This is a genomic window from Nannocystis punicea (assembly GCF_026965555.1).
GTDB lineage: Bacteria > Myxococcota_A > Polyangia > Nannocystales > Nannocystaceae > Nannocystis > Nannocystis punicea.
Genome location: NZ_CP114040.1, coordinates 7,536,953 through 7,594,623 on the forward strand (window position 1 = coordinate 7,536,953; position 57,671 = coordinate 7,594,623).

General features: G+C 72.0%; 39 protein-coding genes, 2 rRNA genes and 1 pseudogene (1 of these 42 cut by a window edge). 24 read left to right on the forward strand and 18 right to left on the reverse strand.

Going from position 1 to position 57,671, the window contains the following annotated elements; all coding sequences use genetic code 11:
- Nucleotides 1–151: 151 nt before the first annotated feature.
- Nucleotides 152–3,865 (reverse strand): transcription-repair coupling factor, encoded by a 3,714-nt coding sequence (gene mfd / locus O0S08_RS28980; RefSeq protein ID WP_269032579.1) that lies wholly within the window; start codon nucleotides 3,863–3,865, stop codon nucleotides 152–154.
- Between the two features lie 54 nt (nucleotides 3,866–3,919).
- On the opposite strand from mfd, the gene O0S08_RS28985 reads away from it, so the two are divergent.
- From O0S08_RS28985 to O0S08_RS51335, 5 genes and pseudogenes are all read left to right on the forward strand, one after another.
- A complete protein-coding gene (locus tag O0S08_RS28985; RefSeq protein WP_269032580.1) occupies nucleotides 3,920–5,353 on the forward strand; it encodes a hypothetical protein in 1,434 nt (477 codons plus the stop codon).
- Nucleotides 5,354–6,160: 807 nt separating this feature from the next.
- Nucleotides 6,161–6,877 (forward strand): helix-turn-helix transcriptional regulator, encoded by a 717-nt coding sequence (locus O0S08_RS28990; RefSeq protein WP_269032581.1) that lies wholly within the window; start codon nucleotides 6,161–6,163, stop codon nucleotides 6,875–6,877.
- An 841-nt stretch (nucleotides 6,878–7,718) separates the two neighbouring features.
- Nucleotides 7,719–8,495, forward strand: coding sequence for an alpha/beta hydrolase (locus O0S08_RS28995; RefSeq protein WP_269032582.1), 777 nt, complete (start codon nucleotides 7,719–7,721; stop codon nucleotides 8,493–8,495).
- A 263-nt stretch (nucleotides 8,496–8,758) separates the two neighbouring features.
- Entirely contained in the window at nucleotides 8,759–9,055 is a 297-nt protein-coding gene (locus tag O0S08_RS29000) for a hypothetical protein (RefSeq protein WP_269032583.1), read from the forward strand.
- Nucleotides 9,056–9,120: 65 nt separating this feature from the next.
- Nucleotides 9,121–9,186, forward strand: a pseudogene (locus tag O0S08_RS51335) (hypothetical protein); the annotation flags it as partial.
- A 47-nt stretch (nucleotides 9,187–9,233) separates the two neighbouring features.
- Here O0S08_RS51335 and O0S08_RS51110 read toward each other — a convergent pair.
- On the reverse strand, nucleotides 9,234–9,464 hold the full coding sequence (locus tag O0S08_RS51110; protein WP_276082550.1) for a hypothetical protein: 231 nt from the start codon (nucleotides 9,462–9,464) through the stop codon (nucleotides 9,234–9,236).
- 681 nt (nucleotides 9,465–10,145) lie between these two features.
- On the opposite strand from O0S08_RS51110, the gene O0S08_RS29010 reads away from it, so the two are divergent.
- On the forward strand, nucleotides 10,146–12,071 hold the full coding sequence (locus O0S08_RS29010) for a DUF8809 domain-containing protein (protein ID WP_269041965.1): 1,926 nt from the start codon (nucleotides 10,146–10,148) through the stop codon (nucleotides 12,069–12,071).
- Nucleotides 12,072–12,188: 117 nt separating this feature from the next.
- Complete coding sequence (locus O0S08_RS29015; protein WP_269032584.1) at nucleotides 12,189–14,195, forward strand: serine hydrolase domain-containing protein; 2,007 nt, start codon at nucleotides 12,189–12,191, stop codon at nucleotides 14,193–14,195.
- Between the two features lie 184 nt (nucleotides 14,196–14,379).
- Here the strand turns inward: O0S08_RS29015 and O0S08_RS29020 are convergent, their stop codons facing one another.
- The 4 genes from O0S08_RS29020 to O0S08_RS29035 form a co-directional block, all read right to left on the reverse strand.
- The gene (locus O0S08_RS29020; protein ID WP_269032585.1) at nucleotides 14,380–15,690 is read right to left on the reverse strand and encodes a receptor L domain-containing protein; all 1,311 of its coding nucleotides are present in this window, start codon (nucleotides 15,688–15,690) and stop codon (nucleotides 14,380–14,382) included.
- Between the two features lie 77 nt (nucleotides 15,691–15,767).
- Entirely contained in the window at nucleotides 15,768–17,003 is a 1,236-nt protein-coding gene (locus tag O0S08_RS29025) for a succinylglutamate desuccinylase/aspartoacylase family protein (protein ID WP_269032586.1), read from the reverse strand.
- Nucleotides 16,987–18,903 carry a CBS domain-containing protein gene (locus O0S08_RS29030; RefSeq protein WP_269032587.1) on the reverse strand — a complete coding sequence of 639 codons (1,917 nt, stop codon included), beginning with the start codon at nucleotides 18,901–18,903 and terminating at the stop codon, nucleotides 16,987–16,989. Before O0S08_RS29030 ends, O0S08_RS29025 begins: the two co-directional genes overlap by 17 nt.
- 112 nt (nucleotides 18,904–19,015) lie before the next feature.
- Nucleotides 19,016–19,870 carry an alpha/beta fold hydrolase gene (locus tag O0S08_RS29035; protein ID WP_269032588.1) on the reverse strand — a complete coding sequence of 285 codons (855 nt, stop codon included), beginning with the start codon at nucleotides 19,868–19,870 and terminating at the stop codon, nucleotides 19,016–19,018.
- 169 nt (nucleotides 19,871–20,039) lie between these two features.
- On the opposite strand from O0S08_RS29035, the gene O0S08_RS29040 reads away from it, so the two are divergent.
- Together O0S08_RS29040 and O0S08_RS29045 are read left to right on the forward strand one after the other, a co-directional pair.
- Nucleotides 20,040–20,714 carry a TetR/AcrR family transcriptional regulator gene (locus O0S08_RS29040; protein ID WP_269032589.1) on the forward strand — a complete coding sequence of 225 codons (675 nt, stop codon included), beginning with the start codon at nucleotides 20,040–20,042 and terminating at the stop codon, nucleotides 20,712–20,714.
- Between the two features lie 740 nt (nucleotides 20,715–21,454).
- Nucleotides 21,455–22,462 (forward strand): endonuclease/exonuclease/phosphatase family protein, encoded by a 1,008-nt coding sequence (locus O0S08_RS29045; protein WP_269032590.1) that lies wholly within the window; start codon nucleotides 21,455–21,457, stop codon nucleotides 22,460–22,462.
- A gap of 85 nt (nucleotides 22,463–22,547) precedes the next feature.
- On the opposite strand, the gene O0S08_RS29050 is transcribed toward O0S08_RS29045, so the two are convergent.
- The gene (locus O0S08_RS29050; RefSeq protein WP_269032591.1) at nucleotides 22,548–23,090 is read right to left on the reverse strand and encodes a hypothetical protein; all 543 of its coding nucleotides are present in this window, start codon (nucleotides 23,088–23,090) and stop codon (nucleotides 22,548–22,550) included.
- A gap of 89 nt (nucleotides 23,091–23,179) precedes the next feature.
- Nucleotides 23,180–29,011, reverse strand: coding sequence for an Ig-like domain-containing alpha-2-macroglobulin family protein (locus O0S08_RS29055; protein WP_269032592.1), 5,832 nt, complete (start codon nucleotides 29,009–29,011; stop codon nucleotides 23,180–23,182).
- Between the two features lie 250 nt (nucleotides 29,012–29,261).
- On the opposite strand from O0S08_RS29055, the gene O0S08_RS29060 reads away from it, so the two are divergent.
- From O0S08_RS29060 to O0S08_RS29095, 8 genes are all read left to right on the forward strand, one after another.
- Nucleotides 29,262–29,669, forward strand: a complete 408-nt coding sequence (locus O0S08_RS29060) for a con-10 family general stress protein (RefSeq protein ID WP_269032593.1) — start codon at nucleotides 29,262–29,264, stop codon at nucleotides 29,667–29,669.
- Nucleotides 29,670–29,773: 104 nt separating this feature from the next.
- Nucleotides 29,774–31,081 (forward strand): putative porin, encoded by a 1,308-nt coding sequence (locus tag O0S08_RS29065; RefSeq protein ID WP_269032594.1) that lies wholly within the window; start codon nucleotides 29,774–29,776, stop codon nucleotides 31,079–31,081.
- Nucleotides 31,082–31,329: 248 nt separating this feature from the next.
- Nucleotides 31,330–32,187 (forward strand): hypothetical protein, encoded by an 858-nt coding sequence (locus tag O0S08_RS29070; RefSeq protein WP_269032595.1) that lies wholly within the window; start codon nucleotides 31,330–31,332, stop codon nucleotides 32,185–32,187.
- A 95-nt stretch (nucleotides 32,188–32,282) separates the two neighbouring features.
- Complete coding sequence (locus O0S08_RS29075; RefSeq protein ID WP_269032596.1) at nucleotides 32,283–34,112, forward strand: feruloyl-CoA synthase; 1,830 nt, start codon at nucleotides 32,283–32,285, stop codon at nucleotides 34,110–34,112.
- Between the two features lie 343 nt (nucleotides 34,113–34,455).
- The gene (locus O0S08_RS29080) at nucleotides 34,456–35,808 is read left to right on the forward strand and encodes a sigma 54-interacting transcriptional regulator (RefSeq protein ID WP_269032597.1); all 1,353 of its coding nucleotides are present in this window, start codon (nucleotides 34,456–34,458) and stop codon (nucleotides 35,806–35,808) included.
- Nucleotides 35,809–35,958: 150 nt separating this feature from the next.
- Complete coding sequence (locus tag O0S08_RS29085; RefSeq protein WP_269032598.1) at nucleotides 35,959–36,504, forward strand: inorganic diphosphatase; 546 nt, start codon at nucleotides 35,959–35,961, stop codon at nucleotides 36,502–36,504.
- A gap of 204 nt (nucleotides 36,505–36,708) precedes the next feature.
- Nucleotides 36,709–37,545, forward strand: a complete 837-nt coding sequence (locus O0S08_RS29090; protein WP_269032599.1) for a hypothetical protein — start codon at nucleotides 36,709–36,711, stop codon at nucleotides 37,543–37,545.
- Between the two features lie 407 nt (nucleotides 37,546–37,952).
- Nucleotides 37,953–38,906 (forward strand): DMT family transporter, encoded by a 954-nt coding sequence (locus O0S08_RS29095; protein ID WP_269032600.1) that lies wholly within the window; start codon nucleotides 37,953–37,955, stop codon nucleotides 38,904–38,906.
- A 194-nt stretch (nucleotides 38,907–39,100) separates the two neighbouring features.
- Here O0S08_RS29095 and O0S08_RS29100 read toward each other — a convergent pair whose 3' ends face one another.
- Nucleotides 39,101–39,601, reverse strand: a complete 501-nt coding sequence (locus tag O0S08_RS29100; RefSeq protein WP_269032601.1) for a hypothetical protein — start codon at nucleotides 39,599–39,601, stop codon at nucleotides 39,101–39,103.
- Between the two features lie 396 nt (nucleotides 39,602–39,997).
- Nucleotides 39,998–41,293 (reverse strand): hypothetical protein, encoded by a 1,296-nt coding sequence (locus tag O0S08_RS29105; RefSeq protein WP_269032602.1) that lies wholly within the window; start codon nucleotides 41,291–41,293, stop codon nucleotides 39,998–40,000.
- A 40-nt stretch (nucleotides 41,294–41,333) separates the two neighbouring features.
- Here O0S08_RS29105 and O0S08_RS29110 point away from each other — a divergent pair, with 40 nt between their 5' ends.
- The 3 genes from O0S08_RS29110 to O0S08_RS29120 all read left to right on the forward strand — a co-directional run bounded on the left by O0S08_RS29110 (nucleotide 41,334) and on the right by O0S08_RS29120 (nucleotide 45,543).
- The gene (locus tag O0S08_RS29110) at nucleotides 41,334–43,082 is read left to right on the forward strand and encodes a TrkH family potassium uptake protein (protein WP_269032603.1); all 1,749 of its coding nucleotides are present in this window, start codon (nucleotides 41,334–41,336) and stop codon (nucleotides 43,080–43,082) included.
- Between the two features lie 253 nt (nucleotides 43,083–43,335).
- Nucleotides 43,336–45,084: a TrkH family potassium uptake protein gene (locus tag O0S08_RS29115; RefSeq protein WP_269032604.1), complete on the forward strand. Its 1,749-nt coding sequence runs from the start codon at nucleotides 43,336–43,338 to the stop codon at nucleotides 45,082–45,084.
- A gap of 9 nt (nucleotides 45,085–45,093) precedes the next feature.
- On the forward strand, nucleotides 45,094–45,543 hold the full coding sequence (locus O0S08_RS29120) for a potassium channel family protein (protein WP_269032605.1): 450 nt from the start codon (nucleotides 45,094–45,096) through the stop codon (nucleotides 45,541–45,543).
- Between the two features lie 188 nt (nucleotides 45,544–45,731).
- Here O0S08_RS29120 and O0S08_RS29125 read toward each other — a convergent pair whose 3' ends face one another.
- Nucleotides 45,732–45,980, reverse strand: coding sequence for a helix-turn-helix domain-containing protein (locus tag O0S08_RS29125; RefSeq protein ID WP_269032606.1), 249 nt, complete (start codon nucleotides 45,978–45,980; stop codon nucleotides 45,732–45,734).
- Nucleotides 45,981–46,405: 425 nt separating this feature from the next.
- Nucleotides 46,406–47,413 (reverse strand): lysylphosphatidylglycerol synthase transmembrane domain-containing protein, encoded by a 1,008-nt coding sequence (locus O0S08_RS29130; RefSeq protein ID WP_269032607.1) that lies wholly within the window; start codon nucleotides 47,411–47,413, stop codon nucleotides 46,406–46,408.
- Between the two features lie 134 nt (nucleotides 47,414–47,547).
- Here O0S08_RS29130 and O0S08_RS29135 point away from each other — a divergent pair, with 134 nt between their 5' ends.
- On the forward strand, nucleotides 47,548–48,405 hold the full coding sequence (locus O0S08_RS29135) for a fumarylacetoacetate hydrolase family protein (RefSeq protein WP_269032608.1): 858 nt from the start codon (nucleotides 47,548–47,550) through the stop codon (nucleotides 48,403–48,405).
- Nucleotides 48,406–48,409: 4 nt separating this feature from the next.
- On the opposite strand, the gene O0S08_RS29140 is transcribed toward O0S08_RS29135, so the two are convergent.
- The 3 genes from O0S08_RS29140 to O0S08_RS29150 all read right to left on the reverse strand — a co-directional run bounded on the left by O0S08_RS29140 (nucleotide 48,410) and on the right by O0S08_RS29150 (nucleotide 49,557).
- The gene (locus O0S08_RS29140; protein ID WP_269032609.1) at nucleotides 48,410–48,814 is read right to left on the reverse strand and encodes a hypothetical protein; all 405 of its coding nucleotides are present in this window, start codon (nucleotides 48,812–48,814) and stop codon (nucleotides 48,410–48,412) included.
- A 309-nt stretch (nucleotides 48,815–49,123) separates the two neighbouring features.
- Nucleotides 49,124–49,405 (reverse strand): phosphotransferase, encoded by a 282-nt coding sequence (locus O0S08_RS29145; RefSeq protein WP_269032610.1) that lies wholly within the window; start codon nucleotides 49,403–49,405, stop codon nucleotides 49,124–49,126.
- Nucleotides 49,402–49,557 carry a hypothetical protein gene (locus tag O0S08_RS29150; protein WP_269032611.1) on the reverse strand — a complete coding sequence of 52 codons (156 nt, stop codon included), beginning with the start codon at nucleotides 49,555–49,557 and terminating at the stop codon, nucleotides 49,402–49,404. The genes O0S08_RS29145 and O0S08_RS29150 overlap by 4 nt, the downstream gene beginning before the upstream one ends.
- 267 nt (nucleotides 49,558–49,824) lie before the next feature.
- On the opposite strand from O0S08_RS29150, the gene O0S08_RS29155 reads away from it, so the two are divergent.
- Both O0S08_RS29155 and O0S08_RS29160 read left to right on the forward strand, forming a co-directional pair.
- Complete coding sequence (locus O0S08_RS29155; RefSeq protein ID WP_269032612.1) at nucleotides 49,825–51,930, forward strand: fused MFS/spermidine synthase; 2,106 nt, start codon at nucleotides 49,825–49,827, stop codon at nucleotides 51,928–51,930.
- Between the two features lie 299 nt (nucleotides 51,931–52,229).
- Nucleotides 52,230–53,009 carry a DUF1571 domain-containing protein gene (locus O0S08_RS29160; RefSeq protein WP_269032613.1) on the forward strand — a complete coding sequence of 260 codons (780 nt, stop codon included), beginning with the start codon at nucleotides 52,230–52,232 and terminating at the stop codon, nucleotides 53,007–53,009.
- A 61-nt stretch (nucleotides 53,010–53,070) separates the two neighbouring features.
- Here O0S08_RS29160 and O0S08_RS29165 read toward each other — a convergent pair whose 3' ends face one another.
- Nucleotides 53,071–54,618: a CehA/McbA family metallohydrolase domain-containing protein gene (locus O0S08_RS29165; protein WP_269032614.1), complete on the reverse strand. Its 1,548-nt coding sequence runs from the start codon at nucleotides 54,616–54,618 to the stop codon at nucleotides 53,071–53,073.
- A gap of 881 nt (nucleotides 54,619–55,499) precedes the next feature.
- Here O0S08_RS29165 and O0S08_RS29170 point away from each other — a divergent pair.
- Nucleotides 55,500–56,510 carry a metallophosphoesterase family protein gene (locus O0S08_RS29170; protein ID WP_269032615.1) on the forward strand — a complete coding sequence of 337 codons (1,011 nt, stop codon included), beginning with the start codon at nucleotides 55,500–55,502 and terminating at the stop codon, nucleotides 56,508–56,510.
- 226 nt (nucleotides 56,511–56,736) lie between these two features.
- Here the strand turns inward: O0S08_RS29170 and rrf are convergent.
- Nucleotides 56,737–56,853: ribosomal RNA gene (rrf, locus tag O0S08_RS29175) — 5S ribosomal RNA — on the reverse strand.
- A gap of 166 nt (nucleotides 56,854–57,019) precedes the next feature.
- Nucleotides 57,020–57,671: ribosomal RNA gene (locus O0S08_RS29180) — 23S ribosomal RNA — on the reverse strand; it runs 2,291 nt beyond the window's last position.

Sequence of the window (57,671 nt, forward strand, 5' to 3'; positions counted from 1 at the left end):
CACGCCCGGATCGTCCGATTCGCCGCGACGGCTCGCGCCGCCGGGAATTCGTCCGCGAGCTCGCGGGAGATCGCCGCTCGCGGGGTTCCACCTGCGGCGACGATCCCGGGATCGTCGCCTGCGGCGGCGCCGCGGCTCGCCTGCGGGTGAGCTACCGCTTTTTCGCCGGCGCGACCGGTTTGCTCTCGGCGATCTGCGTCAGCTCGGCCAGCGCCGCGACCGCGACCTTGAGCTGCGTGCGGCGGTCGGGCCCGCGCGCCTCGGGGACCGTCGCGACCACGCGGTCGCCCTGCAGCTTGAACTTGCCGTGGGTGGTCGCGTTCAGCCGGCCGGCTGTCTCTCCGGACAGGGGCGTGTCGGGCCCGAGGCGGACCGCCAGGCGCGTGCCCTTGAGCTCGACCGCGAGCGCGCCGAGGCGGCGGCCGTAGGTCTTGCAGATCATCACCAGGCCGAGGTGCTCCGCCTCGAGCGGCGCCTCGCCGTAGCGGTCGGTGATCTCGCTCATCACGTCCTCGACGGCGTCGCGGTCGCGCGCGGCCGACAGCCGGCGGTACAGGTCGAGGCGCTGGCCGACGTCGCGCACGTACGCCTCGGGCAGGTAGGCCGGGGTGTCGAACGCGATCTCCGGATCGGTCTCCCGCAGGATCGGCTCGCCGCGCAGCTCGGCCACCGCTTCTTGCAGGATCCGGGCGTAGGCGTCGAAGCCGATCGCCTGGATCTGCCCGCTCTGGCGCGCCCCCAGCAGCTCGCCGGCGCCGCGGATCTCGAGGTCGTGGACCGCCACGCCGAAGCCCGAGCCGAGCTCCGCGTGGCGCTGGATCGCCTCGAGCCGGCGGCGCGCCTCGGGCGACAGCCGCTCGAGCGCCTGCACCATCAGGTAGCAGTGGGCGCGCTGCTTGCTGCGGCCGACGCGGCCGCGCAGCTGGTACAGCTGGGCCAGCCCGAACTGCTCGGCGTGGGCGATGAACATCGTGTTGGCGCGCGGGATGTCGAGGCCGCTCTCGATGATCGTCGTCGACACCAGCACGTCGGCGCGGTGCTCGACGAACTCGAGCATGGTGCGCTCGAGCATCTCCTCCGGCATCTGGCCGTGGGCGACGAGGACGCGGGCGTGCGGGACCAGCTCGCGGATCCGGACCGCGTGCTCCTCGATGCCGAGGATCTTCGGCACGACGTAGAACACCTGGCCGCCGCGGGCCAGCTCGCGGGTGATGCCCTCCTCGATCACCGCGTCGCCGATCCGGACGATGGCTGTCCGAACGGCCAGGCGGTCGATCGGCGGGGTGCGGATCATGCTGATCTCGCGCAGGCCGAGCAGCGACATGTGCAGCGTGCGCGGGATCGGCGTGGCCGACATCGTCAGCACGTCGACCTGGGCCTTGAACTTCTTGAACCGCTCCTTCTGGGCCACCCCGAACCGCTGCTCCTCGTCGATGACGAGCAGGCCGAGGTCCTTGAAGCGGACGTCCTTGCCGAGCAGGCGGTGGGTGCCGACCACCACGTCGACCTCGCCGGCGGCGATGCCCTCGATCACGCGCTTCTGCTGGCGGTCGCTGCTGAAGCGGTTCAGCACCTCGACGCGCAGGTCGAACGGCGCCAGGCGCTCGCGGAAGGTGATGCCGTGCTGCTGCACGAGCACCGTCGTCGGCGCCAGCACCGCGACCTGCCTGCCGTTCTGGGCCACGCGGAAGGCCGCCCGCAGCGCGACCTCGGTCTTGCCGAAGCCGACGTCGCCGCAGATCAGGCGGTCCATCGGGCGCGCGCGGCCGAGGTCGCCCTGGACCGCGTCGATCGCGGTCTCCTGGTCGGGCGTCTCCTGGAACGGGAAGCTGTCGGCGAACGACTGGTCGTACTCGTCGGGGCCGGGGAACGCGGTGCCGGGGGTCGACTCGCGCTGGGCGTAGATCTGCAGCAGCTCCTCGGCCATCTGCCGCACCTCGGTCTTGACCTTGTTGGCCTTGACCAGGAAGGTGCTGCCGCCCATCTTGTCGAGCTTCGGCGGCTTGCCCTCGGCGGCCACGTAGCGCTCGATCTCCGACAGGCGGTAGACCGGCAGGTACAGCTTGTCGCCGCCCGCGTACTCGAGCTGCACGTAGTCGCCGGGCGCCCCGCCCAGCTGCAGCTGCACCAGCCCCGCGTAGCGGCCGACGCCGTGCTGCAGGTGCACCACGTAGTCGCCGACCCCGAGCTGCGACAGGCTCGACAGCCCGGTGCGCCGCCGCGACTGGGCCCGCCGCGTCGACTTGCCGAACAGGTCGAACTCCGACAGCACCAGGAGGCGCGCGGCCGGGTAGTCGAAGCCCTCGCTGAGCTCGCCGACGGCGACCTGCACCCGCGTGCCCGTCGTCGGCGCCCGCAGCTCGATCGGCGCCTGCTCCGGCGAGAGCGCCTCCGGGGCGAGCCCGTGGCCGCGCAGCGCCCCGATCAGGCGGTCGACCTGGGCCCGCCCGGGCACCACCAGCAGCACCGTCCACGGCAGCAGCTCGCCGAGGTCGCCGGCGGCCGTCGGCGTCTCGGCCTGCAGCGCCCGGATCTGGTCGACCAGCGGGCGCATCGCCTCGCCGCTGCGGTCGGCCCGCGACGCCTCGAGCGCGGTCCGCAGCGGCTTGTTCGAGCCGACCTGCAGCCACACCGCCGGCCGCTCCTCGGCTGCCTTTTTGGACATGCCCTTGGGGGCATGCTCCTTCGGACCTGCATCTTCGGGCCTGTCCCCTGATTCAGGAGACTCCGCCGCCTCGCCCTCGACCAGCAGCCGCGACAGCACCACCGGGGCGGCGCGCAGGCGGCGGCCGAGGTCGGCGTCGGGGACGAAGAACTGCTCGGGCGGGGCGACCACGCCGCGCTCGGCCTGGGCGCGGCCGTACTGCTCCGCGGCCTCCTGGGCCTGCTCCTCGGCGACCTGCAGCAGCGCGTCGGGCTCCTCGATGACCCACCGGGTGCCGCGCGGCAGGTAGTCCCACAGCGGCGCCATCGCGTCGTGGAAGATCGGGGTCAGCGCCTCGACGCCGAAGAACTCGAGGCCCTGCTCGAGGTTGTCGACGATCTGCCGGCTCTTGCTCGACGGCGCCAGGGCGGCGTCGGCCAGCGCCAGCACCCGCGCGCGCAGCGAGGCCGCGGTGGTGGCGACCGTCTCCCGCACCGGGTGGATCGAGACCGAGGTGACCGGCCGCAGGCTGCGCTGCGACTCGGGGTCGAACAGGCGCAGGCGCTCGATCAGGTCGTCGTCGAACTCGACCCGCGTCGGGAAGCGCGAGCAGCCGACGAACAGGTCGATCACGCCGCCGCGCACCGCGTAGGTGCCCGGGTCCTCGACCACGTCGACGCGGGTGTAGCCGGCCCGCTGCAGCGCCGCGATCGCGGCCTCGCGCGGCAGCTCGTCGCCCTCGCCCCAGCGCGTGCACAACTCCTGGAACTGCGGCGGCGGGATCACCCGCCGGCGCAGCGAACGGACGCTGGCGACGATCAGCTTCGGCGGCTCGCTGTGCCGATCGACCAGGCGGTACAGCGCCGCCAGCCGCAGCGCCATGGTCCGCGGGTCGGCCGCGGCGTCGGCGTACGGTGAGGTGTCGATCTCGGGGACCACCAGCACCGGCCCGTCGCTCGCGTCCCGCAGCGGGGCACCGAGGAAGAACGCCGCGTCGCCCGCCAGCGCCCGCGCGCTCGCCTCGTCCGGGGCCACGGTGAACACCGGCGCCTCGACCCGACTGGCCGCCATCGCCAGCGCGTAGCCGCGGAAGCCGCCGACCGCGCCGACGAGCCGCACGTCGCTGCCCTCGCGCAGCGCCGTGAGCACGCGCTCCAGCGGATCGCCAGGGACGACAGGACCCCCGCGCAGCGGGGCGTTGGAGACAGGACGACCGGGCACGACGGAACCGCGGGAGGGTAGCGGCGCCGCCCCGCCCCCGCTACCCTGCTCGTCGTGTTGCGTCGCACTGCCCCGCGAACCCGCCGTGAGTCTGCGCCGCCGTCACACCGCGAGGACGCGAGCCCGTCCCTGCCCCGTCACCGGCCCGCGACCGACCTCATCCGCGACCCGACGCGGCTCGCCGCCCTGGCGCTGATGGCCGGCCTGGCCTGCGGTCACGGCGCGCCCAGCGGCCCGGCGGTGGCCGCCGACCCGGAGACGACCAGTCCTTCAGGACATGCCCCTTCGGCCAGCCCCACGGCGCCCGCCGGCGGGGTGTCGCAGCCGCGGGCCGAGGCGATCACCAAGAAGATCATGGAGGCGGTGGCCGCCGCCCGCGGCCTGCCGATCACCGGCGGCGTGGCGGTCGAGGTGCTGAGCCGCGGCGACGTGCGCAGCTTCGCCGAGAAGTCGATGTACGAGCACCACAGCCGCGAGGAGATCCGGCTGTTCACCCGCATCGAGGCCAGCCTCGGGGTGCTGCCGCCCGGGGCCGACGGCGAGCAGATCCTGCTCGACATGCTCGAGCTCGGGGTGATGGGGATCTACGAGCCGAAGAAGAAGGCGATGCTGATCGGCACCCACGTCAGCGAGTCGCAGCTCGACATGGTGGTGGGCCACGAGATCGCACATGGCCTCCAGGACATGCACTTCGACCTGCTGCGCCTGCAGAAGCCGATCCCCGGCGACTCCGACGCGGAGACCGCCCGCACGTTCCTGGTCGAGGGCGACGCGCAGGCGGCCTACCTGGCCTGGGTCTCCGGCCCCACCGGCCTGGCTGCGATCCCCCCCGAGGTCCTGGCCACCGTCGGCGACCAGGCGCTCAGCCTGTCGTCGATGCTCGACCACCCGATCCTCAACCGCTCGCTGCAACTGCCCTACGCCGACGGCGCAGCCACGGTGGCGGCGCTGGTGCGCGCGAACGGCTGGGCCGCAGTCGACGCGCTCTACCGCGACCTGCCGACCACCAGCGAGCAGATGCTCCACGTGGAGAAGCTGATCGCCCGCGAGCCGGCCGTGCCGGTCAAGTCGGAGCCGAAGGCGCTGGCCGCCGCCCTGCCCGAACACGCGCTGGTCTGGCAAGACACTCTCGGCGAGGCGACGCTCCTGTGCATGCTGGCCGACTCGGTGCCGACCAGCGACGCCCGCGCCGCTGCCGCCGGCTGGGGCGGCGACCGCCTGCTGGTATTCGACCGCAAGGCGAGCCCCGACGTGTCGCCGCTGGTGATCGGGATGATCGCCTGGGACTCCGAGGCCGACGCCCGCGAGTTCGAGGCGGCCTTCACAAAATACCTGATGGAGAAGATGCCGACGACGTCGCTGGTCCGCCGCCGCGCCGACCGGGTGCTGTTCGCCACCGGGATCCCGCAAGGCCTCGGCGGTGCGCTCGACCCCGCGGCCTGGAACGCGTTCCCGCCGGCAGCCCGCGCGAAGGGACAGGGCGCTTAGAGCATGTGCCTCGGAGCATGTGCCTCGGGGCATGTGCTTCGGGGCATGTGCTTTGGAGCATGTGCTTGATAGCGCGTGCGCTCGTATCGTGTCCGGCGGGCGATTGCCACGCGACGATCACGGCCGCGCGAGGGCGATCGCACGCCGCGAGCGGGCCCCGGATCGATGCGCGGCGAGGGTCGCGGGGCCGGTGTCCGGGACGCCCTGTCCCCTCAGACAGTTGCTCGGACGTCGTGGCGGCTGGCGCGCTTCGAGGCTGCAATTGCCTCGTCCTGCGCAAACTCGGTTCCAGGGCGTCCCGGCCCCCGTCCTTCGGGAGCTCTCTTTGGGCGGTGACGGTCGGCTCCGCCGAGATCCGGGGCCCGCTCGCGCCTGAACCTCGGCCGTCCACCCGCGCGAAACGGCCGCACAAAAGCCAGGGGGGGCGAGGTGCATCCGCCGTGCGAGTTCTGGATGGCCATGAAGACATGTTTCTTCGGACACTCGGCCACAAGAACCGCACGCTGCGATCGCAGCCCAGAATCGATGCGCTGCGAAGTCGCTAGGGCCGCGTCCGTGATATCTGTCTCTTCAAACACGTTCCGGGGCGAACGGGCGCTTCGAGACGAGAAGTGCATCGTTCTGCGCAGCTCAGGGCCAGTCGCCCTCCTCCGGGAGCTCTCTTCTGGCGCTGACGGTCGGCACCGCCGAGATTTGGGCCGGGTCGCGGCCGAACTTCGGCCGTCCAGCGCGCAAGACGGGCTACAGGGCAACCTCTGGCCGCGCCGACCTCGACAGGCCCGCGGTGGACCTGCGATGGTGCCGACGATGGACAGGACCCTGCGGCTCTTCGCGGTGATGGATGCACTTCGCCGGCACCGGCATCCGGTCACTGCGGCGCAACTGGCGGAGGAGCAAGGAGTGTCGGTGCGGACGCTCTACCGCGACGTGCAGACGCTGATCGGCCTCGGCGCGCCGATCGACGGCGAGGCCGGCGTCGGCTACGTCTTGCGCCCCGGCTTCTTCCTGCCGCCGCTGATGTTCACGGCCGACGAGCTCGAAGCGCTGGTGCTCGGCGCGCGATGGGTCGGGGCGCAGGCCGACGAGGGGCTCGCCAGCGCCGCCGCGAACGCGCTGGCCAAGATCGCCACCGCCTCGCCCGACGACCTCCGCGGCCGGATGGACGACCTCGGACTGTGGCCCGTCGTCCTGAGCGGCTCGGCCGCGCCGGTGCCGGTGCTGGGGCTCGTGCGTCAGGCGATGCGGCAAGAGCGAGCGCTGGCCCTGCGCTACGACGACGAATCCGGGCGCACCAGCGAGCGCGACATCTGGCCGGTGCAGATCGCCTATTACGAGGGCAAACAAGTCATCGCCGCCTGGTGCTGCCTCCGCGCCGCCTTCCGCCACTTCCGCACCGACCGGATCGCCGCCCTCGCCCTCACCGAACGCCCCTACGGGAAGCCACGCCGAACCCTCGGCAACGAGTGGTACGTCGCCTGGGAGCACGAGCGCCGCGAGCGCTACGGCGACGAACCCATTCCGTGAGACCCCCGCTCGAGCTCCGGAAGCCCGGGGGCGGGGCGCTCTGGCCCCGAGTTGCGCAGGACGAGGCAATTGCTGCCTCGAAGTACCCCGTTCGTCACGAAGTCCGAGAACCTGTCTGAAGGGACAGGGCGCCCCGGACACCGGCCCCGCGACCCTCGCCGCGCATCCATCCGGGGCGCGCTCGCGGCGTACGATCGCCTCCGCCTGCCCCACCACGGCATGTCCTCCAAGACATGTCTCCATGGACATCCATGATTTTACGCACCCGAATGCATCGCTACCGCGATGACGCCTTCGCGTGCCCATCTCGCGCGAGTGGACGGTCGAGTTTCAGCCGCGAGCGGGCCCCGGCTCTCGGCGCAGCCGACCGTCACCGCCCCAAGAGAGCTCCCGGACGACGGGGGCCGGGGCGCTCTTTCCCTGAGTTGCGCAGGACGAGGCAATTGCTGCCTCGAAGCACCCCGTTCGTCACGAAGTCCGAGCACCTGTCTGAAGGGACAGGGCGCCCCGGACACCGGCCCCGCGACCTCGCCGCGCATCCATCCGGGGCGCGCTCGCGGCGTGCGATCGCCCTCGCGCCGCCGACCCATGCATGTCCTCCAGGACATGTCTGTCCACGACTCCGGACGCCGGCGGGCCCCTCGCCCCGGGATGGCTCCAGACCTGCAGATCCGGAGGTATGGCCCCGATCCGGCCGCCGCGCACGCGGTACGAGCCGCGCGATCACCGACCTCGCGTTGCTGCCCTCGCTGCGGCCCCCAGTTCAGGGCGTGAGCAAAGACGGGGGCCGAACCGCGTGCCGAGTGCCGCCATCCGCCTATGCCACTCTTCAAGGAGAGTCATGGCCACCCACGTCATCTACAAGCTCGGCCCGTTCGGCCTGCCCAAGTTCGCCGGCGAGCGGCACGTCCGCGTGTATCTCCCGACCGAGCGGACCGAAGGCGCGCCGCTGCCGGTGCTCTACATCTTCGACGGGCAGAACATCTTCCACGACGACCCCTCGATGGCGGGAGGTTGGTACCTGCACCACGCCGCCCACGACCTGCACGCCGTCGGCAAACCGGCGCCCGTGATCGTCGGCATCGATCACGGCGGCGTCGATCGGATCCACGAATTGTCGCCTTTCGCGTGGGAGGACAGCCGTGGCGAGGCGGACCACCTGATCGACTGGGTGACCGACGAGCTGGCGCCGCGGATCCAGCGCGAGTTCACGGTTCGCGGCGACGTCGCCGGGACCGCGATCGGAGGCTCGTCGATGGGCGGGCTCGCCGCCCTCTACGCCCATTTCCGCCGCCCCGACGTGTTCGGCGCCGCCCTGTGCATGTCTCCCTCGCTATGGGCCGCCGACCGCCGGATCTACGCCAGGCTCGCCGAGTTCCCGCGCCCCACGACCTCGCGGATCTACGTCGACGCCGGCGCTCACGAGGGCGACATGCTGTCCGACGCCGAACGCCTCGTCGCGCAGCTCAAGGGCGCCGGCTACGGCGACGACGACCTCATGTGGCGCCCCGATCCGTACGGCGCGCACTCCGAATTGCACTGGCGCAAGCGCGCCCCCGAGGCCCTCGAGTGGCTGTTCTCCGAGCGCGCCGACGCCGACGCGCGCACCGCCGCCTGAGCCGCCGCCGGGCGGCTTCACGATCACTACACGACCGAACGAACATGTCTCAAAGAACATCTTCGTTCGACTTGACTCGTGGTCAAAGGCGATCGCTACGCTTCGGCGGCCGTTCGCGCGCCTGGCCGTAGAACGGGCCGGACCTCGAAGCCGCCAGGACACCGAGGCTCGAATCTTCGGTCGCCTGCTTGCGGCGTTCGCTGCGTCTCGTACCCCTGATCCGTCCCGGCATTGGGCCGGGCCGACGGACAGGAGATGATGGAATGTTGACGTTCAGCGCATTCGTAGGGGTTCAGTGCGCCCTCTTCGGCTTCGGGCTCATGGCGACGGCGGCGCCCGAAGAAACGCCTCCTCGACAGGAAGACGCCCAGGTAGAGGAGGAAGACCTCGATCTCACCGACGAGGCTTCGCCGGCGGCGACGAGCTGTGACACCGATTGCCAGGACAAGTGTACGTATGACATTTGCGAGCCCTTCGGTTGCATGTTCACGAACCCCGCCTGCCTCGAAGTTTGCGAGATCGAGAAGGCCCTCGCGTGCGCCACGGAAAGCGGCGGATAGTCGTGACGTGAAGTGAAGTGACGGCGCGCGCAGGCCGATGGGCCGACACCCGGACGGTCGGCGTCGTGCTCGTCCACCCGCGTCACGCGGAGGTCAGGCCGCTGCTGCTGATCCACGGCTGGCCTGGGTCCGTCCGCGAGTATCTGCCCATGATCGACGCCCTCAACGATCCCGTAGCTCACGGCGGTCGGCCGAGGATGCCTTTCACGTCGTCCTGCCCCCGGTGCGGGCTTCGGCTTCTCGGGCCGACGCGGGACAGGGGTTGGAGTCCGGAGCTCGGCGCGCGGGCTTCGTCCGGCTCATGATCGAGCCCGGCCATGGTCGCTTCGACGTCCACGGCAACGACTTCGGCTCGATCGTCGGCCGCGAGATCGCCCTCGCCGCGCCCGAGCGGCTCATCGGCGCCCACCCGCGCGGGGGAGCAGCCCCGGCACGACCCGCGCGCCGATGGGCGTCTCGGTGTTCCGCTCCGACTTTTCGCTCGACCCGCCGGTTCGCCGAGCGCTACCCACGAGCGCATCGTCTTCTGGTCCGAGCACGACCGCGGCGGTCACCTTGCCTCGCTCGAGGTCCCCAGTTGCTCCTCGCCGACCTGCGCGCCTTCTTCGCCGCGCTGCGCCGAGGGCCCGGCTCCCGGACCGGGGCGTTCGGGAGCGCGCCGGCGGGGCCGCCGCAGCGGGCTTTCACGGCCTTCTCGGCCCTGGGCCCTCGCCGAGCCCGGCGGGCGCGGCTAGAATCGGTCCCACGTGCCGACCTCCCGCCGCGCCTCCGGGATCGCCCCGCCCCGCTCGCCCGCGCGCGGGTCCTCCCGGCAGGTGTCTGTTGGGCCAGGTCCCTCGAGACATGTCCTGACGCGCATCCTACCCGCCGTCCGGTCGACCGCGCGGCGCGTCGCCGGCTCGCCGGCGGACGTGTCCGGTGCACCAGGGCCTTTGCGACATGTCCTGATGCACAGCCGGGTGTATCGCTCGGAGGAGTTCGAGCTGCAGGCCGCTGCCCGCGTCGCGTCCACGGCCGCAGCGCTCGGCCGCGAGTGCGCGCCTCGCCGCGCCGCCTCCGGAGGTGTCCGATGAGCCAGGTCCCTCGCGACATGTCCGAACGCGCAAGCGCGGCCGCGCCGCGCGTCACCCGCCTGGTCCGGGCCGCCTGCCGGCGCGAGCGGATCGCCGACGCCGCGGCCCTCCTGACCCGCATCGCCTTGCCGCTCGGCTGCGCCCTCGCGGCGGTCGGCGTCGTCGCTACCCGCAGGCTCGACGCGCCCGCCTGGCTCGGCTGGCTCGGCCTCGCCCCGGTGGTCGTCGTGCTCGTCTACGCCGCAGCCCGGCCGGCCCGGCCGCGTCGGGTCGCGCGGCGGATCGACGCCCACTACGGCCTCTACGACCTGATCGGCAACGCCCTCGAGTTCGCCGGCAGCTCGGCCGCCGCCGCGCCCGAGGCCGCCGATCTGATGGCGCTGCACGTCGCCGACGCCGAGGCCGCCGCGCCGGCGATCGACCCCCGCCCGGTCGTGCCGCTGCGCCCGCCCGGGCTGCGCCTGCACGACTTCGCCGCGGTCGCGCTGCTGGCTCTGGCGATGCTGGTCCCCCGGCCGCCGCCGCCGGTGGTCGACGAGGATGTCCCTCCGGACATGCCCGAAGAGGCAGCCAAGGCCGCGGCCAAGAAGCCGCCGACCGACCGCGCCTTGGCCGAGCCGCTGCGCGAGGACCTGCGCGCGCTCAAGGAGGGCGAGGACCGGGCCGCCGCGCTGGCCGAGCGGATGCTGCAGATCCTCGACGCCTACGGGCGCGGCGAGCTCGACCGCGAGGCCGCCTACGCCCAGCTCGAGGAGCTCGACAAGTCGCTCGCCGAGGCCGAGGCCGACCTCGAGGCGCGCATGGAAGAGGACCCGGCGGTGCTGGCCGAGGGCGTGCGCCAGCTGGCCGAGGCGCTCAAGCAGGAGGAGATCACGCAGGACGCCGCGGAGGCGCTCGCGCGCGGCGACGGCGACGAGGCCGAGAAGGCGCTGGCCGACGCGGAGGCCGCGGCCGAGGCGAGCGACGAGGCCGAGCGCTCGATGCAGCGGGCCATGCAGCAGGCCGAGAAGTCGCTCGGCAAGGCGGCCGGCGAGAACACCGACACCGCGTCGCAGCTGGCCGAGGCCGAGCGCCGGCTCAAGCGCCAGCAGGAGCAGCCCGCCGCCGACCCCGAGGAGCAGGAGCGCCGGCTCAAGAAGCAGCAGCAGAAGGTCGAGGAGCTGCGCCGCCAGCACGAGCGCGAGAAGGCCGCCCAGCGCAAGCTCGACGAGCTGCGCCGCCAGGCCAACGACGCCCAGAAGGGCCGGCAGGGCTCGCAGCAGAAGAAGCGCGCGCTGGAGCAGCTGCGCCGCGGGGCCGGCGACGCCGCGCGCAAGGCCTCGCAGTCGCGCCGGCTCGGCCAGGCCCGCGACGACCTCGAGGAGGCCAAGAGCTTCATGCGCCGCGCCGGCCAGGGCGGCGAGCAGGACGACAAGCGCAAGCAGCAGATGCAGAAGTTCGCCAAGGCCGCCAAGGGCAAGCGCGGCGACAAGAAGGACGGCCCGACCCTGCTGGTCGAGGGCGACCTCGGCGACGGCGAGCCGTCGATGCAGATGGAGGGCGACTCCGGCGGCGACCCGCAGGACAGCGGCGACGGCGGCGACCCGCAGGACAGCGGCGACTCCGGCGGCGACGGCCAGGACAGCTCGGGCCAGGACTCCGCCGGCGACGGCCAGGCCCAGGGCGACGGCATCGGCCAGGGCTCGGCCGAGGCGCTCGGCGACCCCACCGGCCTCAAGGTCAAGCCCAAGGACGTCCGCGTCGACCCCAAGCAGGGCAAGGGCACCACCAAGGCCGAGATCATCAAGACCGCCAGCCAGGAAGGCTTCGCCTCCGCGCCCTACCGCGACATGTACCGCGACTACAAGTCGTTCGCCCAGAGCACCCTCGACAGCGAGGCCCTGCCCGCCGAGCAGCGCCGCCGCATCAAGCGCTACTTCCAGATGATCCAGCCGCGCAAGTGAAGCGGCGGCATGACTGAAAGAGCATGTCCCATGCGACATGCCGATAAAACCCTGCGCGATTGGACATGTCCCCGAGGATGGTACCCGCGGGCGAACAAAGCGCGGTACGCTGGCGCCATGCGTGCCGCCCTCGCCCTCCTGCTCGCCGCCTGCGGCCCGTCCACCCCCGGGGCGCCGGCGCCCGCGCCCGTCGCGGCGACGAAGCCCGCTCTCGCGTCCCCGGCGGCGGCGACGCCCGAACGGCTCGCCGCCGATTCGCCGCGCACCACCGTCACCGGCAACCCCTTCGTCGCGCCCGCGGGCTGGACCCTGTCGGTCCGCGGCCCGGCGACGGTGCTCACGGCCCCGGAGGGCGGCAGCCACGTCGCGCTCGTCGACGTCGCCGCCAGCGACGCCGACTCCGCCGTCGCGGCCGCGCTGACGGCCTACGACCCGGCGCTCCGCCTGCCGCTCAGGGCCTGCGTCGCCGCGGCCGACCAGGACGGCTGGACCGAGCGCCACGTGTTCACCTACCAGACCCCGCCGAACGCCCGCCGTGATCTCACCGCGGAGGCGCGCCGCGGCGGCCAGGGCTGGACCGTGATCGTCCAGGACCTCGCGTGGGAGGTGCTCGAGAGGCGGCTCGCCCAGCGCGGCCTGCTCACCGGCCGACTGCTGCCCCGCGGCCACGAGCGCGAGTCGTTCGCCGGCGAGCCGGCGCGCGCGCTCGACCCCGCGGCGCTCGCCGAGCTCGACGGCTTCCTGCAGCGCGCGCAGGCCGTCACGGGCGTGCCCGGCGTGGCGTACGGCCTGATCGAGCGCGGCGAGGTCGTGTTCGCCGGCGGCGTCGGCGTGCGCGAGCTCGGCAAGCCGGCCCCCGTCGACGCCGACACGCGCTTCATGATCGCCTCGAACACCAAGCAGCTGACCACGCTGATGCTGGCCAAGCTCGTCGACGCCGGGAAGATCGGCTGGGACACGGCCGCGACGGCGCGGCTGCCGTCGTTCGCGCTCGGCGATCCGGACACGACCCGGAAGGTGCAGATCCAGCACCTGATCTGCGCCTGCACGGGGATGCCCCGCCGGGACCTCGAGTGGCAGTTCGAGTCGAGCGTGACGACGCCGGAGCAGGTGCTGGCGACGCTGGCGACGACCCAGCCGACCAGCGGGTTCGGCGAGCTGTACCAGTACTCGAACCCGATGGCCGCCGCCGCCGGCTTCCTCGGCGGCCATGTCCTCTTCCCCGAGCTGGAGCTCGGCCCGGCCTACGACCGGGCGATGCAGACCCTGGTGTTCGACCCACTCGGCATGCACGCGACCACCTTCGACCCCGTCCAGGCCCAGCGCGGTCCGCTCGCCCGCGAACACGCGCGCGACTTCGACGGCCACCAGCAGCCCTCGCTCGTGCAGCTCAACCACACCGTCCTGCCGCTGCGGCCGACCGGCGGCGCGTGGAGCACGGTCCACGACCTGCTCAAGCTCGTGCAGATGGAGCTCGCCGAGGGCACGCTGCCCGGCGGCGAGAGGTACATCGGCAAGCGCGCGCTGCTGGCCCGCCGCGCGCCGCAGGTCCGCATCGACGCCGACGAGACCTACGGCATGGGCCTGGTGGCCGCGGACGACCACGGCGTGCCCCTGGTCCACCACGGCGGCATGCTGTTCGGCTTCCACAGCGACGTGCTGTGGCTGCCCGAACATCAGGTGGGCGCGGTGATCCTGACCAACGGCGAACCGGGCTGGCTGGTCGTCACCGCCTTCCGGCGCAAGCTGCTCGAGCTGCTGTTCGCCGGCAAGCCCGCGGCGGAGACCCGCCTGGCGACGGAGACCCGTCAGTACCTCGACGAGCTGGCGGCCGACCGCAAGTCGGTGACCCTGCCCGCCGACCCGGCCGCGGCCGCCCGACTGGCGCCCGGCTACCACAACGCCGCGCTCGGCCCGATCGCCGTCACCACCGGCGAACGGACGGTGTTCGACTTCGGCGAGTTCGCCGGCGAGGTCGGCTCGCGCGAGCACCCCGACGGCACCCTGTCGTACGTACTCGCCCTCCCCGGCCTCGTCGGCTTCGAGTTCGTGGCCGGCCCGGAGCGGGCCCTGATCCTGCGCGACGCCCAGCACGAGTACACCTTCACGCCGAGCGAGCGGTGATATGTCCACCAGAACATGTGCTTCAGAGCATGTGCTAAAGAACATGCTCTTTCAGACATTATCTAGATGACATGTCCTTCCGCGCCGGCCCGCCCGGCCGCGCCAGCCGTGACCCGCCGGCTCACGAATAGCGACGCTGCAATAGAGTGTCTCTCGAGACATGCCTCAAGAGACAGACCAAGGATCACTCGCCCTGGGGCGGGCAGCCGACGACGCACTCCGGCCCGCCCTGGTTCTCGCACGCCTCCGAGTAGCTCTTGCCGACGTGCGACGCGGCCGCCAACCAGGCCTCCGCCTCCGCCTGCGGCAGCATCGGGTTGTCGCGGATGAACACGTGCTCGGCCTGCAAGTCGACCGACAGCCCGGTCAACGAGGTGAGGGAGGCGTTGCCGTCGATCTGCAGCAGCTCGACCTGCTCGAGCGCCTCGAGGCCGTGCAGGTCGACGATGCCCCCCAGACCCCCGCTGCCCCGACACCACCCGAGCGACAGCCAGTCGGACACGGAGCGCAGCGCCGACAGGCCGGCGAGGCTGGTCAGCGCCGGAGCGTCCTCGACGGTGATCTCTCGCGCCGATGTCACCGCCGGCAGCTCCAGCTCCTGCAACGCCGGCGTGTCGAGGACCTTCAGCGCCGCGAGCCGTCCCGGCCACGCAAAGCGCGGCAGCGCCGGCAGGTCCCACAGCTCCACCTCGATCGGCCCCGCCGCCGCCGCGAACACCTCGAGCCCGGACGCGTCCGTGAGCGCCGGCATCGTCCGCAGGGTGATCCGGAGCCCCTGCGGGGCAGACACGGACAGCGCCGCGAAGCCGTCGAGTCCGGTCAGGGTCTCCTCGACGAGGAGGACGCTCGCATGCCCGGCCAGCGCCGGCGAGAACGCGACCTCGCCCTGCAGCCCCGCGACGCTCGTCAGGCCGTTGCCCTGCAGGTACAGGCCGCCCAGCTGCCGCACCCCGCTCAGCCCAGACAGGTCGCCGAGCTTCGTGTTGTTTCTCAGCCCCACGTAACCGCCGATGCGCGCCAGCGCCTGCAGCCCGTCGAGGCTGACGAGCTGCGGGTTGTCGCCGACGCTCAACCACCCGCCGATGCGCTCCAGCGCCTGCAGCCCGTCGAGGCTGACGAGCGCGGCGTTGCCGACGATCCGCAGGTCCCCGCCGACCGCCCGCAACGCCGACAGCGCCGTCATGTCCGACCAGCCCGTCGTGTCCTCCAGCCGCAGCTCGCCCCGCACCTCGACCACGCACGCGAGCCCGGCGACATCGGTGCCGTCGTCGATCCTCAGGTCGCCCTCGATCACCGTCGCGCACGCCTCTCCGGTCGTCGACGTCGGCTCCGAGCCCGCGCTCGTCGGCCCGGAGCCCGCGCTCGTCGGCTCGGGCCCGCCACTGGTGGCCTCGCTCGCCGTGCTCGGGTCGCCCTTGGGCCCGTGGCAGCCGGCCGCGAGCGCGAGCGCGACGAACAGCCGAGCGCAGCGCAGAGGACATGTCCGTTCGGACATTTCCATTGTTACATGCCTTTTCGAGCATGTACCGGCGGACATGTCCTCATCGACATCCGCCGGCCGGCTCGCCGCCCTCACCCCTCGGTCGACTCCTCGTGCGCGCGCAGCAGCGGCGCCAGCTCGGCCGGCAGCACCGGGCGGGCCGCGGGGCTGCGGCGGCTGAACACCAGCCGCTCGGCCTGCGCGCGCACGTGGCGGTAGCCGAACAGGTGGAACACCTGCGTCACCGCCACGCGGGCGACCGCCGGGTCGGCGATGAAGTGATCGGCGCGCTCCGGGTCGCGCGACACGCCGGGCAGGTACGGCACCAGCACGTCGAGCCGCAGCGTCCGCAGCGCCGCCGACACGCGCAGGGCGGTGCGCGACACCGGGCGGGCGATGAAGAAGCCGTCGTCGCCCTGGCCCTGATAGCGCGGCAGCATCATCAGGCCGGTCTCGGGCACGCGCACCTGGCCGCGGCGATCGTCGGCGACGACCTGGCCGCGCTCGACGATCTGGAAGTTGACGAAGTCCGGCGCCATGACGAACGGCTCGTCCTCGGGCTTGACGACGTGGCGGTGGCGGATCTCGCAGACCGCGGGCATACCGTCGCCTCCGGCCGCGAGGCGGGCGCGGTGGGCCGCGAGGTCGGGCACGTGGCGCGGCTCGAGCGAGCCGGCGGCGACCAGCATCAGGAGGAGCGCCGACTCGTGGAAGTCGATCGTGCGCGGGTCGTCGTGCTGCCCGCCCTCGACCGCCACGCCGACGTGGCCGAGGTCGCACAGGTAGCCCAGCATCGAGCCCTCGATCACCTCCTCGAGCCCGAGCACCACCGGGATCGGCAGCGCCAGCGCCAGCGGCCGGTTGCGCAGGACGTCGGCCATGCACGAGAACGGGGTCGACAGCGCCGACGTGCTGTGGAGGTCGATGAAGCTGACCGGCCCGTGGCGCAGGAGCGGCAGGAACACCGCGAGCAGCTCGCGGGTCTCCTGGTCCTCGGCCGTCTCGACGGTGCCCTGAGCGATCCGGGCGATGTTCTCCGGCGTCCAGCGGCGGTTGAGATCGCGGTCGACGTACCGGCGGCGCTCGACCAGCGCGCGCCGGTTGCCGGTCACGCCGATCAGCTCGCCGCGCAGCGGCACGTCGGCCTCGCGCAGGCGGGCGAGCACGCGCGAGATGGCCGAAAGACCAGCCGGCTCGTTGCCGTGGATCGCCCCGACGCACACGACCGTGGGCCCGGGGCGCCCGCTGCTGTAGCGCCCGAGCACGCGCGGGTGCGCGCCCGGGCCATCGGGGAGCGGAGACGGCGGCGCGCTACTGCTGAGCGTCACGCAGGTAGCTTTCGAGCAATTTGCCCGACACGTCAATCAGGTCGCGCTCGGTGATCACGCCGACCAGCTTGTCGCCCTCGACCACCGGCAGGCACGAGATGCCGCGCTCGCGCATCAGCTTCATCACCTCGAGCGTCGGCATCTCCGGGCCGATCGTCAGCGGGTTCTTGACCATCAGCTGGGCGACCGTGGCGTTGTCCTGGGCCACGCGGGACCCGCGGGCGACCATGCGGATCAGCGCCCGGTGCGACAGCAGGCCGACCAGCCGGCCCTCCTCGTCCTCGACGAGGATGTGGCGGATCTTCTTCCAGTCCATGATGTTGGCCGCGAGGTCGATGATGTCGCTCGGCTGGACCGTGAAGATGTCGGTCGACATGAACTGACCGGCCGTCTGATACGAGTCGCGCCACGTCTTCGGCTCGCCCTCGAGCCGCGCGGTCTCCCACGTGTGGACCGGCGCGCCGCTCTTCTGGTTGGCGAGCATCGCCGACGACAGCGTGCGGTAGCGGACGTCCGAGGTGCCCTGCTCGCCCATCGCGTGCAGCGAGTTGAGCATCCACTGCGCGCCGGTGGTGCCCTTGCGGACGCGCTCCTCGATGGTGCCGAGGTAGCGGTCGATGTCGCTGCCGTCGACCTTGACGTGCTGCAGGCCCCAGCGGGCCACCGGCAGCAGCTCGTTCAGGATCAGCTCCTGCGCCGACATCGTCCGGCCCTTCCACGACTGCTGGGCCTTGAGGCCGTCCCGCGCGGCGTTGAAGAAGTTGGACTTGGCGTCCTCGAAGGACATGTCCTTGAAGACAGGCCGCTCGTCCTCGGCGAGCGCCGCCATCATGCCGAAGAAGAACGCCGCGTTGGCGACCTCGTCGAGCACCGTCGGGCCCGACGGCAGCACGCGGTTCTCGATGCGCAGGTGGGCCTTGTCGCCGCTGATGCCGTAGCAGGCGCGGTTCCAGCGGTACACCGTGCCGTTGTGCAGGCGCAGCGCGCCGAACTGCGGGATCCCGCCGCGCTCGATCACCTGCATCGGGTCCTCGTCGATCGCGTTGGCGATGAGGATCCGGAAGCGGGCGATGTCCTCGCGGAAGATCTCGAGCACGCTCTGCTGGATCCACCCGTCGCCGAAGTGCACGCGCGGGCGGGCGGCGCGGTCGACCCGCATCTGCGAGCGGGTGTCGACCGAGCGCTCGAACAGGGCGATGCGCGTCTCGTGCCACAGGCGGTGCTTGAGCAGCACCGGCGAGTTGACCGCCGCGGCCAGGAGCGGCCCGGTGACGGCCTGGGCGAGGTTGTAGAACTTGGCGAACTCGCGCGGGCTGACCTGGAAGTGGACCTGGAAGCTGGTGTTGCACGACTCGAGCATCACGTTGTCGTGCGTCGTCTCGAGCTCCTCGATGCCGCGGATCAGCACGTGGAAGTCGTCGCCGCGGAGCCGCCGCAGGGTGCGGTTCAGCTCGAGGTAGCGCGGCTTGGGCGTCATGTTGTCGAGCCCGAGGTCGGCCTTGCGCAGCGTCGGCAGGATGCCGGTCAGCAGGATGTCGGCGCCGCAGTGGCGCGCGGCGTCGCGGGCGACCCCGACGACCTCGTTGAGCTCGTCCTCCATGCGGCGCAGGCAGGCGGCGTTGAACACCTGCGGCGACAGGTTGGCCTCGAGGTTGAAGCGCGCGAGCTCGGTGGTGAGGCGCGGGTCCTGGGCCCGCTCGAGCACCTCCATCACCACCGAGGCGGGACGCAGGCTGCGGTCGACGAGGAACATCTCTTGCTCGGCGCCGACCCGGCGCACGCCGGTCTCGAAGCGATCGGTCTCGAGCAGCCGCTCGAGCGCGACCACGTCGTCGAGGAGCTTCTTCATGAAATTGCGCAGCTGGTCGTCGTCGGACGTCGCGATGTTTTGTTCACCCATGGGCGTATCCGGCCGCAGGGTATCGCGGGTCGGATCGGCGGCCAAATTCGGATCGCCGGGTCTCGCGGGCCTCAAGCGCGAAGCGCGCGCAGAACAGCGTCACGCAGGGCCGTCACGTCGACGTCACGAACGGACCGACGATCTCAGCCACCGCCGCGGCCTCGTCGAGGTGCACGTGATGACCCCCGGGCACCTCGGCGAGCACGGCGCCGGCGAGCAGGGCCAGCCGCTCCTTCATCAGCGCCTCGTCGAACGTCATCCCCGGGACGGCGCGCACCACCAGAGTCGGGCACGTCACGGCGGTGAAGAAAGCCCGCACCTGCGCCTCCGTCAGGCGCTGACGCGAGGGCAAGCGCAGGCGGGGATCGGCCCGCCAGCGGACTCGACCCTCGTGGGTCTCGAGCCCGCGCCGCAGCAAGATCCGCGCCGAGTCGACGCGCATGCCCGTCGCGCTCGCCAGTCGCTGCGCGACCTGTTCGGCGTCCGCGTAACCACCGTGCTCGTCGCGGGCCCGCGCGGCCTGTTCGGCCTGCAGCGCCTCGCGCAGCTGCCTGGGCGCGGCCTCGTCGGGGTTGGTGAGCGGGCCGAGGCCTTCGAGCAGGACCAGCCTGGCGACCTGTTCGGGACATGTCCCGGCGAGCAGGGCCGCCACGCCGGCGCCGAGCGAATGGCCGACGACGACGCAGCGCGACCAGCCGAGGGCCGAGATCGCCAGCGACGCGTCGGCGACGTAATCGAGGAACACGTAGACACCGTCGGCGCGTCGCTGCGACAGCCCGTGACCCGCGAGATCGATGGCGACCAGGTTGACGCCGGAAAGCTGTTCGGCCAGCCGCTCGAAGCTCGCCGCGTTGTCGAGCCAGCCGTGCATCGCCAGCACCGGAACACCGTCCTCGGGCCCGAAGCACAGCGCGGCGAGTTGCACGCCGCCGATGTCGATGAGCCGCTCGCCGCGTGGTGGAAGCATGCGCGGGACGATGTCCGAATTGACAGCTGAACGCAACTAAGCGCGCACATCACGACGAGTCCGGGCGCGGATGACCTGTCCCTCGGGACATCTCGGCGACGGCCCTGCGAACGCGACTACGCATATTGACTCCGGCGGTCGTCTCATTCACCGTGAGGCCACCTGGACGATGGTAGATGTCCCGCCGAAGCGACGCGCGCGGGCCGACGCGGACAAGCAATCGCGTCGGCGCGCCCTGCTGTGCGCCGCCGCCGAGGCGTTCGACGAGATGCCGTACAACGCGGTCACGGTGGCCGACATCGCCCGCCGGGCGAACCTGGCCAAAGGGACAGTCTACCTCTACTTCGCGACCAAGGAGGAGCTGTTCCTGCAGCTCGCGCTCGAGCAGCTCGGCGAGTGGTTCGGCGAGGTGGAGTCCGCGCTGGTCGGCGACGGCGCGCCGCTCGGCCCCGAGGCGCTCTCGGAGCTGCTGGCCCGCTCGCTGGCCGGCCGGGTCCGCCTGGCCCGGCTGCTGGCGCTGCAGCACGGCGTGCTCGAGCACAACGTCGCGCCCGCGGTGGTGCTCGCGTGGCGGCGAAGCATGCTGGCGCAGATGCTGCAGACGGCCGCGCTGCTCGAGCGCTGCAGCCCGGCCATGCGACCCGGCGAAGGCCTGCGCTTCTTCCTCCACCTCCACGCCGCCGCCGTGGGCCTGCACCAGATGACCCACCCCGCCCCCGAGCTGGCGGCGACTCTGGCCTGCCCGACGCTCCTCCCGCTGCGCCTCGACTTCGCCGCGGCGCTGCAGGCCCACGCCGCCGCCCTGCTGCGCGGGCTCCAACCCGAGGACGCGCGCAGCGAGTGAGGCGCCGGGCACCTGTCTCTCGGGACAGCCTCATCGAGGCCGCCCCGCGCGGGCGATTCGGCCTGTCCCGCGAGACGACGGCCTCCGACTCGCCGACAGCCTCCTCGTGGCCGCCGCGCCGGTGAGCCCACGGCCCGAGCCGACGCTGCCTGTCCCTTGAGATCGCCGTCCTCGATCCGCCGGCCGCAACCGTGAGCCGGTCGACCTGTCCCTCGAGACAGCCACCCTTGGCTCGCCACGCGAATTCAGGCCATGTCCCTCGGGACAGCCACGCCGCCGGCTCGCAGCCCGCCGGCGGCCCGGCATCGGCCTGTCCCTTGAGACAGCATCGAGCGCGACGTCGCTTGGCGCCGCCGACCCGACCGCGCCCTCTCGCGCGAGTTCAGGCCATGTCCCTCGGGACAGCAACGCCGCCGGGTCGCAGCCGCCGGCGGCCCGGCATCGGCCTGGCCCTTGAGACAGCATCGAGCGCGCCGTCGCTTGGCGCCGCCGACCCGACCGCGCCCTCTCGCGCGAGTTCAGGCCATGTCCCTCGGGACAGCCACCCCGCCGGCTCGCAGCCCGCCGGCGGCCCGACATCGGCCTGTCCCTTGAGACAGCATCTAACGCGACGTCGCTTGGCGCCGCCGACCCGACTGCGCCCTCTCGCACGACCCGCGACAGGCTCGCAGCCGTCCGCCGCGCGCGGGGCTCGCCGCCCGACGAGCGGGCGCCGGCCGTCTGCGTTAGAGTCACCGGGCTTGCCCCCGCCGACCGCGTCCGACCCCCGCCCCGTCCGGCCGCGCGCGCGCCTGCCCGCGCGGGTGCTCGCGGGCCTCACGCTCTTCCTGGTCCTCGGGACATGTCTCTTCAGCCTGGCGGGCCACCTCGGCGCGCTCGACTGGCGGCTCGACCTCGCCAGTCACTTCCGCCCGTGGTACGCCGCCGCCGCCGCGCTCGCGCTGGTCCTGGCGGCGGCGCTCGGCCGGCGTCGCCTCGCCGCGGCGGCGGGCGTCCTGCTGCTGGCGGAGCTGTCGCAGGTGGCGCCGTTCTGGCTGGCGCGCCCGCCAGCGGCCGGCGAGCCGGCGCTGCGCCTGGTCCACTTCAACGGCCTGTCGAGCAACCCGCGCAAGGCCGAAGCGGTGACCTGGCTGGCCGACACCGGCGCCGACGTGGTGATCGTGCAGGAGGTCGACGCCGACTGGAGCGCCGCCCTGCAGGCCATGCCCGACCACGTCGCCCTCGAGTCGGCGCCGCGGGCCGACAACTTCGGCATGACCTTGCTCGTGCGCCATGACTTCAAGGACAGGGTCGTTCGGACATGGCGCGAAGACCTTGTCCCGCAGATCCCCGCCCTCGCCGCCGAGCTCACCGTCCGCGGGCAATCGATCGCCCTGCTCGCGGTCCACACCCTGCCGCCGGTCGGCCGCGACTACGCCGCGCGGCGCGACGCCCAGCTGGCGCGCGCGGCCGAGTGGGCGCGCGAGCAGCGGGACGCCGGGCGCGTGCCGGTGATCGTCGGCGACCTCAACGCCTCGCCGTTCAGCGCCCCGCTGCGCCGCCTGCTGGCCGAGGGCGGGCTGGTCGACTCGCAGCGCGGCTTCGGCCTCCAGGCCAGCTGGCCGGTGGGCCACCCGCTCCCGCCGATCGCCATCGACCACTGCCTCCACGACCCGGCCCTGGTGACCGCCGCCCGCGCGCTCGGGCCGGCGCTCGGCTCGGACCACCTTCCGGTCCGCGTCGACCTCGCCTGGCCCGCGGGGCCCTGAGGCTTCACCTGTCTCTCAGGACAGCCAGGCGATGCCTGCGAACGACCTGCCCCGAAGGGCATGTTCGGCTGTCCCTCGGGACAGCTCAGCCTCCGCCCATGACGGACGGGCACTCGGCGCGGGCGATGCTGCAGTCGGGGCCGGCCTCGATCTCGGCGTTCGGCGGCGTCTCCGCGTACTCGGCCATCTTCGAGCACGAGAACGAGCGCAGGCGGGCGGCGAAGCTGGCCCCGAACTCCTCGTAGCAGGCCTCGATCTCGCCGATCGTCGCCTGGCAGCTGGCCCAGTCGATGCCGAGGTCGCACTCTCCCTCGGGCTCGGGGTCGGGCTGGTTGGCGAGGCAGCCCTGGCGCAGCGTGTTGCAGGTGTCGACGCTGCCGTCGGCCGACAGCGCGTCCTGGATCGCCTTGAGGGTGCACATCGCGGCGGCGAAGTCGGCGTCCGACAGCACCTTCTCGCCGTAGGCGTCGGCGGCCTCGCAGAACTGGGCCTTCTCGTCGTCGGTGAGCTCGTCGCCTTTCTTGGCGCCGTCGATGCCGGAGTCGAGAGTGCCGTCGTCATCCTTGCACCCGCCGAGCGAGAGGCCGACGACAAGGAGAGTGGAGATGAGCCTGGACGCGGTGGTCACAGTCGCCCGTCTACCTCGAGCGCGCGGGGCCGACAAGCGCCGTTCGCCGGCCGTCTGCGGCCGGCGAGGCGTCTTGAGGGATCCAGGCCTCAGCGCACCGTCACGCGCGCGCCCTCCGAGCGGCCCCACACCTCGGGCATGTACATGGCCTCGGCGTGGGCCGGCGGCAGCGAGAACTCGCCGCGGCCGGTCGCGCGCAGGAACACAGTGTGGTGATGTGTCCCCGGGGGCAGGTCGTCGGCGAACACCACCACGCGATCGCTGCGCAGCTCCTCGAACGACGCCCACCAGCCGCGCGAGCCGGACAGCCTGGCGGCCGCCTGGCCCTTGCCGACGTTCTGCTGGACCGCCTCGAGCCCGGCCGGCAACGGGACCTCGATCGCTACGTAGCGGATCCGCGTGCGCGCGCTCAGCGTCAGGTCGATCGCCACGGCGTCGCCTATCGCTATCGGTCGCCCGCGCAGCGCCCCATCGGCGAGCCGCAGCTCGCGGCCGATCTCGAGCCCGTGCGCGCGCGCCGGCGGGTTCGGCTCGGCCGACGCCCACTCGGCCCCGAGCCGGTAGTACATGCGGCCCTGGCCCTGGCGCTGGAGGACCACGGTCAGCGGCGCGGCCGTCGTCACCGGCTTGTCGGCGCTCGCCGGCTTGAGGATGTCGGGCATCTTCGCGGTCGCCTCCTGGCCCTTGAGGTCGCGACCGAGGAAGCTGGCCTCGAAGACAGGTTTCGTCCCGACCCACGCGCGGCCGACGAAGTCGGGCGGCTCGGCCTCGCGGACGCGGGCGTAGTCGGTGATGGCGACCAGCGCGTAGGCGTTCTCCTGGGTGTTGCGCCACGCGCCGCCGATCCGCCGCTCGAGCAGGCCGCGGGCCAGCTTCTCGATCACCGCGTGCTCGGGCCGGACCCGCAGCAGCGCCGAGAGGATGATCGCGTCGCTGCGGCCGTCGGAGTGGAAGTACTGGCCGCCGGACCAGTCCTCGCGCTCGATCACGTGCGCAGTGGCCGGCAGCTCCTCGAGGTCGGCCAGCAGCTCCTGCGTCAACGTCGCCACCTCGGGCCGCTGCGGATCGCCGCGGTGCATCGCCATCAGCAGGAACGCGCGGGCGTAGGCCGGCAGATCGGCGCGGCGGACGAACAGCGCGTCGACGTGCTCGCGGTGATGATGGTCGGCCTCGGCCAGCACGTGCAGCGCCAGCGCGTGGCGCTCGAGCTCGCCGCGCCACCGCTGCAGCTGGTCCACCGGCGGCAGGCGGGACTCGAGGTCCGCGAGCGCCCGCTCGAGCGCGCGGGCGGGCACCGGGTGACCGGCCCGCGCCGCCAGGCCGAGCACCCACGTCGCGTAGCCGCTGGCGTACGGGTGCACGTCGGTGCCGCCGGGCCAGTAGGCGAACCCGCCGGTGCCGGTCTGCATCGACAGGATCCGCTCGACCCCCGCCTTGACGAACACCTGCGGGTCCTCGCGCAGCCCCAGCGGGTACGTCGAGTGCAGCGCCAGCAGCGAGACCACCGGCAGCAGTCGGCTCGCGGTCTGCTCGACGCAGCCGTACGGATACGTGAGCAGCGCGTCGGCGGCGTCCTCGAGCCCGCCGAGCAGGCTCGAGCTGGCCGACACCGACACCCCGCCGACGTCGGGCCGCACCGCGCCGGGCATCACCACCGGGATGGCGATCGCGCGGTCGTCGGCCAGGCTGCCGTACATCGCCACCTTCTCGGTCAGGGTGCGCTCGGGCGCGACCGGCAGCGCCAGCTTGATCGCGTCGCGGCCCGCGTCGCCCGCCCCCGCCCGCAGCGCCGCCCGCAGCTCGAGCTTGGCCTCGCCGGCCGCGTCGGCGCGGATCGTGAACGGGATCCGCACCTGCCCGCCGGCCGGGACCTCGACCTCGGCTGTCTTCTCAGACATGGCCACAAGGTCCTGTCCCTTCGTACCTGCATCATCGTGCAGCACCAGCTCGACCCGGGCCCGGCCGTCGACCGCGGTGAAGTTCTGCACGATCGCCGCGACCTCGGCCGCGTCGCCCGGGCGGAGCTGGCGCGGCGCGGCGGCGCGGACGATGAACGGCGTGGTCACGGTGGTGCGCGCGTCGCCGTGGCCGAAGCGGCCCGGCGCCGACTGGTCGGCCAGGCGCGCCGAGGCCAGGGCGAAGATCCGGAACGTCGTCAGGTTCTCGGGCAGCTGCGCCTTGGTGCGCGCCACCCCGTCGGCCCCGGCCGCGAGGTCGGCGAGGAACACCGGCGTGGTCTCGAACCGCTCGCGCGCCGCCGGGATCCCGGCGACCGAGCCCCCCATCACGGCGCCGCCGTGGCTGCTGCCGCCGGCGCCGTAGCCGTAGCCGTGGCCGTAGCCCCACAGGCCCGACAGCCACGGATCGTCGCGGACCGGCGTGTACGGCCACAGCACCGCGCGGTAGTCGTCGTACGAGCTGGTGCCGGCGTCGCCCCCGGGGAGGAAGCTCGGCAGCAGGTCGGGGAGCTCGTAGCCGGTCAACGCCAGCACCGCCTCGTCGACCGCCCACAGCGCCACGCGGCCCGCGACCGGCTCGCCGGCGGCGTCGCGCACGAACGCGGCCAGCTCGATCTTGTCGCCGGGCCCGGCCTTGGCCGGCGCCTCGACCCGCACCTGCAGCCGCCGGTGCTCGGCGGCCTGCGTCACGGTCGCCCGCGTGTTCTGCACCTCGGGCCGCTCGGGCCGCCGCTTGGGATCGATCGGCGCGACCACGAACGCGCGCAGGTGGACCTGCGGGGTCCAGCTGTCGTCGGCGGTGAAGCGGAAGCTCGCGGTGCCGACGTCGGCGCCGTCGAACGCGAACGGCTGGAACTCGCGCAGGCCCTTGCGATCGAGCACGAGCACGCCGCGCCCGCCCTTCCACGGCGCGTGCACTGCGACGTCCACGGTCTCGCCCGGGGTCACCTGCTGCGCGCTGGCCTCGATCGACAGCGTCTTCGGCTGCGGCGTCGGGGTCCACTTGGGCCGAGGCGCCCCCGACACCCAGAAGTGCCCCTCGGTCGCGACGTCCCGCCTGTCGGCCGTGCGCACCTCGACGCGCAGCTGGTAGTGGCCCTCCTTGAGCGGCGGCAGGTCGCAGCGGACGTCGTCGCCCTCGGCCGCGATCGCCAGCTCGCAGGTCTTGATCCGCTCGGTCTTGTCGACGGTCCCGTCGAACACCATGCGCCCGCCCTCGGCGCGCTCCTGCACCTCCGACCATGTCCTTTCGACCAGGACCTTCGCGCCAGCCACGGCCACCCGCTGGCCGGCGATGCCGACCGCGCGGATCGGGACGCCGACGCGATCGCCGGCGCGGCGGTAGCCGGGGGGCAGCGCCAGCGCCAGGTAGAAGTCGGCCGGGTGGACCTGGACCTGCGTCTCGGCGCCGATCGCCTGGTTGCTGGCGTCGCGGACCTCGGCGCTGATCGAGCAGCTGTGCGGGTACAAGGGCGAGCCGAGGTCGAGCGGGACCGCGGCCTCGAGGAAGCCCGGCTTGGCCGCCGGATCGGGCGACGTGCCGGTGCGCGGTCCGGCCGGCGCGCGGACGTTGTAGGGGATCGGCGTGCCGACCGCCCAGCTCGAATCGAGCCCGGGCGGGCGCCAGCGGTGCGGGCTGCAGCTGGCTCGATGCGTCATGTGCACGATCGGCACCGCCCCGCCGAAGTAGTAGTTGGCGGCCACGCGCAGGCCGGCCTTGTCGCCGGCCAGCACGTCCGGCGCGGCGACGCTGGCCGTGACCTGGAACTCGGGCACCCGGTAGTCCTCGACCTTGACGGTCGCCCGCGCCTCGGCGCCGAGAACCGTCGCGGTCAGGTGGTACGAGCCCAGCGCGGCCTCGGCCGGCAGCTCGAGCTCGGCCCAGTACTTGCCCTCGGAGGTGGTCTTGACCGTGCGGGTCGCCACCTCGCCGCCGCGCGGGTCGGTGAGGACGAACTTCGCCTCTGTCTTTTGGGCCAGGTGCTTCAGGCCGCTCTTGCGGTGCGGCGTCTCGATCGCGGCCCAGGCGACCACCTTGACCTTCTCGCCCGGGCGGTAGGCCCCGCGGTCGGGGACGATGCGGGCGATCACCCGCTCGTGCGGCGCGAGGTCGGCCTTCAAGCTCTCGGCGGCGGGCACCTCGCCGGCGGCGATGGCAGTGCGGTCGCCGGCGGCCGGATCGACGATCACCAGCCGCTGCGCCTGCGAGCCCTCGCCGGCCTTGACGACACCTTTGGCCATGTACTCCGAGACAGGTGGCAGCGCGAGCAGGCCGTTCGCGTCGGTCGTGCCGAGCGCGCGCGTCGTCAGCTTTTCGTCGACCGTCACCAGCCGCGCCACCGCGGCCCCGGCCACCGGCGTGCTGTCGGACAGGCGCAGCACCTGGACCACCGCGCGGGTCGGCGAGTCGATCACCACCGGCCCGAGGTCGGTCACGCGGTACAGCCCGCGCACCGCGTCGGGCCGCCCGCGGTGCGCGTTGGCCGTGAGCTCTCCGGGCGACACCTCGACCAGCACCGCCCCGCGCTTGCCGCCGACGAGCTCGCCGACGTCGAGCGCGATCGAGGCCCAGCCGCCTGCCCCCTTCGGCTCGAGCGCGATCGTCCGCTCGGTCGCGTCGGCGGGCACCGGCAGGCCCTGCCACGCCTGCCGCGCCAGCTCGAGCTCGTCGACCACCGCCGCGCGCACCCGCACCGATTTGAGGAAGCGCGCCTCGATCCCGACGGTCTGCTTGCGCCCCGGCAGCAGCGTGCCGTGCTCGCTCGACAGCGACAGCTCGGGCCGGCGCTCGAACACCACCGAGCGCTTGAACCCGCCGGGGAGCGTCTGGCCGTAGATGTCCCGCAGGCCAGGTGCGATCGAGACCGTGTACGTGGTGCCGGGCACGAACTGCCCGAGGATCTCGATGTCGGTCCCGCCCGACTCGCCGTACGCGTCCGAGACCTCGATGTTCAACGACTTCGGCCGCGGGCTGATCGAGACCTGCTTCGCCTGGGCCTCGCGCACCGGGTTGCGCAGGCCGATGTGGATCGGCTCGAGCCCGCAGCGGGTCGCCTCGCCGCACGGCAGCGAGACCACCGCCTGCGGGCTGTATGTCTCGAAGGACATCTCCCACGGCGTGTCGAGCGGCAGCTTGCCGCGGCGGCCGACCAGGCCCGGTGTGACGGCCAGCACCACCTCGCTGTCGCCCGGCCACAGGCCCTGCGCGCGCACCGTGTAGTGGCGCCCGCGATCGTTGCGGCCGTCGTAGCCGTAGTATTCGGCCTCCTCACGCTCCGCGGCGGTGGATTCGCGGATCTGCAGCTGCACCGGCGCCGGCTTCGCATCTTCTCGAGCGAGCGGCCGTGCGGTCGCCGTGAGGTGCGCGCGGACCTCGGCGAGCGTCGTCGGGTGATCGAAGCTGACGACGAACGGCGTGTCACGGCGCGTGGCCGGCAAATCCCGCTGGTAGCGGTGGAGCGGCTCGGCCCCGACCGCCTGCGGCCTGGGCGTCTCGAACGTCCACTCGACCCCCTGGGCCAGCCGCTGACCGTCGAGTCCGACCAGGCCGGGGGCGAGGCGCGCGGTGTAGGTCGTGGCGTCCTGCAGCTCGTCGTCCGGGTAGAACACCAGCAGGTCGGGGGTCTGGAACGCCGCCGTGCCCGGGATCGGCGGGTCGAAGGAGAGGAAGCGGGAGACGTCGGCGATCGGCTCGCTGCCGAGCGCGACCACCGGTTGGTTGAAGCGCACCTTGATCGCGGCGCCGCCCGCGGTCCTTCCCTGCGGCGAGTAGTCGGCGACGGCGAGGGGTGCGCCCGCGGGGACCTGCGGCGGCGCACCCGGACGATCGACGAGGGCCGCGGGATCGAAGGCCGCGAGCATGTCCGCGTCGGGCAGCGAGGGCTCGGGATCCGCCGGGCCGGAGTTCTTGCACGCGAGCAGCGCGGCGACGAGGGCGGCGGACGACGAGATGCGCGGGGTCATACGAGGCCGCCCTGAGACGGCTCGAATCGGCGAATGTTCCCGGACGCGCGGACCCGCGACACGCACCTTCGGACATGTCGAAAAGGACAGTTGATTCGGCCGTCCGCGAGCCGGCGAACCCGCCGCCGGGCGGCCACACCGCTGCACTTGCGGCTGGGTCAACATCGCACACGCTGCGAGTCGACCCGCGAGGGGCGAGACCATCGGCCTGTCCGGCCGCGCCCCCTCGCTATGCGCAGGAGTAAAAGCGATGTCGAGCAATCGAGGTAAGGGCCGCGGCGACGCCCGCGGATTCGCAGGTATGGACCCGGACAGGCAGCGCGTGATCGCCAGCCGCGGCGGCGAGACCGTCAGCCAGGACCGGCAGCACATGGCGACCATCGGCCGGCGAGGCGGAGCCGCGGTCAGTCAGAACCGCGAGTACATGGCGATGATCGGCCGCCGCGGCGGCGAGGCCGTCAGCCAGAACCGCGAGCACATGGCGATGATCGGCCGTCGCGGCGGCGAGACCGTCAGCCAGGACCGCGAGCACATGGCCGAGATCGGCCGCGAGGGCGGGCACCACTCGCACGGCAACGGCAGCCCGACCCATAGCGTACGCGAGCACGAGGACGAGCCGCACGAGCCGGAGGCGCAGGACAGCGGATCTGGCCTTTAGGCCATATCACTGCGACGAGGCCGCGATCGCGGCCGCGAAAGCGCACATGTTAAGTGAAAGCTTGACACGCGCGCGCCGCTTCGGGCTTCATTCCGGCAGCCCGCATGCGTCCCCTCGCTCTGCTCCGGTACGCCGCCGCGCTACTCGTGCTCGTCACCGGCGGGCGGGCGTGGGCCAACCCGCCGGCGCCGGTGCTGCCGAAGCCGAGCGGGCCGCCGCCGCCGCCGCCCGCGTGGATGCCCGCGGGCGAGGCCGGGCGTCAGGCCGAGGTGCCGGTCGGCAAGGCGCTGTGGCGACCCGGCAAGGGCATCGAGCTGGCCACCGAGGATCGCCGCTTCACCATCAACTTCAACATGTGGGCCCAGCTGCTGGCCACTGTCCGGCGCGAGGCCATCCCCGCCGCCGGCATGGAGCCCTGGTCGAGCAGCCTCGAGTTCAGGCGTGCGCGCCTGATCCTCTCCGGCAACATCTTCAGCCCGTACGTCGGCTACTACGTGCACCTGATGTTCGCGCCGAAGGACCTCGGGTTCAAGGACGGCACGCCGCGGCGCCCGCCGATCTTCCAGTGGTACACGACGTGGACCCGCTACCGCCACGCCAACGTCCAGGCCGGCTTCTTCTTCGTGCCGTACGCGCGCCAGCGCATGGCGCCGCTGGCCAAGCTGCAGATGGTCGACAACTCGTCGGCCAGCTACGAGTTCACGCTCGACCAGGACATCGGCGTGCAGGTGAGCTCGCCCGACGTCGCCGGCCTCGGCAAGCTGCGCTACTTCGCCGGCGTCTTCATGGGCGAGGGCTACGACTACTACAAGGCCAGTGACTTCGGCCTGACGTACATGGCCCGCGTCGACTACCTGCCCTTCGGCATGTTCGACGACTACAGCGAGGCCGACTTCGAGCGCAAGGCCACCCCGCGCCTCGCCATCGGCGCCGCTTACGCCTTCAGCGACCGCGACCACCGCACCCGCGCCATCAGCGGCACCGCCTTCGCCGACGGCGGCACCATGCGCAGCAACAACGTGACCGTCGACGCCATGTTCAAGATCGCCGGCATGTCGCTGCTGCTCGACTTCTACTGGCGGCAGGGCTGGCGCCTGCCGGGTGACGCAAAGGACATGTTCGGAGAGCCAGTCGCCGTCGAGGCCGCCCGCAACGGCGTCGGCTGGACGGCGCAGATGGGCCTCTTCATCCCGCGCACCCGCCTCGAGCTCACCGCCCGCTCGTCCGGCGTGCGCCCGTCGCGGCGCACCGAGACCAGCCTGGGTCGCCTCGACGAGTACGGCGCCGGCCTCAACTATTACTTCTACCGCCACTCGCTCAAGCTGCAGTTCGACTACTTCCGCCAGTACGGCCCGGGCCTGCCCGCCGGCGTCGCCGACCAGATGCGGCTGCAGCTGCAGGCCGGCTTCTAGCGCGACCGCGGCGTCTCGAGCGATCCGCCACGCCAGGCCGCGTCACTCGCCGGAGGAGCGAGATGCTTCCTCGCCTCGCCGCTCCGGCCCGACGGCTCGCCACCGCAGGACCCCGCGAGACGCCCCGGTCGCGGCGCGAGCGAGCGGCCGTCCGCTCGTCCCGTTCGCCGCCGGCGGCAGGCCTCGCAGCCACGGGCGCGATCGGGCGGCCGCGGGCGGCGAGCCGGACATGGTATCGTGCCGCGGCCATGAGGTCCGTCCCGCTCGCGCTGTTCGTCTCGTTCCTCGTCGGCTGCGGCGGCGAAGCCCCGCCTCCTGCCCCGGCCCCGGCCCCCGCCCCCGCGCCGGCCCCCGCCCCCGCGCCCGAACCTCCCCCGCCGCCGACCGGCCGCGCGTTGCTGGTCGCCAGCGAATTCGGCCTCTCGCCGCTCGCCTGCTTCCTCGACGCGAGCAAACAATTCGCCGGCGGCGCCGACTGCCTCGATCTCGCCCCCGTCGGCGCCGAGGTGTGGTTGATGAGCGGCGCGGCCGCGAAGGTCGTGGGCCGCGCAGTCGCTGCCTGTCCCGGGGTCACCACACCCGAGCCCACGCTCGTGATCGACGCCCCAGGCGAGGCCCTTCGCGGCGACGCCGTCGTCCCGGCGGGCCTCAAGGACGCGCTGATCTACGTCACGCCGACCCCGCCGCCCGAGGTCGACCGCGACGCGCCCAAGGAGCTGCGGGCGCGGATCGCCGAGGCCATCGGCGCCGCTGCACCTGGCCTCAAGGCCATCAAGCCGCGCATCGATCAGCGCGCCAGCCTCGACCTCGACGGCGACGGCGTCCCCGACGAGGTCGTCGCCGCGGTCGTCCCCGATCCCAAGGACGCCGAGGCCGATTTCCGCTTCAGCGGCCTGTTCCTCGTCCCGCCCGCCGGCGCCCCGGTGCTGCTGCGCTCGCGCGCCGACACCCGCGAGCGCTACGCCCTGCTCGGCGCCCTCGACCTCGACGGCGACGGCCCGCGCGAGCTCTACCTCAACACCTACGGCGACGACGCCTTCTCGCTGTCGCTCGAGGCTCGCGGCCCCGACGGCCTCCAGACCCTCGGCCGCTGGGCCTGCGGCTGAGCCCTCCTCCCTTGTCCTCGAGGACATGTCCTTCCGGAAATGTCCTCTTGAACATGTCACTTCCACCACCTTCGAACCGCCCGCGCCGAGGAGCCATGACCGACGACCCGAAGCCCCTGTCCCTCGCGCTCGCGCCCGCCGAGGTCGTCGTCACCTACCGCGAGGGCGGCGTCCTCGAGCTGCGCTCGCCGCAGCCGCTGCGGCCGTACCCGGCGACGCTGGCGGCCGCGCTGCGCCGCTGGGCCGACGAGGCGCCCGAGCGGGTGCTGTTCGGCGAGCGCCGCGACGGGCAGCTGTTCGAGCTGACCTACGGCGAGGCGTGGGCGAAGATCCGCCGGCTCGGCGCGGCCCTGCTGGCGCGCGGGCTCACGGCCGCGCGCCCGCTGCTGCTGCTGTCCGACAACAGCGTCGACAACGCCCTGCTGCAGCTGGCGGCCATGTACGTCGGCGTGCCGGCGGTCCCCGTCTCGCCGGCCTACAGCCTGGTCTCGCAGGACCTCGAGAACCTGCGCCACATCGCCGCCCAGGTCGAGCCCGGCCTGGTGTTCGCCACCGACGGCGCCCGCTTCGCCCGCGCGCTCACGGCCGTCGGCGCCCCGGCGGTGGTCGGCCGCGACCCGGGCTCCGCCCACGCTGTCCTTTCCGACCTGCTCTCCGAGACATGCTCCTTGGAGCACGCCGACGCCGCCCACGCCGCCACCGGCCCGGACACCGTGGCGAAGATCCTGTTCACCTCGGGCTCGACCAGCCGGCCCAAGGGCGTGATCAACACCCAGCGGATGCTGTGCTCGAACCAGCAGGCGATCGCCCAGTGCTGGCCGTTCCTGCGCGCGCACCCGCCGGTGCTGGTCGACTGGCTGCCGTGGCACCACACCTTCGGCGGCAACCACAACTTCAACATGGCGCTCTACCACGGCGGCTCGCTCTACGTCGACGAGGGCAAGCCGGCGCCCGGCCTCATCGAGCGCACCGTCGACAACCTGCGCGCGGTCCCGCCGACCCTCTACTTCAACGTCCCGCGCGGCTTCGAGGTGCTGCTGCCCTACCTCGAGCGCGACGAGGACCTGCGCGAGCGGTTCTTCTCGCGCCTCGACGTCATCTTCTACGCCGGCGCCGCCCTGCCGCCCAACCTGTGGGCCCGCCTGGCCGCGGTGGCCGACAAGGCCGGCGCGGCGGGGCGCGTGCTCATGACCTCGGCGTGGGGCTCGACCGAGACGTCGCCGCTCGTCACCAGCGTGCACTACCCGATCGACCACGCCGGCGTCATCGGCCTGCCCGCGCCCGGCTGCGAGCTCAAGCTGGTCCCGCGCGAGGGCAAGCTCGAGCTGCGGGTGCGCGGGCCCAACGTCACGCCCGGCTACCACCGCGAGCCCCGGCTGACCGCCGACGCCTTCGACGACGAGGGCTACTACTGCATCGGCGACGCCGGCCGCCTCGCCGACCCCGCCGACCCGCGCAAGGGCGTGGTCTTCGATGGCCGCGTCGCCGAGGACTTCAAGCTCACCAGCGGCACATGGGTCAGCGCCGGCGCCCTGCGGGTCGCCTTCATCGCCGCCGCCGCGCCGCTCGTGCAGGACGTCGTCGTCGCCGGCGAGGGCCGGGCCGCCGCCGGCGCGCTGGTGTTCCTGAACCCGGACGGCTGCCGCGCCATCGCCCCGGATGTCCCTGCGGACAGGTACGCCGCCGACCCGCGGATCCGGGCCCACCTGGCCGCCGCGCTGGCCGCCCACAACGCCGCCAACCCCGGCAGTAGCAGCCGCAAGCTCGCCGCCGCCGTCGTCCTCGCCGAGCCGCCCGCGATCGACGCCGGCGAGATCACCGACAAGGGTTATATCAATCAGCGCGCGGTCCTCCGCCGCCGCGCCGCCGACGTCGCCCGCCTCTACGCCAGCCCCCCGGACCCGGCCCGCATCGACCCGGCCTGAGCGACTGTCCTTGAAGACATGCCCTCGGGGCCAGCCTGGAAACATCGCGACCCAGAGTGCTGCCCCCAGGGACAGATAGCGACCTCGGCGGCTCCGCGAAAAAGGCGCGGATCGGGCTCACTCGCGAGCGACGCGCGAGGCGGCCGGCGCGGCGAGGACGAACGAGGCAGCGCGGATGGCGGGTCGCCGCACGTCTGCCGCGACCCCGGGAATTTCGAGCGGCGCCCCGCCACGCCGGCCGCATCGCTCGCCAGCCCGTCGGCTGCTCGAAATGCTCCCGCCGCGGCACTAGCCGGTCTGCGCGGCCGCATGGTACCTTGCGCGCCGGAGTCACCGTTCCGCAGTGAGCACTCCCCGCGAGAAACCGCTCGAGCCGACCGCCGCCGTCCCGCAGTTCTCCCGCACCTACCAGCGGCTCGGGCGCGTCAACCTGCGCGTCCTCGAGGGGCCCGATCGCGGCAAGGAGTTCCACGTCGACCTGTCCGATCGGCGGCTCATCACGGCCGGGCGCGACGAGGTCAACGACATCGTCCTGACCGACACCCACGTCAGCGGCAACCACTTCCAGATCGCCGTCACCCCGCGCGGCCTGTTGCTGCGCGACCTCGACAGCACCAACGGCGTCCACGTCGGCGACGTGCGCGTGCGTGAGGTCTGGCTGACGGCGCAGACCGTATTTCGCGCCGGCCAGTCGACCTTCCGCCTGCTCGGCACCGACGACGTCCAGATCGCGCTGCCGCTGATCGACCGCTTCGACGAGCTGTACGGCCGCAGCGCCGCCATGCGCGAGCTGTTCTCCACCCTCGAGCGGCTGGCCACCCGCGGCGATCGCCTGCGCGTGCTGATCGGCGGCGAGACCGGCACCGGCAAGGAGCTGGTCGCGCGCGCGCTGCATCACCGCTCGTCGCGGCGCGCCGGCCCGTTCATCGTCCAGGACTGCACCGCCATCCCGCGCGAGCTCGCCGAGGCCGTGCTGTTCGGCCACAGCAAGGGCGCCTTCACCGGGGCCGTCGGCGACCGCCCCGGCAGCTTCGAGGAGGCCGACGGCGGCACCATCTTCCTCGACGAGATCGGCGAGCTCCCGCTCGACCTGCAGAGCAAGCTGCTGCGCGTCATCCAGGAGGGCGAGGTCGTGCGGGTCGGCGAACGCAGCCCGCGCAAGGTCGACGTGCGGGTCCTGTGCGCCACCCACCGCGACCTGCGGGCGATGGTCGCCGAGGCCCGCTTCCGCCAGGACCTGTTCTTCCGGATCGCCGACGTGCGCGTCGAGGTCCCCAGCCTGCGCGAGCGCGAGGACGACGTCCTCCTGCTCGCCGAGCTGTTCCTGCGCCGCTGCGCCGGCGCCGGCGAGCCGCGCACCCTGTCGCAGTCGGCCCGCGCCGCGCTGCAGGCCCACACCTGGCCCGGCAACGTGCGCGAGCTGAAGAGCGTCATCGAGCGGGCCCACGTCATGGCCGACGGCCCCGAGATCACCGCCGACGATCTGTCGCTCGCGCCCGAGGCCAGCGCGCGCCGCGTCGTCGTCCACGACGGCCTCTTGCTGCTGCCGCACGACCGCGCCGTCGACGAGTTCGAGCGGCTCTACTTCACCAGCCTGCTCGCCCAACATCCGACCAAGGCCAAGGCCGCCCGGGCCGCCGAGATGTCGGGCGAGGGCCTGCGGCAGGCGCTCAAGCGGCTGCAGATCCGCGGCTGACGTCGGCGCGCGATCTCGCCGCGCTCCGCGCCGGAGCCGCGTGAGGCCGATCCTCCGCGGCGACGGCCTCGACGTCGCCGCGGCCTCGCGCGCGGCGATTCACGCGCGATTGCTTGACAGGCGGAGGGGGTCCGCACCACGCTCCGCGCGATGCATCCTTGGCACGACATCTATGTCGACGAAGGCCAGCTCCCCCACGTACCGGCGGTGATCGAGGTCCCGCAGGGCAGCAAGAACAAGTACGAGGTCGACAAGGAGACCGGCTTCCTCCGCCTCGACCGCGTGCTGTTCAGCGCGGTGCACTACCCCGCCAACTACGGCTTCATCCCGCGCACCTACTGCGACGACGGCGACGCCCTCGACATCCTGGTGCTGCAGCAGAGCCCGGTGCACCCGCTGTGCATCGTCACTGCCCGACCGATCGGCGTCATGCGCATGCGCGACGACAAGGGCATCGACGACAAGATCGTCGCCGTCAGCACCCACGATCCGTGGTTCAACGAGTACACCGACCAGTCGCAGCTGCCCCACCACGTCATGCGCGAGGTCCGGCGCTTCTTCGAGGACTACAAGATCCTCGAGAACAAGACCGTCGTCATCGACGACATCCTCGGCACCGCCGAGGCCCTGGTCGTCATCCGCGAGGCCTTCGAGCTGTACAAGCGGCTGCGCCGCGGCGAGCTCCACAACAAGTAGTCGCAAGAGACATGTCCTGCGGGACATGTTTTTCGCGCCAGCGCGTCGGGCCTCACGGCTTGGCGCGCTTTCGCGCGTCTACCCGCAAACGCCGACGATGCGTCTTGTATGTTTTAACGGAAATATTATCGAATGCATTGGTCGCTTTGGCCGTTTTTGACCACCCTCGTCGGCTGTACTCTCCAGCTTTCGCCCTCCGACGCCGTGTCCTCGACGTCGAGCGGGAACACGCCTGGCGCGAGCACCACGACCGGGACCACCACCACCGCGGGCACACCGACGACCGGTATCACCAGCACGACGACCGGCGCCGACGCCAGCAGCAGCGCCGCCTCGACCAGCGACGGCGGCAGCTTCCTCGCGCCGCCTCTCCCCGACGGCGGCGGGCCCGTCGATTGCGACGTGTTCGCCCAGGACTGTCCCGAAGGACAGAAGTGCGCCTGGTCCAGCTCGTACGAGCAAGGCAGCTTCTGTTTCCTGCTGGACCGGGATCCGCAGCAGCTCGGCGAGCCATGCACGTTCGTGCCCGACCCCGAGTACAGCTGGATCTCGGGCCAGGACGACTGCGACAAGTCCCTGATGTGCTGGCCGAACGGCGACGGCTACCACGGCCTGTGCGTGGCGATGTGCATGGGCAGCTACGAACAAACGCACTGCCCCGAGGGCTCGATATGCACCGGCGGTCGCACGCACTGGCACTGCGTCCAGGTGTGCGACCCGCTGGTGCAGGACTGTCCGCTCGGGTTCCGCTGCAGCCTGGAGTACGGGGCGTACGACTTCGCGTGCATCCCCGACTCCGCTCCTCCGCACGCCGGGCCCGGAGAGCCGTGCACGGGGGACCTGGACTGCGCTCCGTCGCTCGCCTGCATGAGCGCCAGCGACGTCCCGGGCTGCGCACCGGGCAGCTTCTGCTGCTCCAAGATCTGCGCCCTCGACGACCCCGCCTTCGATTGTGAGCTGCCCGGGCAGACCTGCCAGGACGTGAGCGACGAATACGGAGGGTGGCCCGCGGGGGGCGGCGCCTGCGCGCTGGAGCCGTAGGCGCCTGCCCTGCGCGGACCCGCCGGTCGGCGCGGCGAATCAGGGCACCCGCCGACGATGTCCGCACTGGCCGGACTCCGCTCATTCACTCGCCGACGATTCGCGCAGAGTGCCGCGATTCACCGGCGCCTCCGAAATGCGGGCACCTGTCCGGCGAGCTCTCCTGACAAATGGACGATTCGCCAGAGCGGCCGCTGCCCCCGGACGCGTCTGGCGGTGACGAACGTCCGCGAGCCGCTCGCGTCGGCGGCGCCGCCGGGCCACGATCGCCGCGCCACGCTTGCATCTGCGAGCGCTCGGTGAACGCGGACCGGTGACTCGTCGCGGACCTCGCTACGCCTGACGATCGCGCGTAGGCCTCGCGCCGACCTCGACCGGAACCACCGCGTCCGCTACCGTCTCGCCACTTGCAACCGACCTCCGGCCAGGACACCGCCAGGGCCGTCGCCGCCCTGCTCGTCGTGCAGCTGCTGTTCGGCACCCACTACAGCGCGGCGCGCGAGATCACCGCGTACCTCGACCCGATCGCCTGGACCGCGATCCGCCAGTTCGGCGGCGCCGTGCTCCTCGTCGGCGCCGCGCTGGTCCTGCGCAAGGCCTGGCCGCGGCGCGGCTGGGGTCTCCTCGGCGTGCTCGGCCTGCTCGGCGTGGTCCTGAACCAGCTGCTGTTCAACGCCGGCATCCAGCGCTCCACGGCCGTCCACGGCGCGCTGGTCATGGCCACGGTGCCGGCGCAGACGCTCGCGCTCGGCGTGCTGCTCGGGCAGGAGCGGCTGACCCGGCGCAAGCTCGTCAGCGTCGCGCTCGGGGCCGTCGGCATCGCCGCCCTGTTCGGCGTCGACCAGCTGGCCGTCGGGACAGGCGCCTGGCTGCGCACCCGCGACGGCCAGATCGCCGCCCGCTTCAGCGACACCGTCCTGTGCGGCGACCTCCTGATCTTCGGCAACGCCGCCGCCTACTCGGTGTTCCTCGCCCTGTCGAAGCGGGTGTCGGAGACGACCGACCCGCTGATCCTCTCGGCCGCGATCTACGCCTGCTCCTTGCCGATGATCGCCGTCGTCGGCGTGCCCGCGCTCCTCGCCGTCGACCTCGCCGCCGTCCCCGGCCACGTGTGGCTGCTCGGCGCGCTCGTCATCGTCGGCCCGACCGCCGTCGCCTACATCCTCAGCCTCTACGCCCTGCGCCGCCTGCCGACCTCGCTGGTCGGCCTGTTCATCAACGTCCAGTTCATCATCGCCGCCGCCACCGCCGCGATGTGGCACGGCGAGCGCCTCGACGACCGCACCGTGCTCGCCGCGGCGGCGGTGCTGCTCGGCCTGTCGCTGCGCTTCGTACCCGAGCGGAGGGCGCCACCGAGCTGAACTACGGGACATGCCCGATAGCGCATGTCACGCCGGACATGTCCCCTGCGGCATGTCCGCAAGTCCAGGACAGTACTGCGCGCTCGAGTCCGCGCGTCAGGGCCCAAAATTGGACGGCAAATTGGACGGGGGCGGCCCGAGCACCATTGCCCGGGCCGCCCTTGGTGCGCCTCGTCCAAAAACTGTGGGCTCGCTCAGGGCGTGGCGTCGGTCACCAGCTCGGCGAGGACCCGCGAAGGCCGCGGGCGGGCCGGGTGGACGCGGTCGCGCACGCACGACCTGGCGGCATTGCGACGAGCTGTCCACGGAGTCAGGTCGGGGGTGTTGGCGCCGGCTTCACGCGGCGGAGTGGCGGGGCGGGCCACCGCGGGGCTGTGCGCGAGCCCCGGGGCCTCTTGCCCTGGGCGGCCGCGCCAGGGCTTGCGCTTGCCCTTGCGGCCGGTGGTGCTAGCGGTCTCGGCCTTGGCGGCGACCTCGTTGCGACGGGCGAGGTACTTGGCGACGGCGATCGAGCGATGACACTCGCCGAGGGGTGCTGCGTGCCGTTGCCTGGGGAAGTTGCGAACACCGGGGCGGCCCGAGGGAGGAGCGGCTCCGAGCGTGCTGCTCGGCCGGGCGAGCGAGCGGAGCGGCTGAGGGGCCTGCGCAGTGTTGCCCAGAATCTTGGGGGGGCAGCGGCGGCTTCTCGTTCGCATCGGCTGTTTCATGGAGCAGCTTCCATGGTGACGCCGCGGTCGATTCCGCGAGCGGCTGTACGGCCGGACTATATGCACACTGGTTCGCTTTCGGTACTCGGAAAGCGCAGGCCGTCGCCGACCCCGCCGACACCGACCGCCGGGCCCGGCGAGGCGCCCGTCCCGGGGTGGACACCGATCCCACCCGATGCGCGCTAGCGTGCCCTGAAGGCACGAATTCGCCACAATTGGATCTGTGGATAAATCTGCCAGCAGAGATCGGTTTCGTCCTTCGGACAACTGTCACATTGTAGTTTTTGTAAGGGGCAACACAATCACGGCAGCAGCCGACGGCGCGTCTGCGCTCGTCCTCGCGTGGCGTGCAGCGGCTCACGGTGGATCACTCCCTCCTCCGGATCACCGACGGGGTGTCGCGGGCTGCGGGGCCTCCGCCAATGCGAGCGAGAACTCGAGCTCGGCCGGCGACACCGCGGCCGCGACGACGCGGGCCCGGTAGTCGACGCCGAGGATCTCGAACTCGATCGCGTCGGCGACCGACTCGCTGATCGTGAAGGTCTGACGGCCGAGTCCGGAGAACCACACCGCCGCGCGCACCCGCAGCGCGCCGGTCACCTCCTCGAGCGTGCCGTCGGCGACGTCCACCGCCAGCTCGCCGCCGCGGGCCCCGACCTTCGGCGTGCCGCCGAACGTGAGGCGGGCGCAGGTGCCCTCGGTGCTCCACGCGTGGACCTTGAGCGGCCGCTCGCCCGCCCGCCAGTCGACGCCGGCGACCAGCTCGCCGCGCGGGTCGGGGGCGCCGTCGCGGTTGTAGCGCTCGGGGATCTGGCCGCTGGCGATGGCCCGGTTGGCCAGCGCCGCCGCCACTCCGCCCGACATCCGCAGGCCGACCAGGCGGGCGTCGCTGCCCGCGGGGCGAGCTGTCCCCGAGGACAGGGCCGCGGCCGGCAGCGCCGCGTGGGCCCACAGCTCGAGGTCGGCCGCCCCGCTCTTCAGCTCGATCTTCGTCAGCGGGACGTCGCCGAGGTCGATCTCGACGTCGACCAGGTCGTCTGTCCCTTGGAGCAGGTTGTCGCGGATCTGCGGCCAGCGCCCGCCGACCAGCTCGCGCAGGAAGGTCTCGGCCAGCGCCTCGACCTGCTCGCGCCCGACCAGCGCGCGCGCGGCCCCGGGCACGATCGACAGCAAGAACTCGGCGAACCGCTTGCGCTCGGCCGGCGGCAGGCTCGGCCTCACCTCGCGCAGGTCGGCGGCGCCGAGGCGCAGGCGCACGCTGCCCTCGCGCGGGTCGAGGCGCGGCGCGATCACTGCGTCGAGCTCGAGCGCGGTGACCGGCTTGCCCTGGCTGGTGAGGGCCACGGTCACGCGCGCGCCCACGCTGCCGGCCGGGGCCGGGCGGAACGCGACGCTGCGGATCGCCACCGCGAGCGATCCGAGATCGACCGGACCGAGGTCGGGCAGCGGCAGCCGCACTTGTGGCATTCCGGCCAGCGAGCGCTGCACGCTCTGGCTCAGCGTCGCGTAGGGCACCGCCAGCGCCAGGTGCGGCCCGGGCGTGGCCGCGCGGCGGGTGAACGCGGCGCGGTCGGCCTGCACCTTGGAGCAGACCGAGCTCGCGCAGCCGGCGGGCGCGAGCAGCAGCGGGATCAGCGGGGCGAGGACGAGGCCGAGGCCGGGGGCGGGACGAGCGCGCATGTGGGCCCAGTCTATCGGTCTCGACAGGTATAGTGGCGCGGTGTCGATCGGCAGCGTCCTCGTCCTCCTCGTCGCCCTCGGGGTCGTGGCCCTCGATGTCGCCGTCGCCTCCTCCTGGACCGGCCTCGTCATCGTGTTCGGCATGGCCGGGGTCACCCTCGCGGTCGCCGAGGAGGTGAGGCAGATGATCTTCGCCCGCCGCAAGGCGGCCGGCATCGCCGGGGTGCTGTGGTTCGAGGTCTCGCTGCTCCTCGCCCTGCTCGGCTTCCTGCTCGCGCGCACCCTCGCGCTCACCGGCCAGTTCGGCGGCACCCTCGAAGCCAGCGGGGTCGCCGCCCTCAAGACCTACGACCTCGTGTTCGCCACTCTGGCCGCGGTCGCCGGCGGCCTGGTGATCGCCCCCGAGCGCACGGGACATGTCCTTTTAAACATGTCCCAGAGGCCAGCCATGATGCTGATCGGCAGCTTCGCCGCGATGATCCTGGTCGGCAGCCTGCTCCTGACCTTGCCGGTGTCGCTGACCGAGGCCGCGCACACCTCCTACGTCGACTCGCTGTTCACCATGGCCAGCGCGGTGTGCGTCACCGGCCTGACGGTCAACGACGTGCCGACGGTCTACACCCCGTTCGGCCAGGGCGTCATCCTCGCCGGCATCCAGCTCGGCGGCGTCGGCATCATGACCGTGGCCGCCCTGGCGCTGGCGTTCAGCAACAACAGCTCGCTGCAGAGCCAGCTGCAGTACGCCGCCATGCTCGACGCCCGCACCGTCGCCGACCTGCGCAAGATCGTCGTCGGCATCCTCGCCGGCACCTTCATCGTCGAGGCCATCGGCGCGCTCCTTCTGTGGTTCTTGCTGGTCGGCGACCCGCGCCTCGACGAGCACTCGGCGCTGTGGATGGCCGTGTTCCACTCGATCTCCGCCTTCTGCAACGCCGGCTTCTCGCTGTTCCCCGGCAGCATCACCCAGTTCGCCGGCGAGTTCGGGGTCCAGACGGTCATCATGGGCCTCATCATCCTCGGCGGCCTCGGCTTCCCGGTCATGGTCGAGCTGGTGCGCCACGGCTGGCGTCGCCTCGTCCGCCTCGTGAAGCCCTCCGCGCCGGCGCCCGCGCGCCTGTCGCTGACCACCCGCGTGGTCCTGTCGATGAGCCTCGCGCTGATCGTCGCCGGCACCGTCGCCATCTATGCGCTCGAGTTCTCGAACGCCCTGGTGCCCGCCTCGGAGCAGGGCTTCGGCCGCCGCTTCATGGCCGCCCTGTTCGCCTCGGTCAACACCCGCACCGCCGGCTTCAACTCCTACGACATGGCCGTCCTGCGCGACGCGACGATCCTCGTCACCTGCGCCCTGATGTTCATCGGCGGCTCGCCCGCCTCGACCGCCGGCGGCATCAAGACCACCACCTTCGCCACGGTCGTCGCCGCCCTGCGCGCCGAGCTGCGCGGCCGCGAGCCCGAGCTCGGCGGCCGCGCCATCGCCCCCGAGGTCCTGCGCAAGGCCACCGCGGTGCTGGTGATGATGAGCGGCATCGCCCTGTGCATCATCCTCCTGCTCACCCTCACCGAGGACCAGCCGTTCCTCAAGCTCTCGCTCGAGGCCATCTCGGCGCTGGCCACCGTCGGCCTGTCCACCGGCATCACCGGCTCGCTGACGGTCGCCGGCAAGTTGATCATCTCCGGCGCGATGTTCCTCGGCCGCGTCGGCCCCTTCACGATCGCCCTCGCCGTCGGCGAGAGCGCCGCGACGTCCCCGCGCTACCGCCTCGCCCGCGAGGACCTCCCGGTCGGCTGACGCCCCGCGAGCCCGCAGCGACCTCGCACGTCGATCATCGATTCTCACCCGGGCTCCCGCCCTCCGCGACCTCGTCAGCCCGCGTCGCGACCTCGCCGAGCCGCCGCCGTGACATCGTCTCGATGTCGCCCACCTCCGCTGCGACATCATCCGCGAACTCCACTTCGCCATTTCAAATCGACCCTCCAGCGCCGAGCAATCGCCCGCTCCTGCTGCGCGGCTCGCGGGCCGCCGGCGCCGATATAGTGGCACCGTGTCGATCGGCAGCCTGATCGTCCTCGTCGTCGCCGTCGCCGTCGCCGCGCTCGACGTCGCCGTCGCCTCGCCGTGGACCGGACTCCTCGTCATGCTCGGCATGGGCATCGTCACCCTCGCGGTCGCCGAGCAGGTGCGGCAGATGATCGCCACCCGCCGCAAGGACCCGAACCTCGGCGGCGTCGTGTGGTTCGAGGTCGCCCTGCTGCTCGCCCTGCTCGGCTTCCTCCTCGCCCGCGCCCTGCTCCTCGGCGACAGCTTCGACGGCCCGCTGAGCGATCGCCGGCTGGCGGCCGCCGAGACCTACGACCTCGTGTTCACCACCCTGGCCGCGATCGCCGGCGCGCTGGTGATCGCCCCCGAGCGCACCGGACGTGTCCTTTTGAACATGTCCCAGCGGCCAGCCATGATGCTGATCGGCAGCTTCGCCGCGCTGATCTCGCTCGGCAGCCTGCTGCTCACCTTGCCGGTGTCGCTGACCGACGCGGCCCACACCTCCTTCGTCGACTCCCTGTTCACCATGGCCAGCGCCGTGTGCGTCACCGGCCTGGCGGTCAACGACCTCGGCGCGACCTACAGCCTGTTCGGCCAGGGCGTGATCCTCACCGGCGTCCAGCTCGGCGGGATCGGCATCATGACCGTGGCCGCGCTGGCGCTGGCGTTCAGCAACAACAGCTCGCTGCAGAGCCAGCTGCGCTACGCCGCCATGCTCGACGCCCGCACCGTCGCCGACCTGCGCAAGATCGTCGTCGGCATCCTCGCCGGCACCTTCGTCGTCGAGGCCATCGGCGCGCTCCTCCTGTGGATGATGCTCGCCGGCGACCCGCGGATCGGCGACGCCTCGCCGCTGTGGACGGCCGTGTTCCACGCGGTGTCGTCGTTCTGCAACGCCGGCTTCGCGCTGTTCCCGGGCGGCATGGGCGCGTTCGTCGGCGACATCGGCGTCCAGGCCGTCGTCATGACCCTGATGATCGTCGGCGGCCTCGGCTTCCCGATCCTCGTCGAGCTCGTCCGCCACGGCTGGCGCCGCCTGCTCCGCGTCGTCAAGCCGGCCACCCCGGCGCCGCCGCGGCTGTCGCTGGCCACGCGCGTGGTGCTGTCGACGACCCTCGCGCTGATCGTCGCCGGCACCGTCGCAGTGCTCGCGCTCGAGTTCGGGTCGGGACTTTCGCCCGCGGGCGAGCACGGGATCTTCCACCGCCTGTGGTCCGCGCTGTTCATCTCCGCCAACACCCGCAGCGGCGGGCTCGACACCGTCGGCGTCGGCGGCATGCGCGACGCCACGCTGCTGGTGCTGTGCGTGCTGATGTTCATCGGCGGCGCCCCGGCCTCCACCGCCGGCGGGATCAAGACCACCACCTTCGCCACCGTTGTCGCCACCCTGCGCGCGGAGCTGCGCGGCCGCGAGCCCGAGCTCGCCGGTCGCGCCCTCGCCCCCGAGGTCGTGCGCAAGGCCACCGCCGTCCTGGTGATGATGGGCGGCCTCTTGATGGCCTTCGTCCTCCTGCTCAGCCTCACCGAGGACCTGCCGTTCCTCCACGTCGCCTTCGAGGCAGTGTCGGCGCTGGCCACCGTCGGGCTGTCGACCGGGATCACCGGCTCCTTCTCGGTCGCCGGCAAGCTGATTCTCACCGCCGCGATGTTCCTCGGCCGCGTCGGCCCCTTCACGATCGCCCTCGCCGTCGCCGACCGAGCCGCCGCCCACTCGCGCCACCGCCTCGCCCGCGAGGACCTCCCGGTCGGGTAAGCTGTCGCCATGGCACAGAGCCGTTACCTCATCATCGGCCTCGGGCGCTTCGGCGCCGCCCTCGCCGAATCGCTCGCCGAGCAGGGCGCCGAAGTCATCGCCGTCGACCGCGACATGGCGATGGTCGACGCAGTCAAGCAGAAGGTCGCCTACGCGATCGAGCTCGACGCCACCGATCCCCAGGCGCTGCTGTCCATCGACCCGCAGAAGTGCCGCGCCGCCATCGTCGCCATCGGCGAGAACTTCGAGGCGACCGTGCTCACCCTCGCCGCCCTCAAGGAGGTCGGCGTGCGCGACATCGTCGCCCGCTCCCGCTCCGCCCGCGAGTCGCGGATCCTCCAGGCAGTCGGCGCCACCCAGGTCATCGAGCTCGAGTACGAGATGGGCCGCACCTTCGGCAAGCGCCTGCACGGCGGCGTCGAGGCCCAGCCCGCCCTCGGCCAGGCGCTCAAGCCCTGAAGCTCGTACACCACCGAAGGACATGTCCCATCGGACATTTCCTGAAGCCCATGCCCCCGAGGACATGCTCGATCGCGCAGGTCCGCTGGTCCTCGTCCGTCGGCCCTTTTTTAAATGACCAGCGGCCCGACGCCGGAGCGACGGGCCGCGCGAGAGGCGTTGAGGAGCCGCCCCCGGTCTTCAATGGTTCACGCGGTCATCGCGGCGACGCCGGCGACGCTCGCGGACGAGCGCGGCGCGGAGTCGCCGAAGCCGGGCCGGGCACCGACGTCGCGGATCCAGCGGATGTTGTGCTTGATGATGCGCCGCTTGAGCGCGTGCCGGGTGATACCGAGCAGTTTGGCTGCTTCGACGATGCTGCCCGCGGTGTGGAGGGCGGTCTCGCAAAGAAGGCGTTCGGCGGCGGTGAGGTTGAAGCTGTCGAGGACGATCTGCATGACGACAACCTAGAACACCCGCTTGATCCAACGGAGAACAAGCGCGCGGCCTCTGAACAGCGACCGGCTTGTGTTTCGTGCGTCGCGCGGCATGTGGCCGCGTACTCGCGGGGACCGCGGAGACCCGCGCGCTGGCGAGCGCGCCGCCCGTCCTCGCATGACGCGAGCGCGTGCACCCGACGAGGTGCTGCAGCGCCTCGGTGCGGCTTCACGGCTCGCGTCACACCCGGACGGTCGACGCTGGCGTCGCTCGTCCGGCCCACCGACACGGGGGTTGATCCGGTCCGGATCAACCCCGCCGAACCGTCACGGAAGACTCCTCGCAACACCGCGGCGCGGGCCGCTCCGCTCGCGGCGGACAGGACCGTGGAGTGCGCCGCGTGCAGCCTCCTGCCGACCGGCGCCTGGCGACGCACGGCGCGTCGTCACTGCGGCCCGGCGGTCGGCTCGACGCACGCCTGCCGCGTGCCGGGGCCGCGGCGGATCAGCACCGCCAGCGCGACCCCGCCGACCACCTCGCCGTACCACAGGGTGCAAGCGCGGATGAGGATCGTCGACGCCAGCGCGATCGGCTGCGTCACCCCGTGGGCCAGTCGCGCCACCAGCACGGCCAGCGAGCCCTCCGTCGCCCCGAGCCCGCCGGGTAAAAAACTCAGCGCGCCGATCAGCGTCGTCGTCGCCCACAAGAATGTACAAAGGGACAGGCTCGCCTCGACCCCGGCGAAGCCGTGCAAGATCAGCCAGTAGCCGACGCACTCGAGGCCCCAGCCCGCCACGCTGATCACGCTCAGCACCACCAGCGCCCGCAGGCGCAGCACTGCCGCGCTGCTGTCGACCAGGCCCTCCGCGCGCGCGACCAGCCCGCGCAGCCGCGGCAGCCGGCCGAGCAGCGCGAGGAGGCCGCGACACAGCCGCGGGCTGCCGAGCACCACCACGCCGGCGACCACCAGCGCCAGCGTGACGAGGGCGACCGGCAGGTACTCGCGGTGCTCGGCGATCCCGACCAGGCTGAGCACCACCAGCGCGACCAGGTCCGTCAGGCGATCGGCGACCACCACCGGCGCGGTGCGGGTGAACGGCACGCCGTCGGTCTCGCGCAACAGGTAGCTGCGCAGCACCTCGCCGATCTTGCCCGGCGTCACCGACATGCTGAGGCCGGCCAGGTAGACCAGCAGCGAGCGCCCGTACGACAGCCCGGGCGCGGCTCCCGGCCCGGCCCTGCGGACCCCGAGCCACCCGAGGCACAGCTCCCACTTGAGGAAGCGCAGCAGGTAGTTGACGCTCGACAGCCCCAGCGCCGCCAGCACCATCGACCATGTATATTCGGACATGGCCTCTCGGACACGTCCAGCGTCGACCCACAGCACCGCCGCCGCGTAGACCAGCACGCCGAGCGCGACGCCGACGAGGGCGCGGCGGACGAAGCGGCTCACGCGAGCTCCCGGGGGCGTTTGGGCATGGGGGGCGAGGATAGCGGCCCCGGCGGGCGAGACAAGGCCGCCCGGCGGCCTGCGCGGCGGCGGGCGCCGACTTGCGCGCGGGCGGCGAGGCGGGCAGCATCGCGGCGATGACCAGCGGAGGCAACGACGAGGTGCTGTGGCTCGGGCGCGCCCGGGCGCCCGGAGCGGCAGGTGCGCGGGCGGTGCGAGTGCGGACGCGCGGCGCTGCGCCCGGTCCGGACGACGTCGCCGAGGAGATCGACGATCCGTTCGCCGACGACGACGGCGACCCGTGGCAGCGGGCCGCCGAGGCGCGCGCCGGCGGCCTGCGAGCGCCGATCGCCGCGCTCGAGCTGCTGGCGCCGTTACGGCCGAGCAAGGTGATCTGCGTCGGCCGCAACTTCCGCGCCCACGCGGCCGAGCTCGGCAACGAGGTCCCGACCGAGCCGCTCCTGTTCTTCAAGCCGCCGAGCTGCCTGGTGCCGTCGGGCCAGGCGGTGCAGCTGCCCCGCGGCTACGAGCGCATCGACATGGAGAGCGAGCTCGTCGTGGTGGTCGGCCGCAAGGCCAGCCACGTCGCCGCCGAGCGGGCCTTCGAGCACGTCGCCGGCTACGCCGTCGGCAACGACGTCTCGAACCGCGACCTGCAGAAGCGCGACAAGCAGTGGACCCGCGCCAAGGGCTTCGACGGCTTCGGCCCGCTCGCCGCCTGGATCCGCCTCACCCCGCCCGGGTTCGTGCCGCCGGCGGAGGCCCGGATCTGCGGCTGGCTCAACGGACAGGCCAAACAATCCGCCCCGCTGGCCGACATGGTGTTCGACATGCCGTACCTGTTCGCGTACATCAGCGCCTGCATGACGCTGATGCCGGGCGACCTGATCTTCACCGGCACGCCCGAGGGCGTCGCGGCGCTGCAGCCCGGCGACTCGGCGAAGGTCGCCCTCGACGGCTTCGAGCTGGCCCCGCTGGTCACCCCGTTCACCTGAGCCCTCAGCGCTGCTTGCTCGGGCCCGACAGCGTCGCGATCTGCTCGCACGTCAGCTTGCAGGTCTCGCGGTCGGTCTTGCGCAACGAGGTGTCGGTGTAGCAGTCGTCGAGGCACGCCGACAGCTGCTCGAGCGTCGCCGGCGTCGGCGCGTTGACGACGCGCTCGGCCCGTTTGGCGCACGACTGCAGGCAGGCGTCGCGGCCGGTGCCGCGGTTGTGGCAGGCCGCCATGCAGCGCGAGGCCTTCGCCAGGCCGCCGTCGTACTCGCGCTCGCGCTCACGCTTCGAGACCGTCGGCGCCGTGCTCGGCGCCCCCGCGGCATCTTCGGCCGCATCGGCGCTCGGCGCGGCGACGAAGGGAGCGAGCAGCAATGCCAGGAGCGTTGCGGTGATCGATGCAGTTCGCATGTCTCGGGGGTAGCGCGGGTGCTGTGTGCCGCAATGCGACTCACAGCACGGAGCGCCGAAATCACCGCGGACGAGCGTCCGAGAGCCATCATACGGCCGCGCTCGATTGTGCACACGGCGAGCGCGCCGGCGAATCGCCCCTGGAGAAGAGCCGCGGCCGCGACCGCAGCAATTCTCGAGCCAGCCCAACTGTGATCATTGCACGTTCGGGGTCCCACGGCCCCAACGCGCGGCTACCGGCCCGAATCGCGCGCGGCGCTCGCGGGACGGTCCCGACAATCGCCGCGCGCTCGCTTTCGTCGACTGTGATCAATCGCCGGCGGCGGATTCGACCGTCGCCAGGTGCGCCCGCGCGTGCGCCATTGCCTCGGTGTGGCCGATCCGCAGCGCCCATTCGGCGGACAGCACCGCGAACGCCGCCCAGCGCTCGGCCGCGTGTTCGACGAGGCCCGGCCAGGTGGTCCCGCCGGCCGCCGCGAAGCGCTCGATCAGCCGCACCAGCGCGTCGCGACCGAAGCCACCGAGCAGCAGCGCCAGATCGATCGACGGGTCGTCGACCCGCGCCGCGGTCCAGTCGAGCACCCTGCTCACGCGCGCGTCGTCGGCGAGCAGCAGGTGGCCGGGTGCAGGTCGCCGTGCACGAGCGCCGTGTGGGTCGGCCACAGCGCATCGGCGTGCAGCCACCGTGGCCAGCGCGCCCACATGCGCGGCGACGGCTCCAGCGCCTCGCGCGTGGCCGTCATCGCCGACGCACGCGCCGAGCCGACGCGCACGCGGGCGGCGGCGGGGCTCAGCGGAGGCAGATGAACGCGACCATGAAGCGAGCTTCGCACCGCCCCGGGCGCCCGTGCAAGCCCCTGGGTCCGCGAATTCGCGGCGGATCTCCGCCGGCGCCCGACCCTCGCGCGGCGCGTCGGCCGGCCTCATGCGGCGGAACGCGCAGCGAAGCACGTCGAGCAGCACGAGCCGCGTGGCCGTCGCCTGCGCGATTGAAGTACTCTCGCGCGGCTGTGCCCGCCCCTGCCCGCACCCCCGCCTCCTCCGCGCTGTTCGCCGTAGCGATCGGGCTCGGCGCGTTCCTGCTGTTCCTCGTGCAGTTCATCCTCGGCAAGCAGCTGCTCCCGTGGTTCGGCGGCGCGCCGGCGGTGTGGACCACCTGCATGCTGTTCTTCCAGCTGCTGCTGCTCGGCGGCTACGGCTACGCCCACCTGCTCGCCGACCGGTTCACGCCGGCGCGTCAGCGCGACATCCACCTCGCCGCGCTCGCGCTCGCCGCGGTGCTGCTGCTCGTGCGGGCGTTCGTGTGGCCGGCGCCGATCAGCCCCTCGGACGCCTGGAAGCCCGACGCCGAGGCCAGCCCGATCCTCGCCATCCTCGGCCTCCTCGCCTTCACCGTCGGCCTGCCCTTCCTGGTCCTCGCCGCCACCGGCCCGCTGCTGCAGAGCTGGTTCGCCCGCGTGCGCCCCGGCGTCTCGCCCTACCGCCTGTACGCGCTGTCGAACCTCGGCTCGCTGCTCGGCATGTTCTCGTACCCGTTCGCGCTCGAGCCCGCCCTGCCGATCGCCGGCCAGGGCTGGGTGTGGTCGATCGGCTTCTTCGTGTTCGCGGTCGCTTGCGCCGCCTGTGCCGTGCTGGCCGGGGCCGCGCCCGCGCCGGCCAAGCCTTCGGGACATGTCGGATCGGACAGCAAGCCCTCGGGCGGTCGCCGGCTGCTGTGGTTCGCCCTGGCGACCATCCCCTCGACCATGCTGCTGGCGACCACCAGCCAGATCAGCCAGGAGGTCGCCGTCATCCCGTTCCTGTGGATGTTGCCGCTCGCGCTCTACCTGCTGAGCTTCATCCTCTGCTTCGAGTACGAGCGCAGCTACGTCCGCGCGCTGTGGCTGCCGCTGCTCGTCCTCGGCGCCGGCGCCGCCACCTACGCCCTGTTCGCGGGCGTCTACGCCGGCATGGTCCTGCAGCTCGTCATCTACCTGGTGACCTTGCTGGCCTACTGCATGGTCTGCCACGGCGAGCTGGTGCGGCAGAAACCTGACCCGAAGTACCTGACGCAGTTCTACCTGATCGTCTCGGCCGGCGGCGCGGCCGGCGGGATCTTCACGGGCGTGGTCGCGCCGCTCTTGTTCCCCGAGTTCTGGGAGCTGCCGATCGCGCTGTTCGTCGGCTTCGCCCTGGCGATGTACGTGCTGTACCGCGGCGCCTGGCCGCAGCGGCTGTGGCTGTCGGCCCTGTCGGCCTTCGGCGTGCTCGTGGGGTCGCTCGCCCTCGCGGGCGCGCTCGTCTATCACATGCGCGAGCAGCTCGACGACAACATGGTCGTCACGCGGAACTTCTTCGGCGTGCTCCGCGTCGACCGGGCGAGCGGGGGCAACCTCGCGTACACGCGCCTGCGCCACGGCCGGATCACCCACGGCATCCAGTTCGAGAGCGAGCCGCTGAGCTCCGCGCCCACGAGCTACTACGGGCAGACCAGCGGCGTCGGCCTCGCCGTCGAGAAGCACCCGCGGCGGCTCGCCGGGGAGCGCCTGCACATCGGCGTCGTCGGCCTCGGCGCCGGCACCATGGCCAGCTACGGGCGAGCGGGCGACCGCGTGCGCTTCTACGAGATCAACCCGGCCGTGGTCGCGCTCTCGACCGGCGACGAGCCCTACTTCACGTACTTGCAGCAGTGCGCAGGCGAGGTCGCCGTCGTCATCGGCGACGCCCGCGTCGCGCTCGAGCGCGAGCAGCCGCAGGGCTTCGACGTGCTCGCCATCGACGCGTTCAGCAGCGACTCGATCCCCGCGCACCTGCTCACGGTCGAGGCCGTCGAGCTCTACTTCCGCCACCTGCGCGAGGGCGGCATCCTCGCCGTCCACATCTCGAACCGCTACCTCGACCTCGACCCCGTCGTGCGCGGCATCGGCGAGAAGCTCGGGCTCCACGTCGAGTACGTCGAGGACCTCGAGAACGACGAGGTCGTGTGGCAGAGCGACTGGATGCTGCTCGCCCGCCGTGAGGCCGACATGAACAGCCCCGACCTGATCAACGCGCTCGCGCCCAAGATCGACCCCGACGCGCCTTATCCGCTGTGGACCGACGCGTACAGCAACCTGCTGCAGGTGCTGAAGCGCTGATCGTCGCTATCATTCGTTGAACACGCGGGCCGCCCGACAATCCGCGGGGCCTGCGATACGCACTGCGCCGATTCGCGCCCGGGCACGACATCGCGCATTCGAATGATCCGCACGGGATAAGCCACAAATGACATAAGGCGCGTTCGCACGGGCGCCCGCCCGCGCGTGAATAGGGCCTGGGGGCCGGCGTCGCAGCGGCCCCCCCGAACAACGTCTATCTGCGGTCGCGCTCGCTCTTGCTCATTTGCGGGGCCGCCGCGGTTGACGAGAGGAAGAAAGCCATGCAAAAGCTCCACCCCATGAAATGGCTTACGCGTCATGTGCCGTCGCTGATCGCGGCGGTCACGGTCGTCGCCGGCGCCGCGCTCGTCGCTCGCGCCGAGGAGCCCGCCGCCGTCGCCGGCGTCGAGGCCGACGCTGCGAAGATCCGCCAGCTCGTGTTCGACATGGAGAAGGCGTTCGAGCAGGTCCACGACTACACCACCACCATGTACAAGCAAGAGCGCGTCAAAGGCCGCCTGATGCCGCGCGAAGAGCTCCAGGTCAAGTTCCGCAAGCCGCTCGACATCTATCTCAAGTGGACCGGCGAGGTGAACCAGACCCGCGAGGTCATCTACGCCAAGGGCTGGAACGACGACAAGATCCGGGCCCACAAGGGCTCCTTCCCCGACATGACGGTCAACCTGCGCCCCGACTCGAGCATGGCGATGCAGGGCAACCGCCACATGATCACCGAGGCCCACTTCGGCCACGCGATCGGCGTCATCGCCCGCGACGCGCGGCTCAGCGAGTCGCGCCCGCAGGACGGCGTCCGTTACCTCGACCTCGGCGAGAAGGTCGTCCACGGCGCCCGCAGCCGCTGTGTCGAGGCCCGCACCCCGGCGGGCGGCGTGTTCAGCGTCTACTACGCCGCGCGGGCCAAGATCTGCTTCGACGTGAAGACCAAGATGCCGACGCGGATCCAGGTGTGGGACGCCGACGGCGACCTGCTCGAGGACTACGGCTTCCAGGACACCAAGATCAACGTCGGCCTCACCGACCTCGACTTCGACCCGTCCAACGCCGAGTACAACTTCTGATCCGACGATTCAGCCGGAGGCCCCCGGGCCTCCGGCTGTCTTATTAGACATGTGCTGACAATCAGGGCCGAACGAACAGCGCGCCGCTGTAGATCCACGGCGCCTCGATGTCGGCGTATTCGAGCGCGTCGCCGAGGTACGGCAGCAGGTGCTTCGGCGTGATCCAGACCTCGACGCGGTACACGCCGGGGCCCGGGGCCTCGACCTCGATCTGTCCGCTCGACCAGGTCATGAGCTCCTCGCGCTGGTCTCCGGTCGCCCGGTAGAGCACGCCGCGGACCCCCGGCGCCTCCGCGCCCTGCGGGCTGCGCGGGTCGAGCGTCGGCAGCACCGCCCGCAGCGTGAGCGGGCCGCCGGCCAGCGACACCTCGGCGCCCATCTCGACCACCGCCGCCCCTTCGCCGTGGAAGTCGAACCCGACCGGCGTGCCGAGCGACTCGAACACGATGTGGTTGTTGCCGGCGCGCAGCGCCGCCTTGACCGCCTGCGGCGTCAGCTCAGCCGTGCGGATGCGGTTGTTGAACCACCGGATCATGCGCCGGTACGAGTCGCCGCGCTCGCCGTCGGTGGCGATGCTGTCGAACACGTTCTGGTGCGCGTCCGTGCCGGCCGAGATCGTCAGCCGCTGCGTCTGTCCCAGCGTCTCGAGCGCCACGATGGACGGCTCGTTGGGCAGCAGGAACGCCAGCGTCGCCAGGTCGGGCTGTCGGCCCGGCTGCAGGAAGAACGGGATGATCGCCGCGAAGTAGTCGTCGTCCTCGAGCCCGAGGTCCTGCATGCGGATGTCGGGGTCGAGGTTGGCGTGCAGCTGGTACAGCTCGATGCCGTCGAGCCCGAGCGTCGCCAGCTCGGCGACGTCGCGGCCCTCCGTGTGCGCCACCCAGGCCAGCGCGCCGGCCTCCTTGATCGCCGCGAACGCCGCCGGCGAGCTCGTGCCGTACACGTCGGTCACGTGCTTCTCGAGCCCGAACGGCATCATCTCCGCGCTCTCGATCCCCGGCAGCACCATGACCTTGTGCCCGTCCGGGCACTTCAACCAGCTGGCGATCGGCGTGCCGCCGTCGCCCAGGATCGGCTCGTCCATCCCGCGCATCAGCAGCAGCTCCTCGTAGGCCGCCTCGCTCGCGTGCACCGGGTGATCGCTCAGCATCGCCACGTCGATCCGCGGCGTGCACAGCCCCGCGCGGAGGTCCGCCAGACAATCCTCGTCGGGCACCCCGTTCGGCTGCGGGTCGCCGTCGCAGGCGTCGTGCGAGTGGTGCGAGTGCAGATGCATGATCGCCCTCACCTCGCGCAGGCCGCGGATCGTCGCGCAGCCGGAGATGTCCGGCTGGCCCTTGTCCCACGCGATCGGCATGTCCGGCGGCGCAGTGTCTGCGCACCCACCCTCGACCCCGGTCGTATCGGTCGCCGTCGTCGCCTCGTCCGTCGTCGTCGGCGTCGTCGTGGTCGGCTCGGTCGGTCCCGTGGGGGTCCCGGTCGTGGTCGTGCCGGTCGCCGTGGTCCCCGTCGACGACGACGTCTCGCTGGCCGCGCCGGTCTCGTTCCCCGACCCGTTGCAGGCCCCGATCCACAGCGCTCCGCTCACGATGCTCGCCCACTTGCGCATGGTCGCCTCCAAGATCTCCGCGCACAGTATCACGATCCCGCACGAGGCCGCCCGACCGCCGCGCACCGTGCCCTCGCCCCGTCGTGCGCCGACTCCTGTCCTCGCGGGCCTTCACCCCGCGCACGCGCGGGATCCCCGTGATTCCTGCGGGGGGTACGGCGACCGCGGGCCCGTCGATTCGCCGAACCAGCGAGACATGCCTTTTCGAACATGTTCATGAGGACATCTTCCGAAAACCCGGCGCGAGGCCGCTGCCTGCACCTCCGTCGACGAGCTCCGTCTCGGCCGCGAGTCATCGGCGAGCGCGTCGGCGAGCGCTCCGCCCGGGCAGAGCCGCTCTCTCCACCCGCATCGCTCCGAAGCTCTCGTCGACCATTTCGAGCTCGTCCACCTCCTCCGAGGGCCAGCCGTTCGTCGCCGCTGCCGAACACTTCCAGCGCGCGGCCGTGCGAGAGCTCCCCGAGACCCACGCCGAATCGATCGGCACCAGCCCGTCGGTTCATTCCACGTCTCACCCGCGAGCTCGCCAGCGACTGCCCTCGCGGCCCTCGACGCTCACAGCAGCAATCTCCTGCGTGTGCACGGACAACCGGACCTCGCTGCCTCGTGCTCCCCAGCTCTGCCCGACGGACGGACCCCGAACTGCGCACGACGAGCCGAACCTCGCTGCCGGCCTCCGAGTTCTGCCCGCACCCGCCTTACGCCCGAACGAGCCGCAGCCATGGAACTTGTTCCAAGGACAGCCGTCGCCTGTGTACCCCATGACGGCACGCAGGCGGACCGATCTGCGGCGGACCGACCCTTTTTGAAAAGGGCCGCCCAGGACGACGAAGCCTGCGACGGGTGACGGAGCCCGGCTCGCCGGTGTAGTCTCTGGTGCCATGTCTGCCCTCCTGCCCCGTTCCGCCCTCGTCTTCGCCTTCGCCTTCGCCGCCTGCGGAGGCGACACCAAGACGGCTCCCAAGACCGACGAGAAGAAGGTCGAGGCCAAGGCCGACGCCAAGGAGGAACCCGCCACGGACGCGGCGAAGAAGCCGCGGCCGCGGGCTCCCGCCAGCGAGAAGTCGCGGGTCGCCGATCCCAAGGGCCGCACGGTCGTCATCGGCTCGCTCAATGGCGACCTGGTCGCCACCAAGGCCGCGCTCAAGACGGCCGGCGTGATCGACGACGCCGGCAAGTGGACCGGGGGCGACCTCGTCGTCGTCCAGCTCGGCAATCAATTCGGCAACAGCAAGGACGAGAAGGCCACCCTCGCCCTCCTCGACGACCTCGCCGCGCAGGCGCAGGCCGCCGGGGGCGCGCTCTACCGTCTGACCGGCGAGAACGAGATCCTCAACGTCGCGCTCAACTTCAAGGACATCGTCCACGCCCAGGGTTTCAAGGATTACGCCAAGGAGAAGAGCGACGACCCGCGGGTCGAGAGCCTGCCGGCCAATCAGCGCGGCCGGGCCGCCGTGTTCGCCTCCGGTGGTCCCACCGCCAAGAAGCTGTCGGAGCAGAAGCTGATCCTCGTCGCCGGCGACAGCGTCTTCGCCCACGCCGGCCTGCTCGGCGAGCACGTCCAGAAGGGCATCGACAACATCAACGACGAGAGCACCAAGTGGATGCTCGGGGAGATCGCCATGATGCCGGACATGCTCGCAGGCCCTGGCCCCGCGCGGACACCTCGCCTCCGCGGCAACGAGCCCGCCTGCGAGGTGGTCGAGCAGGTCGTCACCGACCTCGCGGTGAAGCGGCTCGTGATCGCCCGCCCCGCCGCCGAGAAGATCGACGCCGTCATGTGCGACGGCAAACTCGTGCGGGTGGGAGCTGCTGCGGGCGATGCCAGCGGCCCGGCCGAGATCCTTGAGATCGCCGGCGGTGCGGTGAAGTTCATCCCGATCGCCAAGTAACCGGCACCTGCAGCCCGCACCCGCCCGGGACACGAACTCGAGCCTGCTCCCGTCGCACCGCCACGGGTCCATCCGCTGTCGGCTCTCGCCCCTGAGTGCCCAAGCACCGCCAGGCGAAGGGGGAGGCCTGCAGCGCGGGCCCTTCCACGAAATCGTGGCGTATCCAGGCGGCCGCGCGCGAGCGAGACCCAAATAAAAAAGCCCCCTTCTTTCGAAGGGGGCATAGCGCTGGCGGCGTCCTACTCTCCCACAGGGTCTCCCCTGCAGTACCATCGGCGCTGGAAGTCTTAACGACCGAGTTCGGGATGGGATCGGGTGTGGCCCTTCCGCCATAGCCACCAGCAAAACTTGTCGACGAGCTGCGAGACTGACCGCGCGAGGCGGTTCGGGGCTCGCAAAGAGATTGTGCGCTGTGCACGGGGCTCCATTTCGGAGCGGGTCCTACTGACCCTCGTGCGTGTATCGCTCGGAACCTCGGACCTCAAACGCGCCACACGGGAGCGGCGCCCAAGGTCAAGCCGAACGGTCGATTAGTACCGGTTAGCTCCGCGCGTCACCGCGCTTCCACACCCGGCCTATTAACGTCGTCGTCTACGACGGACCTTCAGGGAATCCTCATCTTGTGGTTGGCTTCCCGCTTAGATGCTTTCAGCGGTTATCCGTTCCAGACATGGCTACCCGGCGATGCTCTTGGCAAAACAACCGGAACACCAGGGGTCTGTCCATCCCGGTCCTCTCGTACTAGGGACAGCTCCACTTCAAGATTCCTGCGCCCACGGCAGATAGGGACCAAACTGTCTCACGACGTTTTGAACCCAGCTCGCGTACCGCTTTAATTGGCGAACAGCCAAACCCTTGGGACCTACTACAGCCCCAGGATGCGATGAGCCGACATCGAGGTGCCAAACCACGCCGTCGATGTGAACTCTTGGGCGTGATAAGCCTGTTATCCCCGGAGTACCTTTTATCCGTTGAGCGATGGCCCTTCCATTCAGAACCACCGGATCACTAAGGCCCACTTTCGTGCCTGCTCCTCTTGTATGAGTCGCAGTCAAGCTCCCTTATGCCTTTACACTCTTCGGCTGGTTTCCAATCAGCCTGAGGGAACCTTTGCGCGCCTCCGTTACTCTTTCGGAGGTGACCGCCCCAGTCAAACTACCC

Coding starts and splice junctions, on each gene's coding strand:
- O0S08_RS29065 (WP_269032594.1), top strand. CDS start 29,774: ATGCGTCCCCTCGCTCTGCTCCGGTACGCCGCCGCGCTACTCGTGCTC.
- O0S08_RS29160 (WP_269032613.1), top strand. CDS start 52,230: ATGAAATGGCTTACGCGTCATGTGCCGTCGCTGATCGCGGCGGTCACG.
- O0S08_RS29120 (WP_269032605.1), top strand. CDS start 45,094: ATGGCACAGAGCCGTTACCTCATCATCGGCCTCGGGCGCTTCGGCGCC.
- O0S08_RS29000 (WP_269032583.1), top strand. CDS start 8,759: ATGTTGACGTTCAGCGCATTCGTAGGGGTTCAGTGCGCCCTCTTCGGC.
- O0S08_RS28995 (WP_269032582.1), top strand. CDS start 7,719: ATGGCCACCCACGTCATCTACAAGCTCGGCCCGTTCGGCCTGCCCAAG.
- O0S08_RS29015 (WP_269032584.1), top strand. CDS start 12,189: ATGCGTGCCGCCCTCGCCCTCCTGCTCGCCGCCTGCGGCCCGTCCACC.
- O0S08_RS29020 (WP_269032585.1), bottom strand. CDS start 15,690: ATGTCCGAACGGACATGTCCTCTGCGCTGCGCTCGGCTGTTCGTCGCG.
- O0S08_RS29040 (WP_269032589.1), top strand. CDS start 20,040: ATGGTAGATGTCCCGCCGAAGCGACGCGCGCGGGCCGACGCGGACAAG.
- O0S08_RS29150 (WP_269032611.1), bottom strand. CDS start 49,557: ATGACGGCCACGCGCGAGGCGCTGGAGCCGTCGCCGCGCATGTGGGCG.
- O0S08_RS29070 (WP_269032595.1), top strand. CDS start 31,330: ATGAGGTCCGTCCCGCTCGCGCTGTTCGTCTCGTTCCTCGTCGGCTGC.
- O0S08_RS29085 (WP_269032598.1), top strand. CDS start 35,959: ATGCATCCTTGGCACGACATCTATGTCGACGAAGGCCAGCTCCCCCAC.
- O0S08_RS29060 (WP_269032593.1), top strand. CDS start 29,262: ATGTCGAGCAATCGAGGTAAGGGCCGCGGCGACGCCCGCGGATTCGCA.
- O0S08_RS28990 (WP_269032581.1), top strand. CDS start 6,161: ATGGACAGGACCCTGCGGCTCTTCGCGGTGATGGATGCACTTCGCCGG.
- O0S08_RS29075 (WP_269032596.1), top strand. CDS start 32,283: ATGACCGACGACCCGAAGCCCCTGTCCCTCGCGCTCGCGCCCGCCGAG.
- O0S08_RS29105 (WP_269032602.1), bottom strand. CDS start 41,293: ATGCGCGCTCGTCCCGCCCCCGGCCTCGGCCTCGTCCTCGCCCCGCTG.
- O0S08_RS29100 (WP_269032601.1), bottom strand. CDS start 39,601: ATGCGAACGAGAAGCCGCCGCTGCCCCCCCAAGATTCTGGGCAACACT.
- O0S08_RS29165 (WP_269032614.1), bottom strand. CDS start 54,618: ATGCGCAAGTGGGCGAGCATCGTGAGCGGAGCGCTGTGGATCGGGGCC.
- O0S08_RS29135 (WP_269032608.1), top strand. CDS start 47,548: ATGACCAGCGGAGGCAACGACGAGGTGCTGTGGCTCGGGCGCGCCCGG.
- O0S08_RS29055 (WP_269032592.1), bottom strand. CDS start 29,011: ATGACCCCGCGCATCTCGTCGTCCGCCGCCCTCGTCGCCGCGCTGCTC.
- O0S08_RS29170 (WP_269032615.1), top strand. CDS start 55,500: ATGTCTGCCCTCCTGCCCCGTTCCGCCCTCGTCTTCGCCTTCGCCTTC.
- O0S08_RS29010 (WP_269041965.1), top strand. CDS start 10,146: ATGTCCGAACGCGCAAGCGCGGCCGCGCCGCGCGTCACCCGCCTGGTC.
- O0S08_RS29125 (WP_269032606.1), bottom strand. CDS start 45,980: ATGCAGATCGTCCTCGACAGCTTCAACCTCACCGCCGCCGAACGCCTT.
- O0S08_RS29140 (WP_269032609.1), bottom strand. CDS start 48,814: ATGCGAACTGCATCGATCACCGCAACGCTCCTGGCATTGCTGCTCGCT.
- O0S08_RS29035 (WP_269032588.1), bottom strand. CDS start 19,870: ATGCTTCCACCACGCGGCGAGCGGCTCATCGACATCGGCGGCGTGCAA.
- O0S08_RS29030 (WP_269032587.1), bottom strand. CDS start 18,903: ATGGGTGAACAAAACATCGCGACGTCCGACGACGACCAGCTGCGCAAT.